Raw genomic sequence first — 55,961 nt, 5'->3', positions numbered from 1 at the left:
CAATGCCGGCCACTACCGCATTCACGACTGGGGCGCGATCGATCGCCAATGGATCGAGCGTAACCTAGCCCAGCTAAAGTCCACCCTCGGCTACCCCTGATCGCCTCGACATGAACACCGACCTGCTGCTGGTTCTGGGACTGCTCGCCACCTGTGTGGGGCTGTTCATCATCAATCGGCCGCGAATGGATGTCGTCGCCCTGCTCGCCATGGTGGCGCTTCCACTTACCGGGATCCTGAGCGTTCCCGAAGCGCTTGCCGGCTTCAGCGACCCCAGCGTGGTACTGATCGCCGCATTGTTCGTGATCGGCAATGGCCTTGTGCGTACCGGTATCGCTTATCGCCTGGGTGAATGGTTGATGCACTCTGCGGGCAGCAGCGAGACGCGATTGCTGGTCCTGCTGATGCTCGCGGTGGCCGGGCTGGGTTCGGTGATGAGCTCTACCGGGGTGGTGGCGATCTTCATCCCCGTGGTGCTGAGCATTGCCGCGAAGATGCACGTCTCGCCGCGTCGCCTGATGATGCCGCTGGCGTTTGCCGGTTTGATGAGCGGCATGCTCACCCTGGTCGCGACGCCGCCGAACATGGTGGTGCACAGCGAGCTGCGACGTGCCGGATTCGATGGTTTCGCCTTTTTCAGCTTCGCCCCGATCGGCTTGACGATTCTCGTGCTGGGTATCGCCTACATGCTGCTGGCACGGCGCTGGCTGGGGCAATCGAGCACCTCGGATGCCCTGACCGAACCCCGCGACACGCTCGCCGCGCTGGCTCAGCGTTATCGCCTGCCAGAACGCGAGCGACGCCTTCGCGTGCTGCCTCGCTCACCACTGGCCAACCAGGCGCTCGACGAACTGAAGCTGCGAACTCAATACGGCATCAATGTCATCGCCATCGAACGGCAACAGCGCTTCCGACGCCTGCTGCTGATCGCCACCGGCAACAGTCAGCTGCTGGTCGGTGACATACTGCTGGTCGATCTGGCGAGTCCGGCCATCGGGCTATTAGGGGCTTACGAGGAGCTGGGCCTGGAACCCCTGCAACTCAACACTTCTTACTACAGCGATCACTCACGTGAGCTGGGCCTTGCCGAGGTTGCCCTTCCGCCTGACTCGAGCCTGCCCGGCAAGACCATTCAGGCGCTGGGCTTTCGCTCCCGTCACAAGCTCAACGTGGTTGGGCTGCGGCGAAACCGGGAAGCGCTACAAGGCCTTCTGGTGGACGAAAAGCTCAAAGCCGGCGACGCCCTTCTGGTGGCCGGAGGCTGGAAGCATATCCATCGCCTGCAAGGCATGAACCGGGATTTCCTGGTACTTAGTCTCCCTGCCGAGGTCGATGACGTGGCCCCGGCCGCCAACCAGGCACCCTTTGCGCTGCTGGGGCTGGCGGTAATGGTGGGGCTGATGGTCAGCGGCCTTGTTCCGAATGTGCTTGCCGCGCTGATCGGTTGCCTGGTGATGGGGCTGTTTCGCTGTATCGACATGGACAGCGCCTACAAGGCGATTCACTGGCAAAGTCTTGTCTTGATCGTCGGTATGCTGCCCTTCGCCCTTGCACTGGAGAAGACTGGTGGTATCGCACTGGCGGTCTCTGCCCTGATCGGGTTGTTCGGGGACGCAGGACCACAGGTCTTGCTGGCCTGCCTGTTCCTGCTAACGGCAATCATCGGGTTATTCATCTCCAACACCGCAACCGCTGTACTGATGGCACCGGTAGCAATATCCACCGCCGAACAGCTTGGTGCGTCACCGTATCCCTTCGCGATGATCATCGCGCTGGCTGCTTCCGCCGCGTTCATGACTCCGATCTCGTCTCCGGTGAACACGCTGGTTCTTGGGCCTGGCAACTATCGATTCGCCGACTTCGTGCGCATCGGTGTGCCGTTCACTCTACTGGTCATGTTGACGTCGGTAATCATGGTTCCGCTGCTCTTCCCCCTATGAGTAGCGCGCTCATTAATCACTAGCGTGGTCCCGGGTCGCAGCTGTCGGTAAGCTCAACCCTTTTGCACGTCTGGTTGATATCGATGTCCCAACGTCCCGCCCTCTTTCCCGTGCTCCTGGCTGGCGCGACGCTGCTGCTCGTCGTTCACGGGCTCGGGCGCTTCGTTTACACGCCCCTGCTGCCCTGGTTGGTGGAGGATGGCGTCCTGACCGTGCAACAGGGCGCGAGCATTGCCAGCTGGAACTATCTCGGCTATCTGGTCGGCGCGCTGCTCGCGTTGCGCTGGTATCGCGTCGCCCAGATTCGTCGCAGCCTGCCCTGGGCGCTGGGACTGCATGTGCTGAGTACGCTGGCACAGACCCAGGCCGAATCTGCCGAGGCGCTTTCGGCACTGCGCCTACTCAACGGGATCAGCAATGGTCTGGTTTTCGTTCAGGCACCTTCGCTGATTCTCGAGTGGCTGGCCCGCCATCGCCGTACATCTTCGAGCGGGCTGGTTTACCTGGGCGCCTGTGTCGGGCTGGTGGTCTCCAGTTTAATGGTCAGCCTGAGCAACGGCGTGCTCGAAGGCGCCGAGCGTTGGTGGCCTGCGGCGCTGCTTTCGATTCCGCTGGCATGGTGGGGTTGGCGCCAACTGGCCAGGCTGGACATGCCGCCGGAACAACTCCCCGAGAACCAGGCGACGCCTCGCAGCGGGCGGCTGCTCGATCGGGCAAGTACGCCGCTGTTCCTCTCCTACGCTGGCGCTGGCATGGGCTACATCCTGCCGATGACCTTTCTGCCGATGGTGGCCCGGTTGCAGGTCGAGCCCGGCGACATATTGGTCGAGAGCAGCTGGCTGGTGGTCGCAATTGCGACGCTTCCCTCACCCTGGCTCTGGAATCGATTGGGGGCGTTGCTCGGCGATACGCAGGCACTGCGCTTGAGCTACGTCACTCAATTGGCTGGCGTGCTGGCTGCGCTTTTGCTGCCAGGCGCCACAGGGATTCTGCTGTGCGCGGTGCTGGTCGGAGGCACCTTTCTCGGAACGGTATTACTGACCCAGCGGCTGGCTCGCGCACTTCACCCGCATCAGGGACCACGTCTATCCGCGGCGCTGATTGCCCTTTACAGCCTGACCCAGCTAGCCGGCCCGTGGCTTACAGGAATCTGGCTAACCATGGGCGGTTCGCTGCACAGTGCCTTCTGGCTCGGCGCCGGCGCCCTGCTCTGGGGGCTGGTCTGGATGCTGCTGGTGCCACGTCGCGCCTGAAACCTGTGGGACAATGCCCCACTTCAAGCGCCACCAGCAGCCGAACATGAAAACGCCGAAACCAGCTATCACTCCGCCACGCGCCGCAAACCAAGCCGCAGCCAAAGGCACCCTGCATCCTCGCAATCGCCATACCGGACGCTACGACTTTCCAGCGCTCATCGCCGGTAATCCTGAGCTGGCCCAGTTCGTGGTCATCAACCCCTACGGCAAGCAGAGCATCGACTTTGCTGATCCGACTGCGGTACGGGTGTTCAACCGCGCACTGCTCAAGCAGTTCTACGGCATCGTTCATTGGGATATTCCACCAGGCTATCTGTGCCCGCCGATTCCGGGACGGGCCGATTACCTGCATGGGCTGGCTGATCTGCTGGCAGACGATAACGAAGGTGAGATCCCGCGCGGCTCGCGAATCCATGCCTTGGACATCGGTACCGGAGCCAACTGTATCTATCCGCTGATCGGTTTGCGTGAGTATGGCTGGCAGTTCACTGGCTCCGACGTCGATGCAACCGCATTGGCATCGGCACGCACCATCGTTTCCGCCAACAAGCTGAACAACGGCATCGCTCTGCGTCAGCAGTCCGACTCACGGCACGTGTTCGAACACCTGGTGCAACCCGACGACCGGTTTGACCTCACGCTCTGCAATCCACCCTTCCATGCTTCGCAGGCGGAGGCCAGCAGTGGCAGCCAACGCAAATGGCGCAACCTAGGAAAGCTGGATCCCAAGCGCAAATTGCCGGCATTGAATTTCGGTGGTCAGGCGGCCGAGCTCTGGTGCGAAGGGGGTGAGGCGGCATTCATTGCCAGGCTGGCAGATGAAAGCAAGGTTGTGGGTAAGCAGATCTGCTGGTTCAGTACGCTGGTTTCCAAGGCAGGCAATGTGCAGCCGCTGGAGGCACGCCTGAAGAAACTCGGTGCGGTGCAGGTTCGCACCTGCGACATGTCTCAGGGGCAGAAGCGCAGCCGCTTCGTCGCCTGGAGCTTCCTCGATGATGCAGCGCGCGCTCAGTGGCGCGCGGACTACTGGACCGATCGCAAGCTCGGCTGATCAGCCGGGCCATCAATTCAGACAGCGAGATCCCAGCGCTGGCGATCTTTCAGGGCAAGAGTCTGGATATAACGCGGCTCGCCGTTGATCTCTTCCAGCTCGGTCATACCGGCGAGTTCACCCACTACGCGGTAGCGTTTGCCGACGCGCTTGTCCTGCAGTGGATAGAGTTGGGCGATTTGTTGGGCGAGTTCGGTAAGGGTGGACATGGTTCGGTAGCTCCAGATAACTGCATGCCGCAGCTTTTTACAGGCCTTTGATTACGATTAGGCGACAGCTTTCGTTCGTCTCGCTTGTTTGAGAGAGGTGCTAAGGATTGATTCCCTCGCCGTAACAAAAACTGACCAAACGATTGATCAACAAACCCCCATGCCCAGCTGCAACAGGGCTAGCCCTCCCTGCTGCCAGCCCCACCATGCCGCCACGAGAAGCAGCACCGCCAGCGCGACACCACCAGTCCACAGCCAGATCCTTTGCATCAGGCCGTACCTGCAGCCAAACGCACACGCTCGACCGGCTGTTCACGAATTGGCCAGTTGAGCGCTGCCGCCATCAGACTCAGCGCAATGGAAATCTGCCAGACCAGATCGTAGCTGCCGGTCGTGTCATACACCCATCCGCCCAGCCAGCCGCCGAAGAACGAGCCGATCTGGTGGAACAGAAACACGATCCCGCCAAGCATCGACAGATTGCGAACGCCAAACAGCGTGGCAACTGTGCCATTGGTTAGCGGAACGGTGGAGAGCCAGAGCAGCCCCATGGCGATGCCGAACGCATAAGCAGTCCACAGCGTCAGCGGGGCGAAGAAGAATGCGCTGATCACCACCGCTCGCATCAGATACAGGGCCGTCAGAAGCTTGGGCTTGGAATAGCAACCACCCAACCAGCCCGCTGTGTAGGTGCCAACGATATTGAACAGCCCGACCAGCGCCAGCACCGTGGTGCCAGCAATCGCAGGCAGCTGCTTGTCCACCAGATAAGCCGGCAGGTGGATGCCGATGAACACCACCTGAAAGCCGCAAACGAAGAAACCTAACGCCAACAGGCGGAAACCCGAATGGCTGACTGCCTCGCGCAGCGCCTCCACCAGTGTCTGCTGCGGCCCGGTCACTGGCGCCGGAGGGCCGCTACGCAGCATCAAAGCGAGCGGCATGATCAGCGCAACCAGCAGCCCAAGCGCCAGCAAGGCAGACGACCACCCCAACCAACCGATCAGGCCAAGCGTACCGGGCAGCATCGCAAACTGACCAAACGAGCCAGCTGCACTGGCGATACCCATGGCCATGCTGCGTTTCTCGGCAGGCACCGCCCTTCCAACTGCGCCGAGGATTACGGAGAACGAAGTACCGGAGAGCCCGAGCCCGATCAGCAGCCCCGCACTCAGCGACAGTGAAACCGGCGAGTCGGCCCCAGCCATCAACAGCAGGCCAACGGCATAGAGCACGCCGCCTATCAGTACCGCCCGTGCCACGCCGAAGCGATCCGCCAGCGCCCCGGTGACCGGCTGCGCGATTCCCCAGATCAGGTTCTGCAAGGCGATCGCAAAAGCGAACACCTCACGCCCCCAACCGAACTCGGCGCTCATGGGCGGCAGGAACAGTCCGAAACCATGCCGCGTGCCAAGAGACACGGCGAGGATCAACGAGCCGCCAAGCAGGATCCAGAAACTGTTGCGCCAAATCGCATTCATCGCCGACACACTTAGCAAAAATTGAAGGGCATCCATCTTACCCGCATCGCCCTATCCGTCTGCATCCACTTTTTGCCCAGCGGTGCCTGGGGCTGCTCGGTTAAACTGGCCGCCATCTGCCTCACCCGATGCGAGTACCCCATGCCGATTCGCCACTGCATAGTTCATCTGATCGAGAAAAAGCCGGACGGCACCCCCGCCGTTCTACATGCCCGGGAGTCGGAGCTGGGCGACTCACAAGCCATCGAAAACCTGTTGGCCGATCTCAATGAGAGCTACAACGCCAAGCAGGGCAAGGCCTGGGGCTTTTTCCACGACGAGTCCGGTGCCTACCCGTTCAGCGGCTGGCTGACGCAGTACATGGACGGCAATCAGGACTTCACCGCATTCAGTCGCAAGGCAGTCGAGCACCTGCAAAAGCTGATGGAGGAATCCAACCTCTCGACGGGCGGTCACGTGCTGTTCGCGCACTACCAGCAAGGGATGACGGACTACCTGGCCATCGCCCTGCTGCACCATAGCAATGGCGTAACCGTGACCGACTCGCTGGATGTGGCCGAAGCGAGGCATCTCGATCTTGGGCAGCTGCATCTGGCCACCCGGATCAACATCTCGGAATGGAAGAACAACCAGCAATCCCGGCAGTACATCTCCTTTATCAAAGGCAAGAATGGCAAGAAGGTCTCGGAGTACTTCCGTGACTTCATCGGCTGCCAGGAAGGCGTCGATGGCCCGGGTGAAACACGAACGCTGCTCAAGGCCTTCAGCGACTATGTCGAGAGCGAAGACCTTCCGGAAGGCAAGGCCCGCGAGAAAACCTGCGCGCTGGTCGGTTACGCAAGCAGCCAGGCCAAGATCGGCGAGCCTATGTCGCTCGAAGAACTGTCCGGCGTCATCGACGAAGAACGCCCGCGGGCCTTTTACGACCACATCCGCAACAAGGACTACGGCCTGTCACCCGAGATTCCCGCAGACAAGCGCACTCTCAACCAGTTTCAGCGCTTTACCGGACGCGCCGAAGGCCTGTCGATCAGCTTCGAGTCGCACCTGCTGGGCTCGAAAGTTGAGTACGACGAGGCGCGTGACATGCTCATCATCCGTAATCTGCCAACGCAGCTGACCGACCAGCTAAAACGTCGCAAAGGCTGACCTCCAAACTGTCGCAGCCGAGACACCCCAACCGGCTGCAACTTCCAATGAGCGTGTCATCGCTGAACGACGACTAAACGAACGTCAGACTGTGCGGAATGAAATGCCCTTTTGTCAGTCACATGGGCTGCTCAAACGCCGCGACCACCCGTGCTCCCCGTTCAGCTAAGGATCAACAATGGATTGGCTACACCTGATTATTCTGTCCCTGGTGCAGGGCATCACCGAATTTCTTCCGATTTCTTCCTCTGCTCACTTGATCCTCCCCTCGCAGGTATTCGGCTGGCCGGACCAGGGCCAGGCATTCGACGTCGCAGTACACGTCGGCACACTGCTCGCGGTACTCCTCTGCTTTCGTCACGAAGTGATCGCCACCACTCGCGGTTGGCTGGCGCATGTTTTCCGTCAGCAGGTCAGTGCTGAGAGTCGCCTGGGCTGGGCGATCATCATTGGTACATTGCCAGCTGCCATAGCCGGCCTGCTGCTGGAGGACTACATCGAGCAGTACACCCGTTCGATGCTGGTCATCGCCGCCACGACCATCATCTTCGGTCTGGTGCTCTGGTACGCCGACGTCAAAGGGCGGCGGGTCGTGGAAATGGATCATCTGACCTGGAAAAGTGCACTGATCATCGGCTTCGCCCAGGCCCTGGCGCTTATCCCAGGCACTTCCCGCTCGGGCATCACCATGACTGCCGCCTTGCTGCTTGGCTTCACTCGGCAGGCCGCGGCGCGCTTTTCCTTTCTTCTATCGATTCCACTGATTCTTGCTGCGGGCGGGCTGAAGGCCGTGGAACTGGCTCAATCCGGTGAAGCGGCACCCTGGAACGATATCTTCATCGGCACGGCGCTTTCTTTCGTTGCCGCGTTCCTCTGTATCAAGCTGTTCCTCAAAGCACTCGATGCGCTGGGCATGCTGCCGTTCGTGGTCTATCGCCTGCTACTTGGTGTCACCCTGCTATTCATCGCGCTTTAACGCCATTGCAGCGGCCCGCTGACCAGAGACCATCGGTCAGCGGGCGCTGTTTCAACGCGCGTCGATGCGGTAGCCAATACGCGGGAAGTGCACGTGCACCACGCCGGCGCGCTCGTCCTCGCGACGCAGGATAAGCTCCTCGACACCCGCGAAAACCAGCTCGCCTTCCACCGGATCGGTTCCGTAGTCCACCGCGGAAATGGTCACCTGCTGCCCGGCCTGAAAGCCGTTTGGCTCGAAGAAGTTCTCATCAGGCAATGGGGCTGGCGTCGCTTCGCGGGACACTTTCAGCGCATCTTCTGCACTCAGCTCACTAAGCGAGCCGTGGCCCACGCCCAGAACCTTGCCCAACCAGGCCGAGACTTCGGGATAGTCATCGACAAGGGGCGCGGTCACCGGCGTGCCCTTGAGGAACCACAGGCAATGCGCCACGGAGAAGTCTGCGACGCAAGGCGCGTCGCCCAGCAGAAACTCGCCCTCGCCACGTGCCAGCTGCTGCTGCAGACGTGCCATCAGAACCGGCCAGTGATTCTTGGCCTGCTCCAGTGGAATACGCGCCACCGATCCGCCACTGAACAGCGCTGCGCGGTCCTTGCTGAATACCTGCACGAACTCCTTGGGCACCTGGGCAAAGCGCATTGCCATGGATTCGGGCTGGAACACCAGACTGACCGCATGCAGGAACAACACCGAGTCGGCCCACTGTGCCAGCGTGGCGGCGACGAACTCCCGCCCTTCCGGGAACAGCGCAGGGGTGCTTTTCTCCGCTTCGAGCCGGCGTGCCATCAAGGCTGTATCGCAATACACGTCAGCTCCGATCTGCAGCACCGGGGTCCGCCGATAACCACCGGTCAGCGCCGTCAGATCAGGCTTGGGCATGATTGGCGGAATCTGGACCGACCGCCACGACAGCTGCTTGAAGCCCAACATCAGGCGCGCCTTCTCGGCGAAGGGTGAGGTGGGATAGTGGTGCAGGATGATCTCGTGCATTGCAGGCTCCGCCGGTCTTGTATGAAGACCAGCAGCTTACTCGCGCCAAAGGAGGCAGCCTACCCGTTCAGCTGATTGCCTGGGCATTCACCGAAACGGGGCCGGACTTCGCCGAAACAAGCGCTTCCTTTGCAGATTTCTTCAATTGCTTAATGGCGCGCTCGCGACGCAGTGCATCGCCCTTGGTAGTGCAACACTCCACATAGACGAGCGCGACCGCTGGGCTGGAATGAAAAAATCGTGCACCACGCCCATTCTGGTGAGCGGCGAAACGGCGCTGAGCATCATCGCTGATGCCACAGTACAGCGAGCCGTTCGCAGCGCGAACCAGATAGACATACCAGGGTTTGTCTGTGGTGGTGGTCATCCAGATAGCCCGTGCAGAAAGCGCCGATACCGTAACGAACGGCTTCAAGGCCGCGGATTGTCCTGACGCCCATCCAGAATGGCAAGGACATGGGCAGCGGACTTGCGAGCCCGCGCTAATTGCCGACATTTGCAGATACATTTGCCGCCGCAGCGTCGATCCAGCGGAGCCCCCGGCAATGGTGACGGTTGCCCGGGGTTGCTGCTTCGCTTAGCAAAGTCCGTCGATCCTGTCGAGATATGGTGGCGGTTCGCCTTTGCGTATACTGCGCCGATGTTTGCCCAAACCGCGTTCCGCAAGCGCTGCACCTCCTGGTTGCTGGCGACCGGACTCTTCCTGATGCTCAGCAGCTGCGCCGAACCGCCCAGCGCCCTCGAGCGTATTAAGGAGGAAGGTGTACTGCGCGTGATCACTCGCAACAGCCCTTCCACCTATTTCCAGGACCGTAACGGCGAAGCCGGCTTCGAGTACGAGCTGGTCCAGCGCTTCGCTAGCCATCTCGGCGTCGAGCTGCAAATCGAAACTGCAGACAGCATTGATGAAATCTTCACCCGCCTGAACCGCCCGGGCGGTCCTGCCCTGGCCGCCGCCGGCCTGGTGGCCAGCGAAGGCCGGATGGACTCGGCGCGTTTTACCCAGCCTTATCTCGACGTCACGACCCAGGTTGTCTATCGCCGAGGGCAACGACGACCGACCCAACCAGAAGACCTGATCGGCAAGCGCATTCTGGTGCTCAAGGGCAGTAGCCAGGCAGAAAAGCTCAGGGCGCTGCAAGCCGAGCTGCCGGAACTTCGCTACGAAGAGTCCGACGCGGTTGAAGTGGTCGACCTGCTGCGCATGGTGGACGAGGGCCAGGTTGATCTGACCCTTGTGGAATCCAACGAGCTTGCACTTAACCAGGTGTATTTCACCAACGCCCGAGCTGCCTTCGATCTCGGCGAGCAGAACAGCCTGTCATGGATCATCGGCAAGGGCGAAGACGAAAGCGTGCTTGAGGCGGCCAATCAGTTCCTCACCCAGGCGCGCGAGAACGGAACCCTGCAGCGGTTGCGCGAGCGCTATTACGGCCACGTTGATGTCCTTGGCTATGTCGGCGCCTACGCTTTCGCCAAGCATCTGCAACAGCGCCTGCCGCGGTATGAAAAGGTTTTCCGCGAGACGGCGAAGAAACACGGTGTCGATTGGCGCCTGCTCGCCGCCATCGGCTATCAGGAGTCGCACTGGCAGCCTGAAGCGACCTCCAAGACTGGAGTGCGCGGCCTGATGATGCTGACCCTCAATACCGCCAAGGCGATGGGCGTGAACAACCGCCTCGACCCGGTTCAAAGCATTCAGGGGGGCGGCAAATACATCGCGCGGGTACACGCCAATCTTCCCGACAGCATTCAGGAACCGGACCGCACCTGGTTCGCTCTCGCCGCCTATAACGTTGGCGGCGGCCATCTGGAAGATGCGCGCAAACTGGCCGAGGGCGAGGGGCTGGATCCGAACAAGTGGCTGGACGTTAAGCAGATGCTGCCTCGCTTGTCCCAGAAGCAGTGGTACACCAAGACGCGCTATGGCTATGCGCGCGGCGGCGAGCCGGTTCATTTCGTGGCGAACATCCGCCGTTACTACGACATCCTTACATGGGTAACCCAGCCGCAGATGGAAGGCCAGCAGCTGGTCCACAGTGACATCCACATTCCTGGCATCAATTCCACCGAACTGGGTGAAGTCCTGCCACCGCTCTGAGCCAGCTGCGTGAATCGAGCGTCAAGGCCTCCCAATGGGCGCGAAGCTTCCCCCGGTATGCTCGGCCAGCACCGCAGCAGCCAATTCCACCTCCAACCCTCTTCGACCGGCACTGACATAGATGCTCGGCTGCGCTTGGGCCGAATTGTCGATGAACGTGCGCAGCCGCTTCTTCTGCCCCAACGGGCTGATGCCACCGACCAGATAGCCGGTGGCACGTTGCGCGGCCATGGGGTCGGCCATGTCTACCTTCTTCACCTTCGCCGCCTGAGCGAGCGCCTTGAGATCGAGCGTGCCGGCAACCGGAACGACGGCAACCAGCAACTCATTCTTCTCGCTGCATGCGAGCAAGGTCTTGAATACGCGTGAGGGCTCAAGCCCAAGCTTTTCGGCCGCTTCCAGACCGTAGGAGGCGGATTTCGGATCGTGTTCATAGCTGAGCACCTGATGCTCGGCTTTGGCTTTTTTCAGCAGATCAATAGCGGGCGTCATTTGGCGAGCGTTAATGGTTACGGAGAGAGCGCTACCTTAGCCAAAACAAAACGGCCCGCACAGTCTGCGGGCCAAGGATGCGTGTCACGCTCGACCGCGAGACGAGCCCCAAGCGGCCCGCTTCATGCAACCCGGGCCTGAAGCGCCGAACGCAACTGCCGGGCCGCTGCGACCATGTTGACCAATGCCGCCTCGGTTTCCGGCCAGGCGCGGGTTTTCAGGCCGCAGTCAGGATTGACCCAGAGGCGCTGTGCCGGGATCCGCTCGCTGGCCTGCTCCAACAGCTGAACCATCTCCGCCGTATCCGGCACCCTCGGCGAATGAATGTCATACACGCCAGGGCCGATGTCGTTGGGGTAGTCGAAGGCACGGAACGCCTCGAGCAACTCCATCTGCGAACGCGATGTTTCAATGGTAATGACGTCAGCATCCATCGCCGCAATCGCCTCGATCACATCGTTGAACTCGCTGTAGCACATGTGCGTATGAATCTGCGTTTCATCACGTACGCCACTGGCGCACAGGCGGAACGCATCGACCGCCCAATCCAGATAGTGACTCCACCCTGCGCGCCGCAGCGGCAAGCCTTCGCGGAAGGCTGCTTCGTCGATCTGGACGATCTTGATGCCTGCCGCTTCGAGATCGCAGACTTCATCGCGGATCGCCAGGGCCAGCTGCCGCGCCTGTTGCTCGCGGCTGACGTCCTCGCGGGTAAAGGACCACATCAGCATGGTCACCGGGCCGGTCAACATGCCCTTGATGACCTTGCTGGTCTGCTGCTGGGCGTAGCGAATCCACTCGACCGTCATCGGTGCCGGCCGGCTGATATCCCCGTAGATCACCGCGGGCTTCACACAACGAGAGCCGTAGCTCTGCACCCAACCGAAGCGCGTGAAGGCGTAGCCGTCCAACTGCTCGGCGAAATACTCGACCATGTCATTGCGCTCGGCCTCGCCATGCACCAGCACGTCCAGACCCAGCTGCTCCTGCACCGACACGGCGTGGCGAATCTCGGCCTGCATCACATCCGTGTAATCGGTCAGCGACAACTTGCCCTGCTTGAATGCCTGGCGTGCGAGACGAATCGATGACGTTTGCGGGAAGGAGCCGATGGTGGTGGTGGGAAACGCCGGCAGCGCGAGCTGCTCACGCTGCTTCACGATTCGGCTCGCGAACTTCGATTGACGCTGACTGTGTTCTGGCGTGATCGCCGCCAACCGCTCCCTGACTTCGGACTTGTGAATAAGCGGCGACCCTGCCCGGCTGGACTGCACCTCGCGACTACTCTGCAGCGCAACCTGCACCTCCACGTCATCTGGCTGATCAACCGCGCGCGCCAGCACTGCGACCTCGACGCATTTCTGTACAGCGAAGGCAAGCCAGCTTTTGAGCTCTGTATCAAGCTGGTCTTCACGGTGGAGATCCACCGGCGTGTGCAGTAACGAGCAGGACGGTGCGACCCAGAGCCGTTCGCCCAAACGCTCGGCGGCGTGATTCAGAACATCCAGCGCCTTGTCGAGATCGCAGCGCCACACGTTGCGGCCATTCACCAGGCCCAGCGAAAGGATTTTGTACGCGGGCAAGCGATCGAGGATGACCGGGTACTGGTCCGGCGCACGTACCAGATCGATGTGCAGCCCATCGACCGGCAGCGCAGCGGCCAAACCGAGATTGTCCTCCAGACCGCCAAAGTAGGTTGCAATCAACTTTTTCAACGGCGCGCGCTGCAGCAGGTTGTAGGCCCGTTCGAACGCATTCTTCCAGTCCTGCGGCAAATCCAGGACGAGAATAGGCTCGTCGATCTGTACCCATTCCACACCTTGTGCAGCAAGCCGCTCGAGGACCTCCCCGTAGAGCGGCAGCAATCGTTCGAGCAGGTCCAGCTTGTCGAACGACTCGCCCTTGGCCTTCCCCAACCAGAGATAGGTCAGGGGTCCGATGAGCACAGGCTTGATCCTGTGTCCCAGCGCCATGGCCTCTTCCGCCTCATCGAAAAGCTGCGTCCAGGACAGACTGAACTGCTGATCGACACTGAATTCCGGGACCAGATAGTGGTAGTTGGTATCGAACCACTTGGTCATCTCCTGTGCCTGGGCACCACCGCAGCAGTTGTGAGTTACGCCCCGTGCCATGGCAAACAAGGTCTCGAGGGACGACTGGCCATCGGCTGGCAGGAAGCGCTCGGGCACCACGCCGAACATCAGCGAGTGAGTCAGAACGTGGTCGTACCAGGCGAAGTCGCCGACTGGCAGGAGTTCGATACCTGCCTCGGCCTGCAGCTGCCAATGCGCCGCTCGCAAATTACGACCGACTTCGCGCAAGCCGGCTTCGCTCAGTTCACCTTTCCAGTAATCCTCAAGTGCTTTTTTAAGCTCTCTGTCAGCACCGATTCGTGGAAAGCCCAGGGAATGAGCAACAGCCATAACAATCTCCAATCCGTTCATTTGCGATGGAGGGAAGTGTGGCTGCGGATCTTTAGTGAAACAAACTCATGAAATTCTTGATGATCGAGAATCTAATTCATTAAGGACATTTTGATTATTGAGTCCTCTAAAAATCAGGCGGACTGACACGAGCGAAACATGACTGGAGAGGAACCGCAGAACCTCAAGACGCTGTTGCAGCTTCTGGAAGAGGCTGGCGAGCCGGACGAGCCGATTTCCATAGAGGGCATGCTCGAAGCGACCGGCCAGCGAAGCTTTGGCGCCCTGTTGCTGATTCCAGGGCTGCTGTTGTTCTCTCCCCTGTCAGGGATCCCCGGCCTTCCGACCTTTTTTGCGGTCATGATTGGATTGATCGCGATGCAGCTGCTGGTTGGGCGCACGCACTTCTGGCTCCCCAAATGGTTGCTTAACCGCTGCGCCTCGCGAAGCAAGTACGATCGCGCCATCGCCTTTCTCAAACGTCCCGCCCGGCTGATTGATCGCCTGATACGGCACCGGCTGACGGTGCTCACCGAAGGCATTGCCGTCTATATCAACGCGCTGGTGTGCCTGTTGATCGCCGTGGCCATGCCGCCGCTCGAGCTGATCCCGTTCGGCAATTCGGTAGCCGGAGCAGCGCTTACATTGATCGGGCTGGGAATGATGGCGCGCGACGGCGCTCTAGTGATCGCCGCGTTTTTACCGCTTGGTCTGTTGGCGTATCTGGCCAGTCGCCTGTGGATGTAGACGTTTCGTCGTCTTCTATTGCAAGCGCCGAGTAAACCGTGCGCTGTGCGTCGCTGCCTCGACAAGTGTCGTCGCGCTGGGCACACTTCGCCGCCTTAGATGAGGAACGCTCATGCCAGGAAGGCAGTTCCGCGAATGTCTCTCATGACAGCTGGCCACATAGCAGGAATCGCAGCATGCTTGAAATCCGACACCTGAAAACACTTCACGCACTGCGCGAAACGGACAGCCTTGTCGATGCGGCCGAACGCTTGCATCTGACCCAATCGGCACTGTCACACCAGTTCAAGGAACTCGAAGAGCGGCTTGGCGTACAACTCTTCGTGCGCAAGACCCGCCCGGTGCGCTTTACCAGTGCCGGGTTGCGCCTGCTGCAGCTGGCGGACAACATGTTGCCCCAACTTCGCAGTGCCGAGCGTGATCTTGCGAGACTGGCAGGAGGCACCGCTGGGCGCCTGCACATGGCTATCGAATGCCACAGTTGCTTTCAATGGCTGATGCCAACCATCGATCAGTTCCGTGATGCCTGGCCGGAAGTCGAGCTGGACCTGGCCTCCGGGTTTTCCTTCGCCCCCTTGCCAGCGCTGGCACGTGGCGATCTGGATCTTGTGGTCACCTCTGACCCCATCGAGCTGCCAGGCATTACCTATGTGCCCCTATTCACCTACGAAGCCCTGCTGGCTGTTGCCAACCAGCATCCGCTTGCGCCGCGCCCGTATATACGCGCCGAAGATCTGGCCAGCGAAACCCTGATCACCTATCCGGTAGAGCGCGACCGTCTCGACATCTTCACCCGTTTCCTCGAGCCGGCCGACGTCGAGCCAGCCCAGGTGCGAACCTCGGAGCTCACTGTGATGATGATGCAGCTGGTGGCGTCCGGACGGGGCGTTTGCTGCGTGCCGAACTGGGCGCTGCACGAGTACAGTGCCCGCGGTTACGTCACAGCCAAACGTCTTGGCGATAAAGGTCTGTTCGCGACGCTGTATGCGGGCATTCGCGCAGACATGCTGGATTCGCCCTTCATGCGCGATTTTCTGCTGACCGCCAAGGACACCTCGTTCGCCACGCTAGAAGGGGTCAGCGCGGCGCCGAAGATCAAGTAAACAGTCTTCAGATTTCCTGCCGGTATGGCAGCGCATCGCGCGCGGCTGCGGCGTATCGCAACACGCCCACCCGCTCCTGCTCAAGGAACTCCACCACCGCCGCGCGCAGTCCCGGATGCAGCAGGTAGTGCCAGGAACGCGTGATCACCGGCTCGAAGCCGCGGATCAGCTTGTGTTCGCCCTGGGCGCCAGCGTCGAAGCGTGACAGGCCCTCGGCTATGGCGTGATCGATGCCTTGGTAGAAGCAGGTCTCGAAGTGCAGCCGATCAAACTCGGCCAAGCATCCCCAATAACGACCGTAAAGACCTTTCCCGTCGATCAGGCTGAAAGCCATGGCCACCGGGCGACCGCTCTGTCGAGCCAGTACCACACGGATGGCCTCGGGCATACGCTCGGCCAGCAGGCTGAAGAACTCCCGCGTCAGGTAGGGCGCCTGGCCTCGGACAAGGTAGGTGTTGGCGTAGCAGGCATAGACGAAATCCCATTCCTCTTCGCTGAGCAGTCCGCCTTCGCGGCGCTCGAAATCGATCCCCTGCCCCGCCACCTGTTCGCGCTCCTTGCGCAATTGCTTGCGCTTGCGGGACGTGAGGCCGTCGAGGAAGTCCTGGAAATCCCGGTAACCACGGTTGTGCCAGTGAAACTGACAGCCGATGCGCTCGAGCCAGCCGTCACGGCCCTGGAAAACCGTGTCGGCATCCGTCTCGGTGAAATTCACATGCAGGCTGGAATAACCCTGCCCATCCAGGCTGGCGGTGAGTTGGTCGAGCAACTCACCTGCAGTTTGGCGATCACCCAGCAGGCGCGCGCCAGTTACCGGCGAGAACGGCACTGCGCAGAGCAACTTGGGGTAGTACTCGATACCCGCGCGATGGCAGGCATCGGCCCAGGCCCAATCGAACACGTACTCGCCGTTGGAGTTGGTTTTGCGGTACAGCGGCAACGCTGAAACCACCACTCCCTGCTCATCCAGGAGTAACTGATGCTGGGCACGCCATCCGCTGCGCCCACCGACACTGCCGCTGTCCTCCAGGGAAGACAGGAAAGCGTGGCGAAGAAAGGGCTGCGGTTTGTCGCCCAGCAAGGCATCCCACTGAGCGGGCGCGATGTTGGCGAGTCGGGGGAGTGTCTGGATAGGCATGTGCCTAGTCTGGCCGGTCAGCAAGCGGAACAAAAGCTCCTTCTTCGCAACGGCTGAACGCAGACCGACCGAAAACTGCACGCTCTCATAGCTCAGAATTTCAAATAGTCAATTCAGCGTCACCAAATCGTCGTCAAAACTGCGAAAAGCTGTAACCACTCCCCCTCATTCTGCCCACAGCCGCTTGGGGGGTTAGGACCCGGAGGCGGCGTAGCTACCAATCCGCGAACGCACAGAAAGGAAATATCATGCCACGCAAGCTTCTCCCCCTGACCCTCGCCATTGCCGCTGCTGTCGCGTTGCCGACCAGCGCAAACGCCTATGAAATCATCGGCAAGCAGCTGGAGATCTACGGCAAAGCCCACGTGTCAGCGGACTTCGTGGACAACGACACTGACAGCGAGCTGGCAATCGCCAGCAACTCTTCGCGTCTGGGATTCAAGGGCATCACCGAAATCAATCCGGATCTGAATGTTGTTTACCAGATCGAATCCAAAATCATCATCGACGAAGGTGGTGACAACTTTGCTGGCCGCAACACTTACGTGGGCCTGACAGGCGACTTCGGCCAAGTGCTCGTGGGCAACCAGGACACCCCGCTCAAGAACGTCCGTAACGCCTTCGACATTTTTGGCGACACCGTAGCCGATGCCCGTAACGTGGCCGATGAAGCCAACCGCCGCGCCAAGAACAGCATCCAGTACGTTAGCCCAAGCCTGAACGGCCTGGTAGCCAGCGCCATGTATGCCACCTCTTACGCTGACTACGAGACCGTGGACGGCGACATCGAAGACAACGACTACTCCCTGGCCAGCGTTGCACTGGGCTACAGCATCGGTGACCTGGAATTCAGCGCCGGCTACGAGAAGGCCGACGGCGATGATGAAGATACTGTCGCTGGCGACGTTCGCGCGTATGAATCCGATGCATTCCGGGTAGCAGCTGGCTACACCTTTGGCGCCATTCGCCTGGGTGCGATGTTCGATCATTTCGAAGAGGCTACTGAGGAAGGTGACCGCGATCGGGACGCTTGGGGTCTCAATGGTGCCTACAAGTTCGGCGCCAACACCCTGAAGCTTCAGTACATGGTCGCCGATGACTGGAGCGATACCGACGACTCCGGCGCCAGCCAGTGGAGCCTTGGCCTCGACCACAAACTGTCCAAGCAGCTGTCCGTTTACGGCATCTACAGCATGCTGAAAAACGACGACAACACTGCTGATTATCAAATCAAGGGTGGCCACGACACTGACGTCTATCAGGTCGCAGCGCTCGGTGATGACATCAACGTGTTCTCGCTGGGCATGGTTTATAGCTTCTGATCCACCTCAACACGCTCCTTTTCAGGCTTTCCTGACGCGAGCCCCCATCAATTGATGGGGGCTTTTTTTATTTCGCGGAGAACACCTGAGCGCGCCTCAAACCTCGACAGCTGGTCGTCGTGACGATAGGCATTCCCCGCACGCCCAGCCCCATGCGCTCGGTTTTATCTGCCCGAATCAGCCGCCTTGATTAGTGGGTAACGCCGGTTAGCGTGCAGGCAACCTGAGCAAATCAGGCATCGCCGCGGATATCGCCCAGGCCATCAGTTGAACGCGGCAGCCGAAGTCGAGACTGAAGTTCTGAGCGGAATTCACCGAAGAGGGCCACTGACGACAATGTCCCATCAGAAAAAGTGAACGTGGAGGTTTCGGACCACGGCAAGGGTGCTGCTGAGAACAGAGAGGATTCCCACAATGGGATGCTCATTTCCTAACGGGATCTTACGTCCGAAGATTCCGGGCCGTCGTCGCTCGCATGGAGAAGACGACGGTCGGAGCCGGCCGTTGCGTACCGGCGCGAAAAGGCGAACCTGAGCGGTTCGCCGTGCGATTACTTGCGGCGCAGAATCACGCTGCCAATCGAATAGCCAGCGCCAAACGAGCTGAGTACGCCGAGGCTACCGGAAGGCAAGTCGTCCTGATGCTTGTGGAAGGCGATGACCGAGCCGGCCGAGCTGGTGTTGGCATAGGTGTCGAGGATGACCGGCGCTTCTTCCGCGCTGGCGTCGCGGCCGAGTAGCTTGCGCACGATCAGATGGTTCATGTTGAGATTGGCCTGGTGCAGCCAGAAGCGCTTGACGGCGCTGACCTCGATTTCGTTTTCCTTCAGGTGCTCGCCGATCAGCTCGGCCACCATCGGGCAGACTTCCTTGAATACTTTGCGGCCTTCCTGGACGAACAGCTTGTCCGGATTGGTCATGTATTCCTCGGCGGTGCGGTTGAGGAAGCCGAAGTTGTTGCGGATGTTGTTGGAAAACTCGGTCGTCAGCCTGGTGCTGACCACGTCCCACTGATAGCCCGAAGTTGCCTGATCGGCACGCTCGATGATGACGGCTGTGCAGGCATCGCCAAAGATGAAGTGACTGTCCCGATCGCGGAAATTCATGTGACCGGTGCAGATTTCGGGGTTGACCATGAGCACGGCCCGAGCCTGGCCTAGCTGTACCGAATTGGCTGCATTCTGGATCCCGAATGTGGCCGAGGAACAGGCGACGTTCATGTCATAACCAAATCCCTTGATGCCCAGAGCCGCCTGCACTTCGATGGCAATCGCCGGGTAGGCGCGCTGCAGGTTGGAACAGGCAACGATCACACCGTCGATATCCGCTGCGGTCTTGCCCGCACGCTGGAGCGCCTGCTCGGCCGCCTTGACCGACATTTCACACAGGATTGACCACTGATCGTTGCTGCGCTCAGGGATGCGCGGAACCATGCGATCGGGGTCGAGGATGCCGGCTTTGTCAGTGACGAAACGGCTCTTGATGCCCGATGCCTTCTCGATGAATGCAGAACTCGATTCCGGCATCGGCTGGACGTCACCCGCCTCGATGGCAGCGGCGTTTTCGGCATTGAAACGGTTGGAGTAGGTGTTGAACGACTCGACCAGCTCGTCGTTTGAGATGCTCTGGGCAGGTGTATAAAGGCCGGTACCGCTGATGACGACGTTATGCACTGTCGTTCCTCTCGAATATTTGGCTGATCGTAGGTCGGCGTCGGAATAGAGCGAGGCCGGCCAACGCCGATGCGATCGTTCATGCCGCGTCTGTTTATATGGCGGCTATTGTGCACGAAAACGTAACAGAATCTGCAGCCCGGCGAGTAAAAGCGCACCCGGCATCACAAGTGGCAATTGCTCCGTATCGTCACCTGCCAACGCTGCAATCGAGCCTTTCGGGTATTCTTGCGCACCCCGCACAGCAGGACCCCTATCCGATGAAAGAGCCACTCGCCGAACTGATTCGCCTGATCAGCTCAGGCTGCATGAGCGATGAAGAGATCAACCGGCTCGCCGACGAAGCCGCTCAAGCCTATTCCGACCCAGAAGCCTTTCTGCAGGCTAACCCGGACATCATCTACGACGATGACTTTCCCATCCCGCTGGGCGAATGGATGATCATCGGCAGCCTGCCGGACACCGTGCTGTTTCAGGCCGACGATTACCAGCCGCTGTTCGAGCAGATCGTTGGCTCGTTCGGCCCGGCTGTGAATTTCGTGCTCAAGCCCAAACAGCTGGCGAAAACCGAACCGCTCAAGGCGCTCAATCGCATCCAGGTCCAGCTGAGCAGTCTCTATCCGGAGAAAGGCGGCTACGTGCTGGTGGATTTCAGCGAGCCGCTGGACGACGAGTTGCAAGCGGTGCTCGTCTATACCAGTGACGTGGCGCGGGTAATGGCGCTGGCTGTAGAAGTGGGCATCTACGCAGCGCCCTCGCTGGCTGCACTACAAGCTGAAAACGAAGACGACGCCTAGCGTCGACGCAACGGCTCGAGAAGCCCTGACAAACCGTTGTGGTCGATCTCCTGCATCAGCGCCAGCAACTGGCCGAGATCGCCCGGCGGGAACCCCACCCGGGCGAACCAGTTCAGATAATTGCCCGGCAGATCGGCGATCAACCGTCCCTTGTACTTACCGTACGGCATTGTCTGGGTGACCAGTCTTTCCAGGTCTTCGGGCTTCATGGCAAGCGAATCAGCGTCAGTGGATGGCGGCCGATACTGCCATAGCCAGCCCACTCATGCAGCCCGTTATCGCCTGCCCTTCGCACATTCGCGATGACTATCGGTCGGATAGAAACGCAGTACGCAGCGCATGCGGCGCGCCTTGGCAGAATGGGCGCGCCGGGCGCTGCTGCGCCGAATTCATGATCACCGAGGACGAGAGATGACGGATCAACCGAGCACCAGGCCCGAACTGGACGATGCCGCACTGGCCTTCGCCGAGCAGGTTTTCGAAAGCACCCGCAAGGGCGACGCCGCGCGACTGGCGGACCTGCTCGGTCGCGGCCTGCCACCCAATATCCGCAACCACAATGGTGACAGCCTGCTGATGCTTGCCAGCTATCACGGCCATCTGGATGCATCGCGCGTGCTATTGGAAAACGGTGCTGACCCTCAGTTGCACAACGACAAGGGCCAGAGCCCGTTGGCCGGCGCTGCCTTCAAAGGCTATCTGGACATGGCGCGGCTGCTGCTCGATCACGGTGCCGACGTCGAAAGCGCCACGCCCGACGGCAAGACCGCACTGATGATGGCCGCGATGTTCAACCGCAGCGAGATCGTCGCGCTGCTGCTGGAACGCGGAGCCGACCCGGCTCGCACTGACATGAACGGCGTGACGCCCTTGGCCGCCGCGCAAGCCATGGGCGCCCAGGACACGCCGAAGCTGCTGACCGACGCCCTGGCTGCCCGCACCTGAGCTACAGCCGCACTGATTGAACCGCCCTCCTCTGCCGCTGCACCGCACACCTGACAGCCGCTGCTGTCAGTAACGGTGACCCGGCCAACCACTGAACTGGCCGAACCGTTCAGACAGAGGAGCACTCATGACCATCGAAACGCTAAAGATCGAGGGCATCGCCACACCCGTCTCGCGCATCGGCCTGGGCACCTGGGCCATCGGCGGCTGGATGTGGGGCGGCGCAGATGACGACCGTTCCGTCACCACTATTCGCAGCGCGCTGGACCGCGGCATTAACCTGATCGACACCGCGCCGGTCTACGGCTTTGGCCACTCTGAAGAAGTGGTTGGCAAGGCGCTCGAAGGCGTGCGTGACCAGGCGGTAATCGCTACCAAGGTCGCGCTGGACTGGAGCGAAGGCGGCCCCCGTCGCAACTCGACGCCTGCCCGCATCCGCCAAGAAGTCGAAGATTCGCTGCGCCGGCTGCGTACCGACCGTATCGACCTCTACCAGGTGCATTGGCCGGACCCGCTCGTGCCCATCGAAGACACTGCCGCCGAACTGGAAAAGCTGCGTCAGGAAGGCAAGATTCTCGCGATTGGCGTAAGCAACTATTCCACCGAGCAGATGGATGCCTTTCGCAAGGCCGCGCCGCTGGCAAGCGTACAACCGCCCTACAATCTGTTCGAACGCGCTATCGAAGCCGACGTGCTGCCCTATGCACGTGAAAACAAGCTGGTGGTTCTTGGCTATGGCGCCCTGTGTCGCGGCCTGCTGTCTGGCCGGATGAACAGCGCCACCACCTTCGATGGTGATGATCTGCGCAAGTCGGACCCCAAGTTCAAGGCGCCGCGCTTCGAGCAGTACCTCGCTGCTGTCGAGGCGCTGAAAACCCTGGCACGAGATCGTCATGACAAATCCGTGCTGGCACTGGCGATCCGCTGGGTGCTCGATCAGGGGCCGACCATCCCACTCTGGGGCGCGCGGCGTCCGGATCAACTGGACGGCATAGACGATGCGTTTGGCTGGTCCCTCAGCCCGCAGGACCTTCAGGACATCGATGCGCTACTGGCCGAACACATCACCGATCCGGTAGGCCCGGAGTTCATGGCCCCGCCCACGCGCAAGCGTTGATCTAAACTGGCCTGGCGCTTTCCCACGCCAGGCCATGCGAGACGACAGATTTCGCATTATTCACGCAATGAATCGACAATCGATGCGATATAAGGATAATTCGCCCTTCGTGACCACGAGCAGGCCTGTACAGGCCTATCTCTGACGAAGGATCGCCTCCAGCAATGCGTGCATTGTCCCTCGCCTCAATCTTATTGATATCGACCGCTGTAGCCGTTGCCGACGAGCGCCCCCTGCGATTCTCCGTCAGTGACAGCTCGACCATGCCGATGATCCGCCTCACTCGCGGCGTGGCCACCGACGGCATCCTCTACGACCTGCATTGCCGCATCGCGGAAAAAGTCGGGCGTAAAGCCGAGCAGCCAGTGATGTCACGCGTGCGCATCCAGTCGCTGCTGGCTGAAGGCGACGTCGACGCAAGCTGCTACATGAACCCCGCCTGGCTGGAAGAGGACCACCCCAGTTATCGCTGGAGCGTTCCCTTCATGAGCCAGCGCTCCGTGCTGGTGGCCCGGATCGACTCACCCGCCGTCGATCTGCGCCAACTGCAGGGCGAGCGCATTGGCACGGTGCTGGGCTTTCACTATCCGGACGTCGCCGAGCTTTTCCAGGATGGGCATTTGATACGCGATGACGCGCGGACTGAAAACCAGGTGCTGGGCAAGGTCGTTGCAGGGCGTTATCGCTACGCGCTCAGCACCCGAACGGCCCTTGACTGGTTCAATCGCAGCCAGCCGCCCGAGCTAAAGCTGAGCGTAATAGATGAAATGTCTGATTTTCCCGTGCACTGCATCGTGCGCGACGAACCCGATGTCCCGGCTCGCGAAATCCTCGATGCCCTGCAGCAGATGCAAGGTGACGGCGAGTTCGAGGCCATTCTGTCGAAGTATCGATAGCGCGAGCAACCTGCCCGGCGGGAGCGTCTGGATATCCCCACGCCGCTACGACACGAACTCTGAGACCCGACTGCTGCCTACCTATTCGCCCAAATCGCTCCACCCTGCACTGCGCCTATCGACGGGCGTGTGCTCGCCACCCGATAACTTCCGCTGAGGCACCGATGACCGAAGTGAACACAGGCAAGCCGATGCTTTCGCCGCGCGCCATATTGTTGATCGAACTGGCACTGGCCATGGGCGGCTTCGCCATCGGCACCGGCGAGTTCGCCATCATGGGCCTGATGCCCAATGTGGCGCAGGGGCTGGGCATCAGTGAACCGCAGGTCGGTCATGTGATCAGCACTTATGCGCTGGGCGTCGTGGTCGGTGCGCCACTGTTGGCCATTCTGGGCGCACGGATGTTTCGCAGACACCTGCTGCTGTTGCTGATGACCTTTTTCGCGCTGGGCAACTTCGCCAGCGCCGTAGCCCCGGATTACCACTCGCTCATGCTGTTCCGCTTCATCGCCGGCCTACCGCACGGGGCCTACTTCGGCGTCGCGATGCTGGTGGCCGCCTCGATGGTGGCGCCGGATCAGCGAGCCAAAGCGGTAAGTCGCGTGCTGGCCGGACTCACCATCGCCATGCTGATCGGCAACCCTACCGCAACCTGGCTGGGGCAATGGCTCAGCTGGCGCTGGGCGTTCGGTCTGGTCGGGCTGATTGCCCTGCTGACCGTGTTGCTGGTGGCGATCTTCCTGCCACTGGATCGCAGCGAGCCGCGCAACAATCCTATGCGCGAGCTGCGCGACTTCAACCGCAAGCCGGTGTGGCTCGCGCTGGCCATCAGCTCGATCGGATTTGCCGGCATGTTCTGCGTGTTCAGCTATTTGGCACCGACAATGCTGGAGGTCACCGGCGTCAGCGAGAACTGGATTCCGGTAGGGCTGGCGGCGTTTGGACTGGGCGGCATCGTCGGCAACATCTTTGGCGGCTGGCTGTTCGACAAGTTGCGTTTCAAGGCCATCGGCTGGCTGTTGCTGTGGAGCATCTTCGTCCTGCTCGTCTTCCCCTTCGCTACGGGCTCACTGTGGACGATTCTTCCTGCTGCCTTCGCCGTCGGCACCATGGTGTCACTGTCACCTGCACTGCAAACCCATCTGATGGATGTGGCGGCCGATGCGCAAACGCTTGCCGCCGCGTCCAATCACGCCGCGTTCAACATCGCCAATGCGCTCGGCCCCTGGCTCGGCGGTCTTGCCATCAGCGCAGGGCTCGGCTGGACCTCTACCGGATTCATAGGTGCCGCAACCGGCGCGGCCGGCTTGCTGGTGGTCTGGTGGGCGTGGAATACCCGCGACCAGGATGAAAAATCGTCCGGTACGGTTGCCGTCTGCGACTGACGGTGCGCCTCGTCCGGCAGGCCAGGACGCCAGCAGGACGGGCAAGCAAAGCGACGCCCATCCTGCAAAGTTACTTTTCCGGGTTCGACAGCTCCGGCCATATCAGCCGGGTCGCGACGATGCGGTCGCTACCGCAAGCTGTACTCGAAGGTGCTGACCACGCGTAGACGCTTGCCCGGCGTACGGCCGGTGTCCATATCGCTGCCATCATCGTCCAGCACGCGAATGACGCCCTGGTTAGCGGTCTTCAGCTCGCCCAGCTTGGCACCCGCGTCTTCGGCAAACCTGGCCGCCTGCTCATAGGCATTGCGGGTGGCGTCTTCCAGTAGCGCCGGCTTGAGGTCGTTGAAACCGCGCAGCTGATAGCGCGGGCCAGCAAATCCGTTCTGTTCGGTATCGAGCTGAATGCCGGCCTGAATCAGCGGATCGACGCCATTCGCCGCCTTGCCAATAGCTTCGATGCGCGCGGTTTTCACCAGCACCTGACCGTTGCCATTGAACCGCAGCGCGATTTCCTGCGGCGCCCATTCACGCGCCAGCAGATCCTGCACCTGCAGCGGCCGCACTTCGATCTCGTCCTCGCCGAACCCTTGTTCGCGCAGGAACGCCACGACTCGGTTACGGTCCTCGGACAGGCTCTGCTGAACCCCGGCAAAGTCATTGCCGGCGCGACGGAAACCGAGTGTCCATACGGCAAAATCGCTCTGCACGTCACGCTCGGCGAGGCCCTTTACCGTTACGGATCGGTCCGCCATGCGAAAGCGTTCGATGCCCTGCCCCACGGACCAGCCAGCAAAGGCAACCGAAGCCGCGATCAACAGAGCGGGAAGCAAACCGATGCGTGCTGTAGTCACGTTGATGTCCCTTGAGATGTGAAACGCGGATGCTACTCCGCGACGACTAGTGGCGACAGACAGCGCGACGCTGCAATCTGCGGTAATGACATGTCGTCGCGAGCCGCTTGCATGCGCGGCAGGCTGAACGCTCCAATGACGCCTCAACCGGAGGTGATCCAGCAACATGTCGAGTTTGCCGTTTTTCCGCACCAGAGCCCGAACCCTGGCATCGTTGTTCGTCGCAGCAGTTCTGGCCGTGCTGCCTGTTGGCTGCTCGATGTTGAAGCAGACCGAGCGCGAGCTGGTTTTCCGCATCGAGCCCGGAACAGCCAGCTGGTTCAGCGGCCTGCCGAGCGGGGTCGAAGAACTTGAGCTGAGCACGCCTGCATTTGGCGACACACAGAATATCCACGCCTGGTGGTGGCCCGCCTCACAGGCGGACGCACCGGCGGTGCTCTATCTTCACGGGTCACGCTGGAACCTAACCGGCCACCTGTTCAGACTTGAACAGCTTCGCTCGCTGGGCTTCTCGGTGCTGGCCATCGACTATCGGGGATTCGGCAAAAGTCTCGGCGAGCTGCCGTGCGAGGCCAGCGTGTACGAGGACGCGCGAATCGCCTGGGACCACCTCAAAAGCCTGCAGCCGGATGCCAGCAAGCGGATTATCTACGGTCATTCCCTGGGCGGAGCGGTCGCCGTCGATCTGGCAACGGATCTGGACCGGTCTGCTGCAGATGACGCCGGTGCTCGCGCGCTGATCATTGAATCGACCTTCACCAACCTCGCCGACATTGCAACCGAAGTCGCCGACACGCCATGGCCGATTCGCTGGCTGGTGTCGCAGAAATTCGACTCCATCGACAAGATCGATCAGGTCCGCATGCCCGTGCTGATTGTTCATGGCACGGCCGATCCCTACGTGCCTTCTCGCTTCAGCGAGCAACTCTACGAGGCGGCCCGGGAGCCCAAACGCCTGCTGCTGATAGAAGGCGGCACCCACAACAACAGCATGCGCATCGGACGCCAGGAATACCGCCAGGCACTGGACGAATTGCTTGACGAGCCGCTGAGTACCGCCGGCTGACCAAGGCCGGCTCAGCCAGATCAGCCGGGTATCGGCGCGTTTTCTTCAATCAGGCCTTCACGCTTGGCTGCAGCCCAGAACTCGCTGGGCACTTTCGCCGACATCGATGCGGCGTTCTCGCGGATATGCTCGGGTTTGCTCGCGCCGGGAATGATCGCCGAAATCACAGAAGGCGCATTGCAGAACTGCAAGGCGGCGGTACGCAGATCGACCTCGTGTTCGCGGGCCAGCTCGCGGTAACGCTCACGCTTGCGCTGGATGTCCTGTGGCACCTCCTTGCTGTAGTTGAAGTACTCGTTGCCCGCCAGGTATCCCGAGTTCAACGGTGCGCCGGAAACGATCGATACGCCCCGTTTCTCTGCTGCCGGGAACAGCAGGTTGAGGGCGTCCTTGTGTTTGAGCAGCGAATATTGAGTCGCTGAAAGAATGATGTCCGGGTCTGACCGTTCGATAGCGCCGAGCGCAGGCGGCAAGGTGTTCACGCCCATTCCCCAGGCCTTGATCAACCCTTCCTCGCGCATTTTCACCAGCTCCGGCATTGCGCCTTTGACGGCGACTTCGAAGTGCTCCTTCCAGCCTTCGCCCATGTCGACGTTGTCCGGTGAAAGATCGTGGATGAACACCACGTCCAGGCTGGGCACGCCCATGCGCTGAAGGCTGTCCTCGATAGACCGGCGCGTACCGGCCGCGGTGTAGTCGTACTCGTAGCTGAAGTTGTTCACGCCCTTCCAGTTATCGTGTGAATAACCGGCCTCGGGCTTGAGCAGTCTGCCGACTTTTGTCGACAGCACATAGGCGTCACCATCCTGAGCCGACAGCAGCCCGGCATGACGCCGCTCGCTGAGCCCCAGCCCGTACCAGGGCGAGGTGTCGTAATAGCGCACGCCCAAGTCCCATGCCTGCTGCAACAGAGCCAAGGCTTCTGCCTCAGGCATCTCGCGGCGCATGTCACCCAAGCCGATTGCACCGCCGAGGCCGAACCGATAACGCGGACGGTAGCGTTGATACTGACCTTCGTTCATCGGCAGCTGCTCGGGCGACCGGGACGCTGCGGAGCCGCCTTTGGCCCCTTGCGTGGCGGCCCGAGCGAACATTGGCGCGAGGGCTAGCCCGACGCCTGCGGCGGTCACAGTAGAGAGAAAGGATCGTCGTTGCATGCGGAAACCTCCGTTGCGGGGTAAGCGGCTCAGAAAGGGGCATCTGTTAGCAACCCTTCGCGCCCCGCGGGGTTCATCCATTCGGTCGTTTCGCCGCTTTACGAGCGCGCGCCCATCGAGCGGGCGCATCGGTGGTCAGGACGACATCATCTCGTCAGCAGCGCTGCCGTGAGCTGGCGCTTCGGCAACCAGCACATCGGTTGGCTCCCAAGGATTGTTGCCCGACTCGATCCAGTCGAGCGTGGCCCGCCAAAAGCTTTCGCGGTACCGATCACGGAACAGGTCGAAGTGCCCGACCCGGGTTTGGCCCAGCGCTTGCGGCGTCAGGCGGACATGCTCGCGGTGGGCGTTGCGGTAGTAGCTAAGGCCACGCGCGATCGCGGGCGGCGTGCCGTATTCGTCATCGCTCATGCTTATCGCGAGAATCGGCGCCCGGACGGCAGCAAAGCGGCGAATCATCTCGTCGCGCTCCTGCACGGGATAGCTGTGTTCCAGCCGTGCCTGACGAAACGCCCATTCCCGCGCGACGCCCGCCGGAAGATCCTCTAGCCAGCCCAGCCGGCGGCCAGGGAAATAGCCGCATAGCGCGGTCACCGCAGGCATGAACAGATGCCATCTGGCGAACATCTGCCAGCGTTGCCCAGGCGCATAATCGCGCCAGTAGGCGTACTGGGCCCCGATACTGAGAAAGCGATCCACTTCGACCGCGGCGGCCGCGAACCCCGGCAGAAAGCCGCCGATGCTGTGCCCGACCGCAATCAGTGGTCCAACCGGGTCCCCTTGACGGATCCAGCGCACTGCCGCATCGAAGTCCAGATCACCCCAGTCTCGCCAGATGATCTCGGCACCCCGCAAAATCGCCGGCCGCGACCCGCCGATGCCGCGGTAATCGTAGGTCAGCACCCGGTAGCCGTGTTCGCAGAGGAATGCCGCGTAGCGCGCGTAATAACGCGCAAGGACGCCAGTGGCACTGCTGATTATCACTGAGCCCCGTACCGCCGCGGACGGCGTCCACAGTTGTCCGGCGAGGACGTAACCATCACGGCATTGCAGAACTACGGGCTCGGACATAGGGGCTCATCGGCGGTTGGCTGTCGTACATCCTTGCCTACTGACGCAGGTCTTGCCAGTCAACCGCGGACGAATGAAGTGCGGCAGGCGACGATGCCGAGCGTACGCCATTCTTCCATCGCCATTCACGGCAAGGATGAGGGACGATTTTTTTCCAGCGGCGCAAAGGATGAGGCCGAACGCAATGCTGGCTCCAGGGTCCATCATCCGGCTAGTGTATTGCCGCCTGGGCAGCCGCTTCGGCCCAAATCCCACTCTTCATACAATTCAGCCTGCCGCTGCTTTTCCGGCTCTACGCCAGTATGGCGGCAACGCGTTCTCGGAGTTTTTCATGCAAAGCGATCAGCTGATCGTGTTCGCCGTTCTGGCCGCGACACTGGGCCTGTTCGTGTGGAATCGCTGGCGTTACGACATCGTCGCCATCGGCGCCTTGCTGGTGGTCACTCTCGCCGGCATCGTGCCAGCAGATGAAGCCTTCATGGGCCTCGGCCATCCAGCGGTGATCACCGTCGCGGCCGTGCTGGTGCTCAGCCGCGGGCTGCTGAATGGCGGCGTGGTGGACTCCCTGGCGCGTCACCTGACCAAGGTGGGCGACCGGCCCTGGATTCAGGTGCTTACCCTGAGCAGCATCGTCGCGCTGTGTTCGGGCTTCATGAACAACGTCGGCGCGCTTGCGCTGTTCATGCCCGTGGCTGTCTGGATGTCCCGCCAGAGCGGTCGCTCGCCGTCCTATCTGTTGATGCCGCTGGCCTTTGGTTCGTTGCTCGGTGGCACCCTGACGCTGATCGGTACGCCGCCCAATATCATCATCGCCGGCTACCGGCGTGAGACGGGCGAGGCGGCTTTCGGCATGTTCGACTTTTTGCCCGTGGGCCTGGTCATCACGCTCGCGGGCGTTCTGTTCATCGCACTGCTCTGGCGGCTGACGCCCCGCCGCGAGGACAAGAGCAGCGGGCAGGAGCTGTTCGAGATCAGCGGGTACATGACCGAGCTGCAGATTCCCGAGGGCAGCAAATATGCAGGCCGCACCCTACATGACCTGATCTCCGCTGGCGGAGACGATGCGGACGTCATGGTCATCGCGCTGGTGCGCTCAGGTGAATACAAGCGCATGCCATCCACCTATGAAGTGCTGCGCGACGACGACGTCCTGATGGTCGAAGCTGACTCCGAAAGCCTCAAGAGCTTTCTCGATGTAACGCACCTTGAGCTGGCAGCCGAAGCCGACAGCAAAGCAGAAGCCCGCGAGAAGGCCGAGCAGCAGAAGCAGGCTGAAAAGAATGGCGATGCGGACAAGCAGGCGGATACCGAAGCCAACGATGCGCGTCATGCCGAGCGCGCGCTGGCTGAAGCCATCGTCACCTCGGGTTCGTCATTGGTTGGCACCACCGCAACCGGGCTGGCGCTGCGCGAGAGCCATGGTGTGAACATTCTCGCCGTAGCGCGGCAGGGACAGCGGCTGCGGCAACGCCTGAGCAAGATTCGCTTCGCTGCGGGTGACATCCTTCTGTTGCAGGCCCGCGAGGACCAGCTGCAGTCGACGCTCAGCAATCTCGGCTGTCTGCCGCTGGCCTCCCGCGGCCTGCGCATCACCGCGCCGCGCCAGGTACTATTGGCGAGCGGCATCTTTGCCGGCGCGTTGGCACTCATCGCGCTGGGGCTGCTGCCCTCAGCTGTTGCCTTGGTCGGCGGTGCCCTGGCGATGATTCTGGTCGGGCTGGTGCCCACCGGCGATATTTACAAGAGCATCGACATGTCGATTATCGTGCTCATCGCTGCAATGCTGCCCATCGGCGAAGCCCTGGAAACCACCGGAGGCTCACGCCTGATCGCCGATGCCCTGCTGCAGGTCGGCCAGTCCGCACCGCCAGCCGCAACCGTAGCGATTCTCATGGTCGGCGTGATGTTGCTGTCAAACGTGGTCAACAATGCCGCCGCTGCAGTGCTCGCCGCGCCAGTGGCAATAGCCTTGGCGCGGGGCATGGAGGCCTCTGCCGATCCCTTTTTGATGGCAGTGGCGATTGGCGCTTCGTGCGCGTTTCTCACGCCCATCGGGCATCAGTCCAACACGCTGGTCATGGCGCCGGGCGGATACCGTTTTGGCGATTACTGGCGGCTCGGGCTGCCGTTGTCGATCGTTGTCGTGCTGGTCGCAGTACCGACCATTTTGTGGGTATGGCCGCTGTAAGGAGATGCTGGCCGACACCGGGCATCGGTGCCGGCCTTCTCCTCAACGGCTCTCGAGCCCGCGCAGCAGAGCCTTATGGAAGACTTCCGGGGCCTCCACCTGAGGTGAGTGACCCAGCTCGGGGAACGGCACAAGCGTCGCGTTGGGGATCATCGCGGCGGCACGTCTGCCAAGTTCAGGGTAGTTGCCCAAGCGCTGCGCAACCTCCTCCGGCGCACGATTGGCACCGGGCGCGGTGCGGTCCTTACCGCCGATGAGCAGCAGCGTCGGCATGCTCAGCTTGCTGAACTCATGGATCACCGGTTGGGTGAAGACCATGTCGGACGTCTGCGCCTGATTCCATGCAACGATTTCCTTGCCGTCGCCGGCGTACATCCCGGCGAGCATTTCTACCCAGCGGTCGTACTCGGGCTTCCAATTGCCGTTGTAGTAGAACTTCTGCTGATAGCCCTTGATCTTCTCGAAGTCGGTTTTCAACTCACCCTCGTACAGCGTATTGATGGCCGCGTAGGGCACTCCTTCGGCCTGCCAGTCCTCCAGTCCAATAGGGTTGACCAGCACCAACTGGTCGACCATGTCCGGGTAGTTCAGCGCCAGACGAGAGGCCAACATGCCGCCCATGGAATGACCGATCACCGTGACCTGCTCGATATCCAGCGACTGCAACAAGGCGCGGGTGTTATGGGCCAGTTGCGCAAAGCTGAACTGATAGCCCTGCGGTTTGCTTGAACTGCAAAAGCCGATCTGGTCAGGCGCGATCACCCGATAGCCGTTCTGCGACAGCACCGCGATGCTTTCCTGCCAGGTCGCTGCACAGAAATTCTTGCCATGCATCAGCACGAGGGTGCGCCCGTTGGCCTTGCCGGCCGGCGCAACGTCCATATAGCCCATGGTCAGTGCCTGGCGCTGAGACGAGAACTCGAAGCGCTTGATCGGGTGGGGATAGCTGAAGCCTTCGAGGTGCGGGCCGTAAGCGGGTCGCTCATCGGCATGCAGCGATGGGATCAGGGCGAGCCCGGCGACGAGCATCAGGGAAGACATGGCTTTGTTCACGCATCGACTCCTTGCAGGCGGCGGTTGGCCGCATTGGCAGTAGCACCGGTGTGCAGGCTGAACCCTCCGTTGCGACCCAGACGGGCGGAGGAAGGCTCAAGCACAACGGTTGTACCTATGTCGGAGCGTGAAACGAGGGCCAGGGTTCGCTGGCCTTCATGAAGCGAGTGTTTCGCCGTTATTCAACTGCGCAATTCAGCTGCATCAGCTAGCAGCGTGATTCGGCTTCATGAGTCACCTGTGTTGCCCATCGACCATCTCGGCTACTTGGCCTCGACCTGCTGGATATCGAAACCGATGCGGTTGTCGGCGCTGATGCGAAAGTGCAAGGTCTCGTCGCGCTCTACCCGCGCAGCCTTCTCGCGCAGCAGGCTGCCCTTGCCACACAGCGTGTCGTCCTCAGGGTCGGACTCGATGCTGACGATGCGCATACCCGCCGGCACGTACAAACGCACCTGCTCGCCCACATGGATGCGTGCCGCGAGCATGCGATCGACCATGACTGCGACATAACAACCGCCGCCGCGCATGCCGAAATCCCGGGTCACAACGACCTCACCGCCGTTGGGCACAGGCGACTGAAAACCACGCAAGCGCTCGTCTGGCACCGGCTTGATGTCTTCAGGGTCAGCTTGCCAGGACGAACAGCCGGCCAGCGCCAGTAATGGAATGAGTGCGAGGAGTAAGCGCATGGGAGGTTTCCGGTCAGGTAAGCGAAACGGTGATGGTATGACAGCTTGGCTGGCCGCAGCGCGATTTGTGCTGAGCCCGATGATCAGCGGGTCGAAACCGGGTGACTGCTTCCCGGGTATGGCCGCTCTTCCTCCAGCGTTCCGTGCCGATCATAGACCTCGACCGAAGCGGTCTTGCCATCCATGAAGCTGTCCAGCCCGGTGAACATCTCGTCCTTGGTGAGGGTGCGCAATACCGTTTCCTGGGATTGCTGGTCAGTCAGCTCCCAGCCCATGGGTGTCGGATTAACGTGGTACTTGTCCATCTATGGCTCCTTTGAGATGCGCACACCGGCTGGTGCCGCTCGGGATTCTGTGTGGAGGTCCGGTGCCGGTGTCGTGCCAGGACGCCCGGGCCTCTGCGCTGCTAGGTCCGATCGTCGATACCGAGCTCGCTGTCGTCAAAGTCCGGATCCTCTCCGGGCTCCTTCTCACCGCTGTCGGTCATGGTCACATCCGGCATCTCTTCGGCGGGTTCGTCATGCTCGGTCTGATCATGAGGTGTAGGGTTCATGGCGATCTCGCTTTGCAATGGGTTTCAGTCGATTGGAACCCCTCGCGCCTGATGACGTTCGCTGGCCCGCTTGCCGGCGGTCCGATCACCGTCTCAGGGGGTAGCGATCCTCCATCTGGCCGAAACTTGCGATTGCAGCCACACCGCGACTCCACCACACTGCCGGCAATCCCACCTTTACCGGAGCTGCTCCCATGCCTGCTAATAGCCAACCTTCGCGCGACAGTATCCTGGCCGACCCGGATGCGCTCAGCTGCACCATCTACCGTGCCCACGAAACCGACCCGGACGGCGAAGAGCGCGACATGGGCGATGCCCGCGTGATCATCACCGGGCAGTTCGAGCCGCCACAGGAATGGGATGCCAAGGCGCGCGCTGACTATTTCGACGGCATGCCGGAGGACGCCTTTTTCACCGCCTTGTTCGCAGCCGAAGCAGGCTCCGATTCCAAGGGCTATTTCACCGTCGAAGCGGATGACTACGCGGCCGTGACCGAACTTGATGGCAGCATCGCCATGTTCTACGTATGCGAGCGCCTGGACGACGGCAGCTACGTGATGCTGCGTGAGGAAGACGACGAGGAATAAATCCTCTTGCCTGATCGGCAGCAGGCTCCAGACGGGTAATCGAACCCGCTCCCGCTCGACCGGGTCTGTGCTGTATGGGCAGACCCCTCGGCTATACGCCGACAATGCCCTCGCTTGACCCACCCGCCGTTTACCGAAGAGGAATCTCATGAGCCCTCTGCACCGTCTCTGGCAATCGCCGGTTTCACGCATGAAGCTGGTGGCCGGCTTGCTTCTGCTGCTTGCAGCCGTGCTTTATGTCATCGCAACCGCCATGGAGCCGCGCCACACGGCCTGGGGCTACCTCGCATCCTTCGCCGAAGCCGCCATGGTGGGGGCCATCGCTGACTGGTTCGCCGTCACCGCCCTGTTCCGTCACCCGCTCGGCCTGCCGATCCCGCATACGGCGATCATCCCGCGCAGCAAGGCGCGCATCGGCAAGAACCTCTCAACCTTCATCACCACCCATTTCCTATCGACACCCCTGGTGCTGGCCAAGCTCGAAGCGCTGGACATCGGAGGTCGCCTCGCCAACTGGCTGCGCCATCCGGCCAATGCCGAATCCGTTGGTCAGCAGCTCACCGGCATGGCGAGGTTCGGCGTCGCCTCGCTGCATGACGAGCGCGTACAGGCGTTCGTCCAGGCGAAACTGATCAACCGTGCGCGCAAGGTCGACCTCGCGCCGATCTGCGGCCAGGTGCTGGAAATGCTCACCCGCCAGGGCAAACACCAGGCGATGCTCGATGAAGCGCTGATCAAGATCGATGCCCTGCTGCAGGACGACGACACCCGTGCACTGGTCGCCGATGCCATCACAGCCGAGGTCCGCACCCTGCGCTATCTGGGCCTGGGCAAAGCGGTCGGCGGCTGGTCGGCGAACAAATTCGTCGATGGCGTTTCGGCGGTGATCGCCGAGGTCGCCGATGATCCGGACCATCCACTGCGTGAGCGCTTCGACGAGCATGTTGCCGAGTACATCAATCGGCTCAAGCATGACCCGGACTACCGGCTGGAGGTCGAGCGCATCGTTGCCCAGTTGCTGGAGCACCCCGCTACGACCGACTACCTGCAGACACTCTGGCGCGAATTGACCGAGTGGCTGGAAGCGGATCTGGAAAGCCCTGATTCACGCATCGGCAAACGAATCGTGCGCCTGACGCAGGGCTTGGGCGATTCGCTGGCCGCCGATAACGCCATGCGCACCTGGATCAATGAACAACTGATGGCCGCCGCGCCGGGCATGCTCGAACGGTATCGCGGCCAGATCGGCCGATATATCGCCCAGCGCGTGGAGAATTGGGAGAGCCGGGAGCTGGTCGAGCAGATGGAGCAGAGCGTCGGCAAGGACCTGCAATACATCCGCATCAACGGCACGCTCGTTGGCGGATTAGTCGGGTTGCTGCTGCATGTATTGACTCAACTGGCAACGAGCTAGACCGGCTAGTGGGCATGCGTGCCGGGCGTGACCTGCTAGCAGGCACTGAGCAAGCGCAGCTTCTCGCTGATCTGGCTGGCGCTGGCGGCAGAGGTCAGATCGCAATCCCAGCGCAAGGTCGCGGGACTGCCGCTCAGGTACCAGAGGCGATTGGCGAGTTGATCGGCATCGCGGGCATCGTGGGTCACGCAGATCATCGCCATCTGCGGATGCGTATCCAGCAGCTGCACGATCAACCGGCGTAGCTCGGCAGCACGATCCGGGTCCAGCGAGGCGAATGGTTCATCAAGCAACAGCAGATCCGGTCGAATCGCCAGACTGCGTGCCAGCGCCGCACGGCGGGCCATGCCCAACGATAGCTGATCCGGCATCCGGTCGCCGGCATCACCGAGGCCCGTTTCGTTCAGCAACCGATCAATCTCGACCGCCGATGCGCCGACCAATGCGAGGTTCTGTCGCACCGTACGCCAGGGCAGCAGACGATGCTCCTGAAACAGATACCCGACGCGCAATCCCTCACGCAAATGGACTGTCGAATGCAGATGCCGATCAAGCCCGGCTATGGCGTTGAGCAGCGTCGTCTTGCCGACACCGGACGGCCCCAACAGGCAGATCCGGTCCCCTGCCTGAACCTGCAGATCAATAGCGCCCAGCACCGGATGCCCCATCGCACCATCGATCCGCAGCTCAAGCATGCTGCACCCCAGCCTCGCGCCAACCTGAAGCGCGCCGTTCCAATGGTTGCAGCACGACCAGCTCGATCACTTGCACCACGGCAATGAACGCCAGGCTGTAGGCGAGAATGCTCGCCACGTCGAACACCTGAAAGGCCATATGTAGCTGAAAGCCTACGCCGTCGGAACGACCGAGCAGTTCCACCACCAGTACGATCTTCCAGATCAATGCCAGACCACCCCGCATCGCCACCATCAAATACGGGAACAGCTGCGGCAGCCAGACTGCGGTGAGCCGTTGCCAGCGATTGAAACCATAGACCTGCGCCATTTGCTCCAGCTTTGGATCCAGGCTGCGCGCACCTTCGCGCACTGTCACAGCGACGTTCGGCACCTTGTTTATCACCACAGCCAGCACCGCCGCCACTTCCACCAAACCAAACCAGACATAAAGCAGGATGATGGTCACCAAGGCTGGCAGGTTGAGAAACAGCACCAATAGCGGGTCAAGCACCGCGTTAGCGAGCCGCGAGCGCCCCATCCACACGCCCAGCAGCGCACCCAAGACCATCGCCAGAGCGAAACTGATCAGCACCCGGCGCAGCGTGACCAGCAGATGGTGGGGCAGCTCGCCGCTTTGCACGGCCAGCCAGAAGCTGTTTGAAACCTCCGCTGGAGAAGGCAGCAGCGGCGCTTTGACCGCCAGCGCCGCAACTCCCCAGAACGCGACCACCAGTGGCAGTGCGACCCAGCAGGCCCAGCGCGAGGTCATCATGGTTCACGCTGGAACAGCGCGGCTGGCATCAGCTTGGCCGGGGTTGCACCTGTCAGCGTCAGCAGTCGGTGCAACGAACCAATGCGGACGTCATCCAGCGGCTGCGGCATGCCTGCGACGAAGCTATCGCGCAACATACCGAACACCGCCTCGCTATCCGCGCGCATCAAGGGCCGGATCGCCTGCCAATGGCCGGGTTGGCTCGCCAATTGATTCTTGGTTTCGCGTAAAGCCTGGGTGAAACGCTGGATCAGGTCACCGTGATCGACTGCCCAGGCCTGCGGAAACAGATAGCCAAGCACCGGCAGATCGGTGTCGAGGTTCAGCCTACTGACCAAATCGGCCAAACCAAACGCAGTGCGGACGCCCCCTTCGCCGCGCAAACGGGCAGAGAAGTGCCAGAACGTCACCAACACATCCACCTGGCCGCGCCGCAAGGCCAGGCTGAGCAGCGGGGGTGCGCCATACTGCACCGTCGCCTCGCGCACCAGGTCGATACCCTGAACCGCAGCGACCTGCTGCAACAGCTGCCAGCCGAGCCCGTCCGGTCCCCCGGCCACGCCGATGCGCTTACCTCGCAGGTCGGCCAGAGCACGGATGTCACTGTCTTCATCCACCAGCACTTCGCCGATTTGCGATGAGAACGGTACGTAGCGATAGGCCGTACCGGCCTCGTAGCGAGCCTGCGCCCAAAGCAAATCACTGACTGCGCCGTCGACGCTGCCGCTACTCAACGCCAGCCGTGACGCTGGCAAGTCAGCCACCAGCTTTACCCTCAAGTCGAAGCCGTTAGCCTTGTCGAGCCCGTGACGCTTGAGATGGTCGAGCTCCCAGTGCGGCGTGCCGAACTGCAGCACGCTAAGCGTCAGTACCGGTGCAGGTGGCGGCTCAGCTTGCGCCAGTACGAACAGCGGTACTGCCAAAAACACAGCCGCCAGTTTGCAACGTCGCGCCGCGCAGAGGGCACGGGCGAACAACCGGGGGAGGCAACTCAGAGCAGGCTTCATGTCCGCAGGGTACGAAGCCCGCGGCGCAGCACGAATAGTACTTTGGTGCCTCTTCGATGCTGCCATGGTCGCGGCAGCACATGCGGCCGCGGGTCAGACCAGACGGGGCGGCAAGAACACTCAGCGGTCCATGAGGGCGATCCTTTTCGCCAGCCGCACCTGCAGCTTTTCCAGTTCCGCCGGCTCAGCCTTGCCCGCCGCATGAATACCGAGGCTTTCGCCCGAATAGCGCGGGACGATATGCACATGAATGTGGAACACCGTCTGCCCCGCCGGCGCGCCGTTGAACTGCGCAATCTGCACACCCTCGGGCTTCAACTCGTCTACGATCACACGGGTGAGTTTCTGTGCGACCGTCATCACTTTGCACAGCGCCTCGGTGTCGACATCAAGAATGTTGCATGCGGCGGAGCGCTTGGGGATCACCAGCGCGTGACCGTAGGACTGCGGGAACACGTCGAGGAACGCCAGCACATCGTCGTCCTCGTAAAGCCTGTAGCAAGGCGCATCGCCCCGAATGATCTGGGCGAAGATGTTTTGCGGGTCGTACGTGGTGGTCAGGGACACTGAATGCGCTCCATGGTGGGATTAACAGCAATGACCATAGCGTTAACGCCGGTGCGGAGCCAGGGACCAGCTGCCCGCCGCGCCTTGGCTATTGCCATTCACCCTCCTCGTTCAGCAGCACTTCATCGCGGCCCTTTACCACTTGCAGGAGTCCGCTTTGATGGATCAGATAGGTGGAATCGCCGTCCACGAACCTGTACCCAAGGAAACGACAGGGCGAGCCGTCGGCACAAGTCGTGTGCCAGGTTTCGCCTGTCGTGACGACGAACTTTCCGCCTCGCTTGTCATGCGCATTGATCGCCACGTCGTTACAGGTGACATGACCCTCACCGCACCGGGACTCTATGCTGATGCGGAAGGTCTCAGTCTCTAGATCAGCAGCCAATGCGCTGCATGACATTAACGAAGCCGCCAGCAATTTGTTCATGCCCTGAACGCCTCTGATCACTCTGCGCGATGACGGCTATGCTGCCCTTTTCCAAGACCGGAGAGAACCGATGCACGATCTGTCCACCTTCCCCATCACCCAGAAATGGCCTGCCAGCTATCCGGATCGCCTGCAGTTGTATTCGCTGCCCACGCCCAACGGAGTAAAGGTGTCGATCATGCTGGAGGAGACTGGCTTGCCCTACGAGGTGCATCTGGTCAGTTTCGAAAGCGATGACCAGCGTTCAGAAGAATTTCTTTCGCTCAACCCGAACAACAAGATCCCGGCAATCCTCGATCCCAATGGGCCGGACGGAGAGCCGCTGGCGTTGTTCGAATCCGGTGCGATTCTGTTGTACCTGGCGGACAAGACCGGCCAGCTCATGCCAGAACAGGCTGCGGCCCGCTACGAGACCATCCAGTGGTTGATGTTCCAGATGGGCGGCGTCGGCCCGATGTTTGGCCAGCTGGGCTTCTTCCACAAATTTGCCGGCAAGGACTACGAAGACAAACGCCCTCGCGACCGTTACGTTGCCGAAGCCCAACGCCTGCTGGGCGTGCTGGACAAGCGACTCGAAGGCCGCGAATGGATTATGGGCGGACGCTACAGCATCGCTGACATTGCCACGTTTCCGTGGGTACGAGGCCTGGTGGAGTTCTACGAAGCGCGCGAACTGGTGGAGTTCGAACGCTTCGTCAATGTGCAGCGGGTGCTGGACGCCTTCGTTGCGCGGCCAGCTGTGGCAAAGGGGCTGAATATTCCGCCACGCGGTTGATCGATCAGATCACTTTCGCCGCGCGACCGATGAACTGGATCGGGCCGGTCGGCAAGCCGGTTGGCGAGCCGGTGGGTTGCTCGAGTGTGAGTTCGAACAACTGGTTGGGCTGCAGCGGTGGCAAGTCATCAAGGTGAATCTTCAGTGGCTCGCCTGGCTTGACCAGACCCAGCGATACCGGCGCCTGCCAGCCGTCGGCCTTGGTCCAGAGTTGCAGCGCCTTGTCGGGCGGCAACTCGGTGACGCCCAACGGAATCAACTGGATTTCCCGTGACTGATTGCTCGCCTGTACCACCCAGCCGGGTGCCAGGTCCTGCGGCGTCGCGAGCACCACCAGCCAGGTTGGCGAAGGCGTTGTCACGCGGGTCAGCAGCAAGCCACCCAGCACCAGCGTCGCGGCCATGCCGGCGGCAGCGAATCCGCGCCATAGCGACAGGCTGTCCCACCAGTGACTTAGCGGCGAAGATGTCGCTGGCGCGGCCTCACGATTCGTCTCGTCAAGCGTGCGCTGAATGCGATGCCACAAGCGTGGCGAAGGCGTTTGCGGCTCCACCAGATCGGTCAGATGCAGCAGCCGTGCCTCCCAGTAATCCACGGCCGATTGCAGTTCGGGTTCCACCGCCAGCCGCCGCTCGACCGCTTCCCGCTCCAGGGCCGTGAGCGTGCCGAGCACGTATTCGCCAGCCAGCTCGTGCAAGCTGTCGCCCTGATTGTTGGATTCGTTGTTCATCCGATGCACTCCCGAAGGGCGGTCAGGCTGCGACGGATCCAGGCTTTTACCGTGCCGAGAGGCGCCCCCAGGCGCTGGGCGATTTCCTGATGTGAGTAGCCGTCGACATAGGCGTGAAACACGCAATTGCGCCGCACCGGCTCTAGTTGTTCGAGGCAGGCTTCGATCCTGCCGGGATTGACCCGCCAATCGAAGGCGTCGGCCTGCTCCTGCCAGCCGTCAATGGCGACATGCCCGGTCGTGTCGCCCTCCTCGTCCGGGTCCAGCTGTACATGCCGGGCATCGTTACGCACGGCATTCAGCGCGAGGTGGCGCGTGACACTGAAGATCCAGCCGCGCGCCGAACCACGTGACTGATCATAGGTGCCGGCCTTGTTCCAGATGCGGATGAAGGCGTCATGGACGATGTCCTCGGCCAGCGCCAGATCGCGCACGATGCGCTGCACCACACCGAGCAATCGCGGGCTTTCCTGCTCATAGAGCTGCTGCAAGGCCGAGCGATCGCCCCGTGCGCAGGCACGCAGCGCCGCTTCGTAATCAAACAAGGGGGGTTGCGACACGTGATTCGCCATTCTCGGAAAGAGGAAAGCCCCGACGCTGGCAGAAGCCAACGCCGGGGCGTGGTGGGAGCATAGAGGCGAACGGCGCCCATATCGAGCACCTTTGCGCCCGCTGCGCTCAACTTACTTGGCAGCCCAGAACAGGTAATCGGCCTGGTAATCGACGATCTGCCGCTCGCCCTTGTTGGCGTCGGCGCATGCCTTGGCTGGCGCCACACCGCCCTTGGTCGCCACACGCTGGATGTAGCTGACGCCTGTCATCGCGCCCTTGCCTTCGGCAGGATTGGCCTTGACCAGCTGATGCGGAATATTGCCTTCGCCAGCTGGGGCGATGGCGACCTGGGTGCCGGTGACCTTCGAGCCATCCATCGATTCCCAGGTTGCGGGGGGACCGTAGTACGTGCCGACCTGCTTGCCGCTGCGATCATTGAGCGCCGCCTTCGGGCCCATGAAGATCCAGGCCATCTGCCCGGGCATGTCGGGCTGAGCTTTGCACTCATAGGTGATCTGGCCGACGCCAACGGTTTCCATTGCAACCTTATGGCCATCAGGCACGCGCACGGCTTCAGGTACGTCTGTCTGGGCGAAAGCCGTGGCTGAACAGCCGAGAGCCAGTGAAAGGCCGGTCAGGCAGAGGATCTTTTTCGCGTCCATTTTTGTATCTCCGGGTAGTGGTCGGATTGGGCGACAAAGGTGCCGCTACCGGTACTACCCGCCAGATGCGCGATTGGATGCAGTACGTTTGAAAAATATTCGCGTCATTCTGAGCTCAGACTCTGGCCACCGACCATCAACCCGAACATCAGCCCGAATCCGGTAAAGGTGATGATGCCCCTATCTGAGCACCCTGGAATGTCCTGGCATATCGGCAACGCCATGAAGCGCTCGGCCTTCGAGGGGAGTCCTGCCCTGCTGGCTTGGAAAAAGAGCAGGCACCACTGTCGATTTCACGCGCCTTGAATCGACCAGTGTTGCAGCCGTCGGAATTGATAAACGCCGACTAGGCTGTGTTCTCTCATTTGCAGAAGGAGCCGGACGATGCGATTCATGGTGATGATCAAGGCCAATCCAGATACCGAAGCGGGCGTAATGCCGAGTGAGGAGATTCTCGCCGCCATGGGCCAGTACAACGAGGAACTGGCCAATGCCGGCGTACTGCTTGGCGGCGAGGGGCTGCACCCGAGCAACCGGGGCGCGAGGGTACGGTTCAGTGACGGGCAGTGCTCAGTGGTGGATGGACCCTTCGCTGAAACCCGCGAGCTGATTGCCGGTTACTGGATGTTCAAGACCGCGTCCATGCAGGAAACCATCGATTGGGTGAAGCGCTGTCCGCAGTCTGCCATCGGCGATTCCGAGATCGAGATCCGTCAGGTGTTCGAAGCTGAAGACTTCGGCGCGGAATTCACCCCCGAGCTGCGTGAGCAGGAAGAACGCTTGCACGCTCAGATCAATCACTAACCCAGCAGGAGACCACCGGATGAAAATCACCCCCTACCTTACCTTTGACGGCCAGGCGCGTGACGCCTTCACGCTGTACCAGCAAGTCCTCGGCGGCGAAATGGAAATGATGACCTTCGCGCAGGCGCCCGACTCGGAGCACTTTCCGGCTGAATACCGCGAGCGAATCATGCACGTGGGCTTGACCCTCGGCGAATTCTCGCTGATGGCATCGGACACCATGCCGGGCGACCCCGCCTGTGGTGGCGGCCAATACGAAGGCATCAAGGGCTGCTCGATCTCACTGCACCCCAAAAGCATTGCCGAGAGTGAACGGCTGTTCGCAGCGCTATCGGAAGGTGGACAAGTCGTGATGCCGTTGGAGAAAACCTTCTGGGCCGAGCGTTTCGGCATGTTTACAGACCGCTTCGGCGTGTCCTGGATGATCAACTGCGAACAAGGCTGATCGCATCGGATGGCGTAGGCGGCGTCCAAAGGTCGCCGCCGTGCTCGGTTACGCCGTAGGGGCGAATTCATTCGCCCGCGACTCCAACGGCGTCAACAGGCCAACCCGACCAACGCTACTGATCGCAAGCCCCACCGCCGCTTGAACGCAGCCCGAGTTACCGCAGTGCAGAGTGCAACTCACCACCGTGGTGCTTGGCACATCTGACTGCAGTCGGCCCCAAACCCACAACGCAACTCGAACATTGGCCACACGTAAAATTTGTTATAACGTATCGCGCCCCATCGCGATGCCCCTCTCGCTCGCGTCCGTAAGTCCCGCTGTGAGCGTTTCATGCCTTCCCCATCCGTTTCGCCATCAGCCCCGTCGCGCCTGCTGTCCATCGATGCGCTGCGCGGCCTGGTCATCGTCTTCATGCTGCTCGATCACGTCCGTGAAACCTTTCTATTGCATATGCAGGTGCCGGACCCGATGGACGTGGCGGTTACCGAGCCCGCGCTGTTTTTCAGCCGTACCCTGGCCCATCTCTGCGCGCCGGTTTTCATCCTGCTAACCGGGTTGTCGGCGTTTTTGTATGGCGAGAAGTATGCCGGCCGCGCCGCGGTGTCGAGCTTTCTGCTCAAGCGCGGCCTGTTTCTGGTGGTGCTTGAACTTACCCTGGTCAACTTCGCCTGGACCTTCCAGTTCCCGCCCAGCGTGATCTATCTGCAGGTGATCTGGGCGATTGGGCTGAGCATGCTTGCCCTCTCGGCGTTGCTCTGGCTTCCCCGTGCGGTGCTGCTGACCTTGGGGCTGGCGATCATCGCCGGTCACAATTTGCTGGACACACTGCAGTTCTCCAGCGATTCGTTGATGCACGTGCCCTGGGCCATCCTCCATGACCGCGGCTGGATCGAAGCCTCGGAAAGCCTGCGTCTGCGCACCTCCTATCCGCTACTGCCGTGGATCGGCGTGATCGCAGTCGGCTATGCAATCGGACCGTGGTTCGCCCGTGGCGCAGACCCGATCACACGCCAGAATCGATTGCGCAACTACGGCGTGGGTGCGCTGCTGGCGTTCGTGGGTTTACGCTTGATCAATGGCTACGGCGAACGCCCATGGAGTGTCGGCGAGACCGGCACGCAGACGCTGATGAGCCTGCTCAACATCACCAAATACCCGCCTTCGCTGATGTTCCTCTGTCTGACGCTTGGCGTCGGCCTGCTGTTGCTACTCGCGTTCGAGCGCAGCCAGACGAGCCGATGGTTGCGCCCGCTCACCGTGTTCGGCGCAGCGCCAATGTTCTTCTACCTGCTGCATCTGTACGTGCTTAAGGTGCTCTACATAGTGGCGGTAGGCATCTGGGGGCTGAACCATGGCAGCCATTTCGGCTTTGATGCAGTCTGGCCACTGTGGCTCTGCACCCTTGTGCTGGCGGTGGTGCTATTCCCGGCAGTGCACTGGTTTGCCGAGCTGAAGGCACGGCGGCGGGATATCCAGTGGCTCAAATATCTCTGAACTGGAGCGCTGTCATCACGCCGGGGGCAGGCAAGACGCGATTCACCTTTGAACAGGCAGGGCCAGAGCCTCGAGCAACGCGCGCATGTCCTGCCAGTGCGAGCCCTCCCAGAAGATTTTGCCGCAGCAATCGCACTCCTTGAACCGCTCGTGCCGCTCCAGCACCCTCGGCGGTACACGATCAGCCACGGCCAGCCTGTCCCGGTCAGTCAGCGGCGTATTGCAGGTCATGCAAAGACTGAACGGCCGCGCCTGAGCCGCCAGATCCAGGCGCTCATACAACTCTCGCAACTGCTCGGCCGGCTTGATGGCGTGTACATAACAGCCATGCAACACCGCTCGATGCATGAGCAGCGGGCGATCACGCGTCAGCAGGACTCTGCCCTCGCGGTTGGCCAGTTCCGTCATCGCCCGATCTTCATAATGGTTGTCGAACAGCGTGTCGAACCCGGCCATGCGCAACAGCCGCGCCAAGCCGCCAAGGTGAGCGTCGGCAACAAACCGCAGCGGCGTGCCCGGCAGGGCGTGGTCCGCCACGTGCTCCGCGACATCGAACTGCTTGAATCTGGGGTACACGGCAATCCGGTCACCGTCCTGAATCAGCCAGTCGAGCCCCACCGGCTCGCCATTAGCCAGCACCAGCGCCACTTCGGTATGCGGCACGCCCAGCGCCTCGATCATGTGCTTGGTGGTCGCTGATCGCGCGCAGGCGCAGCTGAACGCCTGCCCCCTCCGCTCGCCTGGGAGAAACGCGTTCAACCTGGAATAGAAACGAAACGTCGCGTTCGTCATGGCTGTATGGGCAACGCTGACCGCAGCTGATCCGCAAAGGATCGCGGGTGCGTCACGCTCCTTGAGGCTGTAAGTCGGCTCAGCTTACCCGTCGCCGCCCGATCAGGCTGCAGTCACCCATCCGGATTGGAGGCCCGTCGCCAGCAGCCGGTTGCCATCAGACCGGTGCCATGAGGGGCGGCGCGCCCTCCCCCGCCTAAGTAGCCGGTACGAGCGCGCCAGCCTTGCCTCAGAAAAGTCCGATGGCCCACGCAGCCAGGAACAACAGCAGCGAGAAGCTCCACATCCACCACAGCGAGTAACGGATGTGCCGGCCGAGATCCAGTCCTGCCAGGCCCAGGGCGAGCCAGAGCGCCGGCGAGAACGGGCTGATGAAGGTGCCGATGATGTTGCCTATGGTCATTGCGTACACCACGCTGGCTGGCTCGACACCGTGGTTCGCCACCACTTCCAGAGTGACCGGCAACAAGCCGAAGTAGTAGGCATCGGTGCTGAGCATCAACTCCATTGGCAAACCGAATACACCGAGAATGATGTGCAGCTGGGGCACCATCGAGGCTGGTAGTACCTGCACCAGATCCTCCGCAATGGAGGTGAGCATGCCTGTACCGGTGACAATGCCCAGCATGGAACCAGCCGCCAGAATGATCATGCCCATGCTCAGCGCAGCCGGGGCGTGCGCGGCGATGCGCTGCATCTGGGCCTTGCCGCCGGGGTAGTTGATCAGCAGCGCCAGCGAAAGACCGATCATGAAGATGTAGCCCGCAGGCAGCACACCGGCGAATAGCGAGATCAGCACCAGCAGGAACAAGCCACCGTTGAGCCACAGCCGGCCCGGTCGCTCCAGCGCGCGCTCCTCGGCGGTGGGCTCCTGAAGATTATGGCTGCTCTCGACCAGCACACCTTCATCTGCCGAAACACTGCCCGAAGCGATACGCCGCTGCTCACGCCAGCCGAGCAAGGCGGCCAGCGCCACCAGCAGCACGACACCAATGCCCTGGATGGCGATCAACGGACGCCACAGCTCGGTGACGTCGATACCCGTAACCGCTGCGGCACGGCCCAGCGGACCGGCCCAGGGCACCATATTGAAGATGCCGGCACCAAGCGCCAGCAGCAGTAGCATCAGGTAAGGACTCATGCGCAACTGGCGATACAGCGGCAGCAACGCCGGAATGGTCAGCAGGAAGGTAGTGGCGCCTGCTCCATCCAGGTGTGCCAGCATGCCGATCACAGCGGTAGCCACCGTCACAGCGATGACATTGCCGCGGGTCAGCTTCACCATTGCGCCGATGATCGGACGAAACAGCCCGGTGTCCTGCAGCACGCCGAAAAATGTAATGGCGAACACGAACATGGTGGCAATGGATATCACGCGGCCCAGGCCATCGGTAAAGAAGCCCGAAATGGCTTCAGGCCCGAAGCCGGCGAGTAGAGCGCCCAGCAACGGCACCACGATCAATGGCAGGATGGGCGCCATGCGCCCCACAAGCAGCAGCACTACCAGGCTGCCAATGGTCAACAGACCAATCAGGGTCAACACGCCTTGTTCTCCTCGTTATTTTTATGCAGCTAGAAACAGGTGAACGAGGGAGCCTACGAAGCCAAGCTTTCAGTAACCTTTAAGCCGGCCGACCAGGACGTACGCAGCTCTGTCTGACTGTTAAGAGGTATGTCAGGCAAAGTCCGATGACTGTCGCGCTCTTAAAACCAGCGACACGCCGAAAGGCGGTGAATGATCGACACGCAGAACAGGAGCACAGGTAGTTGGATCTGCTATTTCTCGGCACCTCATCCGGAACCCCGACCAAGGCGCGGAATGTCAGTGGCCTGGCCCTTCTTGAGGACAGCGGCAAAGGCTGGTACCTGATCGACTGCGGTGAAGCCACCCAGCATCAGCTGCTACGCACGCCGCTGACGCTGCACGGGCTGCGCGCGATCTTCATCACCCACGTGCATGGCGATCATTGCTACGGCCTGCCCGGTCTGCTCGCCAGCGCCGGCATGGCCCGCCGACAGGAACCGCTGGATATCATCGCGCCTGCAGCGATCGAAGGCTGGGTGCGTGCCACCCTGGAAATGAGCCAGAGCCATCTGCCGTACGAACTGGTTTTCCACGCCACTGAATCGCTCGGACACTGGCGCAACCGACAGATGAACGTCGAAGCCACCGAGCTTTCCCACAGGGTCCCGAGCTGGGGGTACAGCTTCACCGAAGCCCGCCCGGACCCGCGACTGAATACGGAAAAGCTCGACAGGGAGGGAATTCCCCGCGGCCCTCTATGGGGTGAGCTGATGCGCGGCAACGATGTGGCATTCGATGGCCGAAACCTGCGCAGTGAGGACTATCTACTCGCTACCCGACTACCCCGACGGATCGTCATCGCCGGCGACAACGACCAACCCGAACTGCTTCGCGATGCCTGCAAGGACGCGCAATTGCTGGTGCACGAAGCCACCTACACCCAACCCATCGCCGAAGCCGGTAAAGCCGATTTTGGCCATAGCACCGCCGCCCAGGTCGCAATCTTCGCCGCGGATGTTGGGCTACCGAATCTGGTCCTGACGCACTTCAGCGCGCGCTATCAGAGCGTTTCAGGCAGGGGCTTGTCGATCGAGGACATTCGAACCGAGGCCACCGCTCACTTCAGAGGCCCACTTTTTCTCGCAGCAGATTTCCTGCAGCTGACGTTAAACAAGCAGACCGAACTCAAGCAGACAGACGCATCACAGCCATAACCGGTTGCCGCACATATGGTCAGCGCATGCTTTCACACGGCGCAGGCGGAGTGGTTGAGTTATACGAGACCGGACCACGCTCCCCCGCTCCCCCGCTGGCGCAATGGCAAACCAGCACTGCCTGCTCATCCGCATGCCGCCGAGAATGCAGCGCAAACAGAAAGGCATTCGTGCGATACCTTCTCATTTACAATCCATTCTTGATTACCTAGTCTGTGCCTCGTTTCACCATCAGCTTGTTAGCACCCCATGGATCCTCGCCCATACCTGCCTATACGGCGAAATCTGCTGCGCATCTCGTATCGCCGCGCCAAACGCGACGCCAGCACCCTTCGAACAGGAACGACACATGATCAAACCCATTGCAGGCTTTCTCCTTCTGAGCGCACTTGCCCTGCCCGCCCATGCTCACGAACTGTGGCTGGAACGCAACGGCAATGGCCCCGTAAAGGTGTTCCTTGGCGAACCGGATCAGGACGTGGTCGAAAGTGGGGAAACGGTTGCAGCACTGGCGCCGACCACGCGCATCATCAGTCAGGATTCAGCCTCGCAAAAGCCGCTCACCATCAAAGATGACCACCTTGAAGCAGCAATCGATGGGAGCGCCGACGTGCGTGCCGTCAACGACCAGGTCTGGAAACCGTGGGAAAACGACAAGGGTGAACTCACAGCGGCCTTGATGCATGCCCGCTGGGGCCGCACCGAAGCGAAAGCAGGGATGGATCTGGAACTGGTTCCGGAGAAAGCCAATGGCGACCGCTTTACCCTGATGTTCAAGGGTCAACCGCTGGCGGACAACGACGTCATGCTGATCACGCCCACAAACAAGGCACAGCAGCTGAAAACCGACAAGCAGGGGCTGGTCGAGCTGAAGATAGACGCCCCGGGCCGCTACATTCTTGCGGGCGGGCACGAGATTGCTGCAAATGGCCAGAATGTGGCCGGGCAGAAAGTCGACCGCATTTATCACGGCACCACCACAAGCTTCGTCGCTGAGTAAACGACTCAACCTCCCGCATCGCTGTCCCCGCTGAGCGCATAGCGCACAGCCGGGCCAGCACCGCCGGCAGTCCGTTACATCCCTGCAGGCCACAATAACGATACGTTGAAAGCCACGTGCTAGAGCGTCTACGCTTGCAGGCCACCGATCCAGCCCAGGCAACGACGATGAGCGTCACGCAAACGCAACTGCACGACTCCCCCGCACGCTACGGCACAGTTAGCCGCTTCTTTCACTGGAGCATGGCCGTCATTCTCGCTTGGCAATTTGCAACAGCTTTTTCACACCTGCTGCTCGAAGACACCGCTATCGAGGGGTTTCTTTGGGGTACGCACAAGGTGGTCGGGTTGCTGCTGATTCTATTGGTCGTCGCGCGCGGGCTCTGGTCGTTGTACAACCGCGGAAATCGGCCGCCATCGCTCAGCGCAATGGCTGGGCTCGGCCATCTGGCGCTCTATGTGCTGATGATCGCCATCCCGCTAATCGGCCTGGTTCGCCAATATGGCTCAGGGCGAGCATTCGAGCCGTTCGGAATTCCGCTGATGCCTGGATTCGAAGGCGACGCCATCAGCTGGATGACGGCACCGGGCTTCCTGCACAGTTGGCTGGGCTGGTTACTGCTGGTATTGGTGATCGGCCATGTCGCGATGGTGTTCGTCCACCGGCGTCGGCCGCAAGATGAAGACGTGCTGGCGCGGATGCTCGGCAACCGTCAATCAGGTCCGTCCAAGCCGCATTGACCAAACACTCAGCGACTAACATCCCCGCCACCTACGAGCAGCATTCGGCCCTACAGGGAGAGAAGCGCTGACACCAAAGCTGCGTATCCGCCATGGCCGTAGGGTCGAATTTATTCGACCGACCCACCACCTGTGCCATCAAACCCGAACACGGCCAGCCCAGGCAGCCGTGTCGCACCAGCGCTATAGGCGGCACACCGCCGACCGGCAGGATCTAATTTATTCGACAAACCCACCACATGCGCGATTAAACCCGCACACGGCCAGCCCGAATAGACCGTGTCGCACCGGCGCTATAAGCAGCGCACCCCGCCCATCCGTAGGGTCGAATTTATTCGACCAACCGATCAGCTGCACCATCAAGGCCGTACACGCTCAGTCCTACAGCCGAGCGCCCTGACTGCAGAGGCTTCAAGCCTCAACTACCGACCATTGCTTGTTCAGCCGTTTGTCCGACGCTGCCATTTTCGTCCCGAGCTGCTGAGCCCAGAGCGATACGCGATATTCCTCCAGCATCCAGCGGTACCGGACCAGCTCCGGATCACGCTTCCCTTCCTGTTGATGCTTTTTCAACCGCGCCTGGAATTGCTCCCAATACCCGGCCAGCTCACCGGACCAGACGCGATCACGCTGCAGCTGCGCACCGATTTTCTCGAAACGCTGCTCTACTGCCTTCAGATAGCGCGGCAATTCCTTCAACCATTCGGCTGGCGTCTCGCGGACAAAACCGGGATAGACCAGATTGCCCAGTTGCGCCTTGATGTCGTTCAGCGCCACTGCCTGAGCCAGATCGATCTTCCCTTTGAAGCGCTTTTGCAGGCCGTGCCAGTGCTTGAGAATTTCCAGCGTCAGGCGAGCCAGACGCTCGGCATGCGCAGCCCAGTCCCCGCGTTTACGTTCGGCCAGCGACGCCAGAGCGGCACCGTCGCGAGGCAGTTGCGGCTCATCAGCCAGGATGCAGCTGTCCAGGCTGGCCAGCAGAATGTCTTCGACCAGGGCATCGATTTTGCCCATATCGCGGTACAGCAACGCCAGCTCGGTGAGACCCGGCAGTTTGTTGCGCAGGTATTTGGCGGGTTCGGCCAGCTGCTGCAACAACAAGCGCTGCAGGGCGCGGCGATGCTGATAGTCGGCTTCGGCCTGAGTCGGGAAACGGCCTTCCTTGACCACTCCGCCCTCCTCGACCAGTGCGGGATAGACCGTCATCGAAAGCCCCGCCATCTTCGCCTGTGCCTTTTCGGCAACCTGGGCAAAGCCCTTGGCCTCGACCGGTTTCTGTTCAGCCTTCTGCTGCGGGGGCGCCAGCGCGGCCTGGCTGGCTTCATTGAAGCGTGCCGTCAGCTCGGCCAGATCCCGGCCTTCTCCCAGGAACTTGCCCCGGGCGTCGACCACCTCGATGTTCATCTTCAGATGGCTCTCAAGCCCCGTCGCAGCTTCTGCCCAGGCATCATCCGACACCCGCGCGCCGGTCATGCGCAGCAGCTCGCGACCTAGCGCCTCGGGCAGAGCGCCCTCACCAAAGGTGATCTTCGATAACGCGGCTTTAACGAAATCAGGCACCGGCACGAAGTTCTTGCGGATTGCCTTGGGCAGGTTGCGCACCAGTGCCACGGCCTTGGCCTCGATCAAGCCCGGCACCAGCCAGTCGAGCCGTTCGGCCCGCAGTTGCGGCAGCAGCGGCGCCGGTACTCGCAGCGTCACACCATCGCGCGGATGGTTGGGTTCGAAGTGATAGTCGAGTGACAGTTGCAGTTCGCCGATTCGCAAATGGTCCGGGTACTGAGCGGCGGTGACCTCGCTGGCGTCCCGCGCCAGCACGTCCTCGTCGCGCATGACCAGCAGCTGCGGATCCTTGGCGCTCTCGCGCTTGTACCAGTTCTCGAAGCTGGCAGTTTGGTAGATGTCCTGCGGCACGCGGGCGTCGTAATAGGCGAAAAGCGTGTCCTCGTCAGCAATGATGTCACGCCGACGGGCCTTGGCTTCCAGCTCATCGAACAGCTCCAGCAGCTCGCGGTTGGCTGTCAGCGCCTTGGCGCGGCTGAGCATCTCGCCTCGCACCAGCCCCTCGCGAATGAACAGCTCTCGCGCCACCGATGGATCGATTGGGCCAAAATGCACCGGGCGCCGCGCCACCACGATCATGCCGTAAAGGGTGACCTGCTCGAAGGCCACGACCTGGCCACGCTTCTTTTCCCAGTGCGGCTCGATGTAATTGGTCTTGGTCAGGTGCTTGGCAAGCGGCTCGATCCAATCCGGTTCGATCTTCGCCACCATGCGCGCAAACAGCTTGGTGGTTTCGACCAGCTCTGCGGCCATGATCCAGTTGGGCTTCTTGCGCCCGATGACGCTGGACGGATGCACCCAGAAGCGCCGCTGCCGCGCACCGAGAAAATCGCCCTCTTCGGTTTTGTGCCCGACCTGACTGAGCAGACCGGCAAGAATCGCCTTGTGCACGGCCGCATAGCTCTTGGCCTTCTGTGCGGCTTCGCTGGCATCGGCTTGCTGGGCCAGTTTGACGTTGACCTTCTTGTCCTTGGTCAGGGCTAGCTGATCGGCAGAAGGGGCCCCCCCGTCATCCTTGTCGGAGCCAGCTTGCTGGCGATCCTTCCCATCGATGGCCTGATCGCCAGCAAGCTGGCTCCTACGGTTCTGCGCGTTATCGTTGAGCTTCAACTCCCGCACGATAAGCGTCAGCTGGCGATGCGCGTCGCGCCACTCGCGCAGACGCAGGTAGTTGAGGAAGTTCTTCCGACACCAGGTGCGCAGGGGGTTGGAGCCCAGCTCCTGGCGCTTCTCCTCGAAACCGCGCCAGAGATTGATCAGCGCAGCGAAGTCCGAATCCGGATCCTTCCATTGCGCGTGTGCCTGATCAGCCTGCTGCTGGCGGTCTGCCGGGCGCTCGCGCACATCCTGCACCGACAGCGCGCTGGCTACGATTAGCACCTCGGCCATGCTGCCCAGATGGACCGCTTCGAGCAGCATGCGGCCCAACCGCGGATCGATGGGCAGACGCGCCAGCTGCCGGCCCAAGGGTGTCAGCTGGTTCTCGCGATTGACCGCCGAGAGCTCCTGCAGCAGGTTGAAACCGTCACTGATGGCTTTTCCATCCGGCGGCTCGATGAAGGGGAAATCCTCGATCTGTCCCAGGCGCAGATGCAGCATCTGCAGGATGACCGCAGCGAGATTGGTACGCAGGATTTCGGGATCAGTGAATTCCGGCCGACCAAAAAAATCTTCTTCGCTGTACAACCGAATGCAGATGCCCGGCTCGACCCGTCCGCAACGCCCCTTGCGCTGATTGGCGCTGGCCTGGGACACGGCTTCGATGGGTAGACGTTGCACCTTGGCGCGGTAGCTGTAACGGCTGATGCGCGCGGTGCCCGAATCGATCACGTAACGAATACCGGGCACGGTCAGCGAGGTCTCGGCCACGTTGGTGGCGAGCACGATCTTGCGACCGGCTGCGGGGCGGAAAATCTTCTGCTGGTCGGCCGGCGTTAGCCGCGCATATAGAGGCAGCACCTCAGTGAAACGCAGGTTGGCCTTGCGCAGCACCTCCGCGGCGTCACGGATCTCCCGTTCGCCCGGCAGGAATACCAGCACGTCCCCCGGCCGCTGGCCGATGCTTTTTTCATGCGCATCGATTTCATCCAACGACGCCAGAATGCCCTGGTCGACGGTCAGATCATCCTCGACCCGGTTACCGTCCTCATCGGACTCCGCCGCCAACGGGCGATACCAGGTTTCGACCGGGAAGGTCCGGCCGGATACCTCGACGATAGGCGCACCGTTGAAGTGTTCAGAAAACCGCGCCAAGTCGATGGTCGCCGAAGTGATGATCACCTTCAGGTCAGGGCGCCGTGGCAGAAGCGTCTTGAGATAGCCGAGCAGGAAGTCGATGTTGAGGCTGCGTTCGTGGGCCTCGTCGACAATGATGGTGTCGTACTTTTCCAGGAACCGATCGTGCTGGGTTTCGGCCAGCAGGATGCCGTCGGTCATCAGTTTGATCAGCGAGCTGTCCTTGCTCTGATCCTCGAAACGCACCTGATAACCCACCAGCTCGCCCAGCGGTGTCCCGACCTCTTCAGCCACGCGTGTAGCGACACTACGAGCAGCCAGCCGCCGCGGCTGGGTATGACCAATCAGGCCATGCACGCCCCGGCCGATCTCCAGGCAGATCTTCGGCAGCTGTGTGGTCTTGCCCGAGCCGGTTTCGCCTGCGATTACCAGCACCTGATGCTTTTCCAGCGCGGCCTTGATCTCGTCGCGCTTGGCGGCGATCGGCAGGCTGTCGTCGTAACGCATGACGGGTACGCTCTGGCGCCGCGCCTCGACCTTGGCGGCCGAGGCCTGGAAGCGTTCGAGCCATTGCACAAGACGCTCGTCCTCGATCGGCGCGTCGCCGGCCTTCTTGCGCAGGTCATGCAATTGGCGACGCAGGCGATGGCGGTCGGCGTACATTGCCTGGTCGAGGTTTTTCAGGAGTTGGTCAAAGGCGGGCGTTGCGTCGGTCATGGACAGCCGTAAGCGATTTCGTGAAGGGCGCGATTGTCGCAGATTTGCCCGGCTGCCCGTAAGGAAAGGGATTGGCGGAAGGACCGCGCCGGCGTACCGGCGCGGTAATCAGGTGATTAACGGATCCAATGGCCCCAGCGAGATTTCTCCTGGACTTGCTGGATACGCATGGTACCGATGCTCTGCTCGGCCGCTGCGGCTATCTCGTCATCGATCATCTTGGTCGAAAGTGACAGCCAGCTGGTGGTGAACGCCAACGCATCGCCGTGCAGCTCCAGTGCCTCGGTGGAGATGTTAGTGAGGTCGTCGCACTCGGAGTGGTAGCACGGATCGAACGCCTCCCCGGCCGTACCGCCGTAGCGCTGGGCCTGTTCAACGCTCTTTATGTCCTCCGCGCCGGTGAACAACCCGCCAAAGGCGATGCCGTCATCGAAGAACTGGGCGTAGTCGGAGCGGAAGTCGATCTCGGTGCCTTCGGACGGCGCGTTGCGCAGCTGGAAGTAGGAGCTGAACAGACGCTCGATGGCACCGGAGCCCGGAGGGCCCTGCAAACCGAAATCCGAGCCATCGCCGTCATAGATGAAGTTCGCGTAATTCGGCGAACCGATCATGTCGACGTTCAGGTAGGCCTTGATCTGCTGCTTCTCTTCCTCAGGCAACTGGTTGACGTAGTAGGTCGAACCTACCAGCCCGGACTCCTCGGCACCCCACCAGGCGAAGCGGACCTTGTTCAGCGGGTATGCCCTGCTCATCAGGGTCGCCATTTCCAACAGCGCAGCGCTGCCGGAGCCGTTGTCGTTGATGCCCGCCCCCTCGAACACCGAGTCCAGGTGAGCGCCTACCATGATCACGTTGTCGGGATTGCCCCTGCGGGTCTCAGCCAGGACGTTGAAGGTCTCGGTCCGCTCACGAACCACGTCAACATTCAGACTGAGCTGCAGGCCCGCGGTACCCGCCCACTCCACACCGTTGTCGTAGGTGGAAAACAGCACAGGGATGCCGCCGTCGTAGTCCTCACCCAAGGTGGCAACCAGCAAGCCTTTGCGATCTTCGGTGTCGCCCTGATTGAAGATGATCGCGCCCGCCGCCCCTGCAGCTGCGGCATTGGTGGCTTTCTCTCCAAATGGGCAGGTGCCACGCTGCATCAAGGCAATTGCGCCGGCTGGAAAGCCTGCAAAATCACCGGGTTCGCAGCCGCTGGTGGAGGTATTGCCGAGTCCCAATGCAAGGTCGACCGGAACGACTGGGGCGGAAACGGTCCCGGGGTCGGTCTGATCGGCGTAGGTGAAGTCCTCTTCCCAAGTGTATTGCACCGCCTGGGGCGCAACCGCGGCGAGCGAGCCAGGCCCTTCGGGGTAGAAGGCCAGGAAGGGGAACGTCTGCACCCTTACCCGGTAGCCGGCGCGCTCAAGCGTCCTGCGCACATAGTCGACCG

At 61.3% G+C, this 55,961-nt stretch carries 55 protein-coding genes (2 of these 55 cut by a window edge); 26 read left to right on the top strand and 29 right to left on the bottom strand.

The window, feature by feature from the left end:
- The 4 genes from NA619_RS14625 to rlmF all read left to right on the top strand — a co-directional run.
- A protein-coding gene (locus NA619_RS14625) for a winged helix-turn-helix domain-containing protein (RefSeq protein WP_255962574.1) crosses the window boundary here: on the top strand, positions 1-100 show its final stretch. 197 nt of this gene lie to the left of the window's left edge; 100 of the gene's 297 nt are visible here — the last part of the coding sequence; its start codon lies off the left edge, out of view; its stop codon occupies positions 98-100.
- A gap of 10 nt (positions 101-110) precedes the next feature.
- Entirely contained in the window at positions 111-1,940 is a 1,830-nt protein-coding gene (locus tag NA619_RS14620) for an SLC13 family permease (protein ID WP_255962573.1), read from the top strand.
- Between the two features lie 83 nt (positions 1,941-2,023).
- Positions 2,024-3,193, top strand: a complete 1,170-nt coding sequence (locus NA619_RS14615) for a YbfB/YjiJ family MFS transporter (RefSeq protein WP_255962572.1) — start codon at positions 2,024-2,026, stop codon at positions 3,191-3,193.
- 46 nt (positions 3,194-3,239) lie between these two features.
- The gene (gene rlmF, locus NA619_RS14610; RefSeq protein WP_255962571.1) at positions 3,240-4,247 is read left to right on the top strand and encodes a 23S rRNA (adenine(1618)-N(6))-methyltransferase RlmF; all 1,008 of its coding nucleotides are present in this window, start codon (positions 3,240-3,242) and stop codon (positions 4,245-4,247) included.
- A gap of 17 nt (positions 4,248-4,264) precedes the next feature.
- Here rlmF and NA619_RS14605 read toward each other — a convergent pair whose 3' ends face one another.
- The 3 genes from NA619_RS14605 to NA619_RS14595 all read right to left on the bottom strand — a co-directional run bounded on the left by NA619_RS14605 (position 4,265) and on the right by NA619_RS14595 (position 5,937).
- Positions 4,265-4,456, bottom strand: coding sequence for a hypothetical protein (locus NA619_RS14605; RefSeq protein ID WP_122164497.1), 192 nt, complete (start codon positions 4,454-4,456; stop codon positions 4,265-4,267).
- 147 nt (positions 4,457-4,603) lie between these two features.
- Positions 4,604-4,726 carry a hypothetical protein gene (locus tag NA619_RS14600; protein WP_255962570.1) on the bottom strand — a complete coding sequence of 41 codons (123 nt, stop codon included), beginning with the start codon at positions 4,724-4,726 and terminating at the stop codon, positions 4,604-4,606.
- Positions 4,726-5,937, bottom strand: coding sequence for an MFS transporter (locus NA619_RS14595; protein ID WP_272891776.1), 1,212 nt, complete (start codon positions 5,935-5,937; stop codon positions 4,726-4,728). The genes NA619_RS14600 and NA619_RS14595 overlap by 1 nt, the downstream gene beginning before the upstream one ends.
- Positions 5,938-6,078: 141 nt before the next feature.
- On the opposite strand from NA619_RS14595, the gene yejK reads away from it, so the two are divergent.
- Both yejK and NA619_RS14585 read left to right on the top strand, forming a co-directional pair.
- Positions 6,079-7,086 (top strand): nucleoid-associated protein YejK, encoded by a 1,008-nt coding sequence (gene yejK, locus NA619_RS14590; protein ID WP_255962569.1) that lies wholly within the window; start codon positions 6,079-6,081, stop codon positions 7,084-7,086.
- Between the two features lie 178 nt (positions 7,087-7,264).
- Entirely contained in the window at positions 7,265-8,062 is a 798-nt protein-coding gene (locus NA619_RS14585) for an undecaprenyl-diphosphate phosphatase (protein WP_255962568.1), read from the top strand.
- Positions 8,063-8,113: 51 nt separating this feature from the next.
- Here the strand turns inward: NA619_RS14585 and NA619_RS14580 are convergent, their stop codons facing one another.
- Both NA619_RS14580 and NA619_RS14575 read right to left on the bottom strand, forming a co-directional pair.
- Complete coding sequence (locus NA619_RS14580) at positions 8,114-9,052, bottom strand: glutathione S-transferase family protein (protein ID WP_255962567.1); 939 nt, start codon at positions 9,050-9,052, stop codon at positions 8,114-8,116.
- A 67-nt stretch (positions 9,053-9,119) separates the two neighbouring features.
- A complete protein-coding gene (locus NA619_RS14575) occupies positions 9,120-9,419 on the bottom strand; it encodes a GIY-YIG nuclease family protein (protein WP_255962566.1) in 300 nt (99 codons plus the stop codon).
- 273 nt (positions 9,420-9,692) lie between these two features.
- On the opposite strand from NA619_RS14575, the gene mltF reads away from it, so the two are divergent.
- Complete coding sequence (gene mltF, locus NA619_RS14570; protein WP_255962565.1) at positions 9,693-11,153, top strand: membrane-bound lytic murein transglycosylase MltF; 1,461 nt, start codon at positions 9,693-9,695, stop codon at positions 11,151-11,153.
- A 21-nt stretch (positions 11,154-11,174) separates the two neighbouring features.
- Here the strand turns inward: mltF and ybaK are convergent, their stop codons facing one another.
- Positions 11,175-11,645: a Cys-tRNA(Pro) deacylase gene (gene ybaK, locus NA619_RS14565; RefSeq protein ID WP_255962564.1), complete on the bottom strand. Its 471-nt coding sequence runs from the start codon at positions 11,643-11,645 to the stop codon at positions 11,175-11,177.
- A 122-nt stretch (positions 11,646-11,767) separates the two neighbouring features.
- Complete coding sequence (gene metE / locus NA619_RS14560; protein WP_255962563.1) at positions 11,768-14,068, bottom strand: 5-methyltetrahydropteroyltriglutamate--homocysteine S-methyltransferase; 2,301 nt, start codon at positions 14,066-14,068, stop codon at positions 11,768-11,770.
- A gap of 159 nt (positions 14,069-14,227) precedes the next feature.
- Between metE and NA619_RS14555 the strand changes: the two genes are divergently transcribed.
- Positions 14,228-14,815: an exopolysaccharide biosynthesis protein gene (locus tag NA619_RS14555; protein WP_255962562.1), complete on the top strand. Its 588-nt coding sequence runs from the start codon at positions 14,228-14,230 to the stop codon at positions 14,813-14,815.
- Between the two features lie 176 nt (positions 14,816-14,991).
- Positions 14,992-15,918, top strand: coding sequence for a transcriptional regulator MetR (gene metR / locus NA619_RS14550; protein ID WP_255962561.1), 927 nt, complete (start codon positions 14,992-14,994; stop codon positions 15,916-15,918).
- A 7-nt stretch (positions 15,919-15,925) separates the two neighbouring features.
- Here metR and NA619_RS14545 read toward each other — a convergent pair whose 3' ends face one another.
- A complete protein-coding gene (locus NA619_RS14545; protein WP_255962560.1) occupies positions 15,926-17,056 on the bottom strand; it encodes a GNAT family N-acetyltransferase in 1,131 nt (376 codons plus the stop codon).
- A gap of 248 nt (positions 17,057-17,304) precedes the next feature.
- On the opposite strand from NA619_RS14545, the gene NA619_RS14540 reads away from it, so the two are divergent.
- Positions 17,305-18,378 carry a porin gene (locus NA619_RS14540; RefSeq protein WP_255962559.1) on the top strand — a complete coding sequence of 358 codons (1,074 nt, stop codon included), beginning with the start codon at positions 17,305-17,307 and terminating at the stop codon, positions 18,376-18,378.
- 550 nt (positions 18,379-18,928) lie between these two features.
- On the opposite strand, the gene NA619_RS14535 is transcribed toward NA619_RS14540, so the two are convergent.
- Entirely contained in the window at positions 18,929-20,050 is a 1,122-nt protein-coding gene (locus tag NA619_RS14535; RefSeq protein WP_255962558.1) for a beta-ketoacyl-ACP synthase III, read from the bottom strand.
- A 260-nt stretch (positions 20,051-20,310) separates the two neighbouring features.
- Between NA619_RS14535 and NA619_RS14530 the strand changes: the two genes are divergently transcribed.
- Complete coding sequence (locus tag NA619_RS14530) at positions 20,311-20,847, top strand: hypothetical protein (RefSeq protein ID WP_255962557.1); 537 nt, start codon at positions 20,311-20,313, stop codon at positions 20,845-20,847.
- On the opposite strand, the gene NA619_RS14525 is transcribed toward NA619_RS14530, so the two are convergent.
- Entirely contained in the window at positions 20,844-21,056 is a 213-nt protein-coding gene (locus NA619_RS14525; RefSeq protein WP_102835996.1) for a DUF3820 family protein, read from the bottom strand. The genes NA619_RS14530 and NA619_RS14525 overlap by 4 nt on opposite strands.
- 202 nt (positions 21,057-21,258) lie before the next feature.
- Here NA619_RS14525 and NA619_RS14520 point away from each other — a divergent pair, with 202 nt between their 5' ends.
- The 4 genes from NA619_RS14520 to NA619_RS14505 all read left to right on the top strand — a co-directional run bounded on the left by NA619_RS14520 (position 21,259) and on the right by NA619_RS14505 (position 25,190).
- Entirely contained in the window at positions 21,259-21,792 is a 534-nt protein-coding gene (locus tag NA619_RS14520; protein WP_255962556.1) for an ankyrin repeat domain-containing protein, read from the top strand.
- 127 nt (positions 21,793-21,919) lie between these two features.
- On the top strand, positions 21,920-22,909 hold the full coding sequence (locus NA619_RS14515) for an aldo/keto reductase (RefSeq protein WP_255962555.1): 990 nt from the start codon (positions 21,920-21,922) through the stop codon (positions 22,907-22,909).
- Positions 22,910-23,073: 164 nt separating this feature from the next.
- Complete coding sequence (locus NA619_RS14510) at positions 23,074-23,805, top strand: substrate-binding periplasmic protein (RefSeq protein ID WP_255962554.1); 732 nt, start codon at positions 23,074-23,076, stop codon at positions 23,803-23,805.
- A 164-nt stretch (positions 23,806-23,969) separates the two neighbouring features.
- Positions 23,970-25,190 carry an MFS transporter gene (locus NA619_RS14505; RefSeq protein WP_255962553.1) on the top strand — a complete coding sequence of 407 codons (1,221 nt, stop codon included), beginning with the start codon at positions 23,970-23,972 and terminating at the stop codon, positions 25,188-25,190.
- Positions 25,191-25,318: 128 nt separating this feature from the next.
- Here the strand turns inward: NA619_RS14505 and NA619_RS14500 are convergent, their stop codons facing one another.
- Entirely contained in the window at positions 25,319-26,044 is a 726-nt protein-coding gene (locus NA619_RS14500; protein ID WP_255962552.1) for an SIMPL domain-containing protein, read from the bottom strand.
- 166 nt (positions 26,045-26,210) lie between these two features.
- Between NA619_RS14500 and NA619_RS14495 the strand changes: the two genes are divergently transcribed.
- Positions 26,211-27,110, top strand: coding sequence for an alpha/beta hydrolase (locus tag NA619_RS14495; protein ID WP_255962551.1), 900 nt, complete (start codon positions 26,211-26,213; stop codon positions 27,108-27,110).
- 20 nt (positions 27,111-27,130) lie between these two features.
- Here the strand turns inward: NA619_RS14495 and NA619_RS14490 are convergent, their stop codons facing one another.
- Together NA619_RS14490 and NA619_RS14485 are read right to left on the bottom strand one after the other, a co-directional pair.
- The gene (locus NA619_RS14490) at positions 27,131-28,267 is read right to left on the bottom strand and encodes an aldo/keto reductase (RefSeq protein ID WP_255962550.1); all 1,137 of its coding nucleotides are present in this window, start codon (positions 28,265-28,267) and stop codon (positions 27,131-27,133) included.
- Positions 28,268-28,402: 135 nt separating this feature from the next.
- Complete coding sequence (locus tag NA619_RS14485) at positions 28,403-29,338, bottom strand: alpha/beta fold hydrolase (protein WP_255962549.1); 936 nt, start codon at positions 29,336-29,338, stop codon at positions 28,403-28,405.
- 331 nt (positions 29,339-29,669) lie between these two features.
- On the opposite strand from NA619_RS14485, the gene NA619_RS14480 reads away from it, so the two are divergent.
- Positions 29,670-31,526: an SLC13 family permease gene (locus tag NA619_RS14480; protein WP_255962548.1), complete on the top strand. Its 1,857-nt coding sequence runs from the start codon at positions 29,670-29,672 to the stop codon at positions 31,524-31,526.
- A gap of 42 nt (positions 31,527-31,568) precedes the next feature.
- On the opposite strand, the gene NA619_RS14475 is transcribed toward NA619_RS14480, so the two are convergent.
- The 4 genes from NA619_RS14475 to NA619_RS14460 form a co-directional block, all read right to left on the bottom strand.
- Positions 31,569-32,555: an alpha/beta fold hydrolase gene (locus NA619_RS14475; protein WP_423836838.1), complete on the bottom strand. Its 987-nt coding sequence runs from the start codon at positions 32,553-32,555 to the stop codon at positions 31,569-31,571.
- 287 nt (positions 32,556-32,842) lie between these two features.
- Positions 32,843-33,271: a 3-isopropylmalate dehydratase gene (locus NA619_RS14470; RefSeq protein ID WP_255962546.1), complete on the bottom strand. Its 429-nt coding sequence runs from the start codon at positions 33,269-33,271 to the stop codon at positions 32,843-32,845.
- A gap of 83 nt (positions 33,272-33,354) precedes the next feature.
- Positions 33,355-33,576, bottom strand: coding sequence for a hypothetical protein (locus tag NA619_RS14465; protein ID WP_255962545.1), 222 nt, complete (start codon positions 33,574-33,576; stop codon positions 33,355-33,357).
- Between the two features lie 101 nt (positions 33,577-33,677).
- On the bottom strand, positions 33,678-33,824 hold the full coding sequence (locus NA619_RS14460) for a hypothetical protein (RefSeq protein ID WP_255962544.1): 147 nt from the start codon (positions 33,822-33,824) through the stop codon (positions 33,678-33,680).
- A 194-nt stretch (positions 33,825-34,018) separates the two neighbouring features.
- Here NA619_RS14460 and NA619_RS14455 point away from each other — a divergent pair, with 194 nt between their 5' ends.
- Both NA619_RS14455 and NA619_RS14450 read left to right on the top strand, forming a co-directional pair.
- Positions 34,019-34,411: a hypothetical protein gene (locus tag NA619_RS14455; protein WP_255962543.1), complete on the top strand. Its 393-nt coding sequence runs from the start codon at positions 34,019-34,021 to the stop codon at positions 34,409-34,411.
- A 148-nt stretch (positions 34,412-34,559) separates the two neighbouring features.
- Positions 34,560-35,825: a DUF445 domain-containing protein gene (locus NA619_RS14450; protein WP_255962542.1), complete on the top strand. Its 1,266-nt coding sequence runs from the start codon at positions 34,560-34,562 to the stop codon at positions 35,823-35,825.
- 35 nt (positions 35,826-35,860) lie between these two features.
- Here the strand turns inward: NA619_RS14450 and NA619_RS14445 are convergent, their stop codons facing one another.
- The 5 genes from NA619_RS14445 to NA619_RS14425 form a co-directional block, all read right to left on the bottom strand.
- A complete protein-coding gene (locus NA619_RS14445) occupies positions 35,861-36,520 on the bottom strand; it encodes an ABC transporter ATP-binding protein (protein ID WP_255962541.1) in 660 nt (219 codons plus the stop codon).
- On the bottom strand, positions 36,513-37,274 hold the full coding sequence (locus tag NA619_RS14440; RefSeq protein WP_255962540.1) for an ABC transporter permease: 762 nt from the start codon (positions 37,272-37,274) through the stop codon (positions 36,513-36,515). Before NA619_RS14440 ends, NA619_RS14445 begins: the two co-directional genes overlap by 8 nt.
- Complete coding sequence (locus NA619_RS14435; protein WP_255962539.1) at positions 37,271-38,281, bottom strand: ABC transporter substrate-binding protein; 1,011 nt, start codon at positions 38,279-38,281, stop codon at positions 37,271-37,273. The genes NA619_RS14440 and NA619_RS14435 overlap by 4 nt, the downstream gene beginning before the upstream one ends.
- A 120-nt stretch (positions 38,282-38,401) precedes the next feature.
- Entirely contained in the window at positions 38,402-38,848 is a 447-nt protein-coding gene (locus NA619_RS14430; RefSeq protein WP_255962538.1) for an HIT family protein, read from the bottom strand.
- A gap of 88 nt (positions 38,849-38,936) precedes the next feature.
- A complete protein-coding gene (locus NA619_RS14425; RefSeq protein ID WP_255962537.1) occupies positions 38,937-39,275 on the bottom strand; it encodes a hypothetical protein in 339 nt (112 codons plus the stop codon).
- Positions 39,276-39,345: 70 nt separating this feature from the next.
- Here NA619_RS14425 and NA619_RS14420 point away from each other — a divergent pair, with 70 nt between their 5' ends.
- The gene (locus NA619_RS14420) at positions 39,346-40,050 is read left to right on the top strand and encodes a glutathione S-transferase N-terminal domain-containing protein (RefSeq protein ID WP_255962536.1); all 705 of its coding nucleotides are present in this window, start codon (positions 39,346-39,348) and stop codon (positions 40,048-40,050) included.
- 4 nt (positions 40,051-40,054) lie between these two features.
- Here the strand turns inward: NA619_RS14420 and NA619_RS14415 are convergent, their stop codons facing one another.
- The 3 genes from NA619_RS14415 to NA619_RS14405 all read right to left on the bottom strand — a co-directional run bounded on the left by NA619_RS14415 (position 40,055) and on the right by NA619_RS14405 (position 41,994).
- A complete protein-coding gene (locus tag NA619_RS14415; RefSeq protein ID WP_255962535.1) occupies positions 40,055-40,780 on the bottom strand; it encodes an anti-sigma factor in 726 nt (241 codons plus the stop codon).
- Positions 40,777-41,352 carry a sigma-70 family RNA polymerase sigma factor gene (locus NA619_RS14410; protein ID WP_255962627.1) on the bottom strand — a complete coding sequence of 192 codons (576 nt, stop codon included), beginning with the start codon at positions 41,350-41,352 and terminating at the stop codon, positions 40,777-40,779. The genes NA619_RS14415 and NA619_RS14410 overlap by 4 nt, the downstream gene beginning before the upstream one ends.
- A gap of 111 nt (positions 41,353-41,463) precedes the next feature.
- A complete protein-coding gene (locus tag NA619_RS14405; protein WP_255962534.1) occupies positions 41,464-41,994 on the bottom strand; it encodes a DUF3455 domain-containing protein in 531 nt (176 codons plus the stop codon).
- A gap of 384 nt (positions 41,995-42,378) precedes the next feature.
- Between NA619_RS14405 and NA619_RS14400 the strand changes: the two genes are divergently transcribed.
- From NA619_RS14400 to NA619_RS14390, 3 genes are all read left to right on the top strand, one after another.
- On the top strand, positions 42,379-42,798 hold the full coding sequence (locus tag NA619_RS14400) for a YciI family protein (RefSeq protein WP_255962533.1): 420 nt from the start codon (positions 42,379-42,381) through the stop codon (positions 42,796-42,798).
- A 19-nt stretch (positions 42,799-42,817) separates the two neighbouring features.
- Positions 42,818-43,243, top strand: coding sequence for a VOC family protein (locus NA619_RS14395; RefSeq protein ID WP_255962532.1), 426 nt, complete (start codon positions 42,818-42,820; stop codon positions 43,241-43,243).
- Positions 43,244-43,576: 333 nt separating this feature from the next.
- Positions 43,577-44,740: a DUF1624 domain-containing protein gene (locus NA619_RS14390; RefSeq protein ID WP_255962531.1), complete on the top strand. Its 1,164-nt coding sequence runs from the start codon at positions 43,577-43,579 to the stop codon at positions 44,738-44,740.
- A gap of 42 nt (positions 44,741-44,782) precedes the next feature.
- On the opposite strand, the gene NA619_RS14385 is transcribed toward NA619_RS14390, so the two are convergent.
- Both NA619_RS14385 and NA619_RS14380 read right to left on the bottom strand, forming a co-directional pair.
- Positions 44,783-45,532 (bottom strand): Mut7-C ubiquitin/RNAse domain-containing protein, encoded by a 750-nt coding sequence (locus NA619_RS14385; protein ID WP_255962530.1) that lies wholly within the window; start codon positions 45,530-45,532, stop codon positions 44,783-44,785.
- Positions 45,533-45,761: 229 nt separating this feature from the next.
- A complete protein-coding gene (locus NA619_RS14380) occupies positions 45,762-47,075 on the bottom strand; it encodes a CitMHS family transporter (protein ID WP_255962529.1) in 1,314 nt (437 codons plus the stop codon).
- 224 nt (positions 47,076-47,299) lie between these two features.
- Between NA619_RS14380 and NA619_RS14375 the strand changes: the two genes are divergently transcribed.
- The 3 genes from NA619_RS14375 (at position 47,300) to NA619_RS14365 (ending at position 50,011) form a co-directional block, all read left to right on the top strand.
- On the top strand, positions 47,300-48,271 hold the full coding sequence (locus NA619_RS14375; protein ID WP_255962528.1) for a ribonuclease Z: 972 nt from the start codon (positions 47,300-47,302) through the stop codon (positions 48,269-48,271).
- Positions 48,272-48,620: 349 nt separating this feature from the next.
- Positions 48,621-49,271 carry a DUF4198 domain-containing protein gene (locus NA619_RS14370; protein WP_255962527.1) on the top strand — a complete coding sequence of 217 codons (651 nt, stop codon included), beginning with the start codon at positions 48,621-48,623 and terminating at the stop codon, positions 49,269-49,271.
- A 167-nt stretch (positions 49,272-49,438) separates the two neighbouring features.
- Positions 49,439-50,011 (top strand): cytochrome b, encoded by a 573-nt coding sequence (locus tag NA619_RS14365; RefSeq protein WP_255962526.1) that lies wholly within the window; start codon positions 49,439-49,441, stop codon positions 50,009-50,011.
- Positions 50,012-50,422: 411 nt separating this feature from the next.
- Here NA619_RS14365 and hrpA read toward each other — a convergent pair whose 3' ends face one another.
- Positions 50,423-54,526, bottom strand: coding sequence for an ATP-dependent RNA helicase HrpA (gene hrpA / locus NA619_RS14360; protein WP_255962525.1), 4,104 nt, complete (start codon positions 54,524-54,526; stop codon positions 50,423-50,425).
- A 116-nt stretch (positions 54,527-54,642) separates the two neighbouring features.
- Positions 54,643-55,961, bottom strand: partial view of a M28 family metallopeptidase gene (locus NA619_RS14355; RefSeq protein WP_255962523.1) — the 3' portion only. It continues 286 nt past the right edge of the window; 1,319 of the gene's 1,605 nt are visible here — the last part of the coding sequence; its start codon lies beyond the right edge, outside the window; the stop codon is at positions 54,643-54,645.

Source organism: Stutzerimonas stutzeri, assembly GCF_024448895.1.
In the GTDB taxonomy this organism is placed as follows: domain Bacteria; phylum Pseudomonadota; class Gammaproteobacteria; order Pseudomonadales; family Pseudomonadaceae; genus Stutzerimonas; species Stutzerimonas stutzeri_Q.
This window is presented reverse-complemented; position numbering and strand designations above follow the sequence as displayed.

What these genes read in the sequence shown, in the direction of transcription:
- NA619_RS14620 (WP_255962573.1), top strand. Translation starts at nt 111, where the DNA reads ATGAACACCGACCTGCTGCTGGTTCTGGGACTGCTCGCCACCTGTGTG.
- NA619_RS14585 (WP_255962568.1), top strand. Translation starts at nt 7,265, where the DNA reads ATGGATTGGCTACACCTGATTATTCTGTCCCTGGTGCAGGGCATCACC.
- NA619_RS14445 (WP_255962541.1), bottom strand. Translation starts at nt 36,520, where the DNA reads ATGCTTGAGCTGCGGATCGATGGTGCGATGGGGCATCCGGTGCTGGGC.
- NA619_RS14385 (WP_255962530.1), bottom strand. Translation starts at nt 45,532, where the DNA reads ATGACGAACGCGACGTTTCGTTTCTATTCCAGGTTGAACGCGTTTCTC.
- NA619_RS14425 (WP_255962537.1), bottom strand. Translation starts at nt 39,275, where the DNA reads ATGAACAAATTGCTGGCGGCTTCGTTAATGTCATGCAGCGCATTGGCT.
- metE (WP_255962563.1), bottom strand. Translation starts at nt 14,068, where the DNA reads ATGGCTGTTGCTCATTCCCTGGGCTTTCCACGAATCGGTGCTGACAGA.
- NA619_RS14495 (WP_255962551.1), top strand. Translation starts at nt 26,211, where the DNA reads ATGTCGAGTTTGCCGTTTTTCCGCACCAGAGCCCGAACCCTGGCATCG.
- hrpA (WP_255962525.1), bottom strand. Translation starts at nt 54,526, where the DNA reads ATGACCGACGCAACGCCCGCCTTTGACCAACTCCTGAAAAACCTCGAC.
- NA619_RS14515 (WP_255962555.1), top strand. Translation starts at nt 21,920, where the DNA reads ATGACCATCGAAACGCTAAAGATCGAGGGCATCGCCACACCCGTCTCG.
- NA619_RS14520 (WP_255962556.1), top strand. Translation starts at nt 21,259, where the DNA reads ATGACGGATCAACCGAGCACCAGGCCCGAACTGGACGATGCCGCACTG.
- NA619_RS14485 (WP_255962549.1), bottom strand. Translation starts at nt 29,338, where the DNA reads ATGTCCGAGCCCGTAGTTCTGCAATGCCGTGATGGTTACGTCCTCGCC.
- NA619_RS14470 (WP_255962546.1), bottom strand. Translation starts at nt 33,271, where the DNA reads ATGCGCTTACTCCTCGCACTCATTCCATTACTGGCGCTGGCCGGCTGT.
- NA619_RS14545 (WP_255962560.1), bottom strand. Translation starts at nt 17,056, where the DNA reads ATGCCTATCCAGACACTCCCCCGACTCGCCAACATCGCGCCCGCTCAG.
- ybaK (WP_255962564.1), bottom strand. Translation starts at nt 11,645, where the DNA reads ATGACGCCCGCTATTGATCTGCTGAAAAAAGCCAAAGCCGAGCATCAG.
- NA619_RS14455 (WP_255962543.1), top strand. Translation starts at nt 34,019, where the DNA reads ATGCCTGCTAATAGCCAACCTTCGCGCGACAGTATCCTGGCCGACCCG.
- NA619_RS14510 (WP_255962554.1), top strand. Translation starts at nt 23,074, where the DNA reads ATGCGTGCATTGTCCCTCGCCTCAATCTTATTGATATCGACCGCTGTA.
- yejK (WP_255962569.1), top strand. Translation starts at nt 6,079, where the DNA reads ATGCCGATTCGCCACTGCATAGTTCATCTGATCGAGAAAAAGCCGGAC.
- NA619_RS14450 (WP_255962542.1), top strand. Translation starts at nt 34,560, where the DNA reads ATGAGCCCTCTGCACCGTCTCTGGCAATCGCCGGTTTCACGCATGAAG.
- NA619_RS14395 (WP_255962532.1), top strand. Translation starts at nt 42,818, where the DNA reads ATGAAAATCACCCCCTACCTTACCTTTGACGGCCAGGCGCGTGACGCC.
- NA619_RS14490 (WP_255962550.1), bottom strand. Translation starts at nt 28,267, where the DNA reads ATGCAACGACGATCCTTTCTCTCTACTGTGACCGCCGCAGGCGTCGGG.
- NA619_RS14390 (WP_255962531.1), top strand. Translation starts at nt 43,577, where the DNA reads ATGCCTTCCCCATCCGTTTCGCCATCAGCCCCGTCGCGCCTGCTGTCC.
- NA619_RS14615 (WP_255962572.1), top strand. Translation starts at nt 2,024, where the DNA reads ATGTCCCAACGTCCCGCCCTCTTTCCCGTGCTCCTGGCTGGCGCGACG.
- NA619_RS14595 (WP_272891776.1), bottom strand. Translation starts at nt 5,937, where the DNA reads ATGAATGCGATTTGGCGCAACAGTTTCTGGATCCTGCTTGGCGGCTCG.
- NA619_RS14480 (WP_255962548.1), top strand. Translation starts at nt 29,670, where the DNA reads ATGCAAAGCGATCAGCTGATCGTGTTCGCCGTTCTGGCCGCGACACTG.
- metR (WP_255962561.1), top strand. Translation starts at nt 14,992, where the DNA reads ATGCTTGAAATCCGACACCTGAAAACACTTCACGCACTGCGCGAAACG.
- NA619_RS14540 (WP_255962559.1), top strand. Translation starts at nt 17,305, where the DNA reads ATGCCACGCAAGCTTCTCCCCCTGACCCTCGCCATTGCCGCTGCTGTC.
- NA619_RS14410 (WP_255962627.1), bottom strand. Translation starts at nt 41,352, where the DNA reads ATGGCGAATCACGTGTCGCAACCCCCCTTGTTTGATTACGAAGCGGCG.
- mltF (WP_255962565.1), top strand. Translation starts at nt 9,693, where the DNA reads ATGTTTGCCCAAACCGCGTTCCGCAAGCGCTGCACCTCCTGGTTGCTG.
- NA619_RS14460 (WP_255962544.1), bottom strand. Translation starts at nt 33,824, where the DNA reads ATGAACCCTACACCTCATGATCAGACCGAGCATGACGAACCCGCCGAA.
- NA619_RS14420 (WP_255962536.1), top strand. Translation starts at nt 39,346, where the DNA reads ATGCACGATCTGTCCACCTTCCCCATCACCCAGAAATGGCCTGCCAGC.
- NA619_RS14365 (WP_255962526.1), top strand. Translation starts at nt 49,439, where the DNA reads ATGAGCGTCACGCAAACGCAACTGCACGACTCCCCCGCACGCTACGGC.
- NA619_RS14475 (WP_423836838.1), bottom strand. Translation starts at nt 32,555, where the DNA reads ATGCTCGTCGCCGGGCTCGCCCTGATCCCATCGCTGCATGCCGATGAG.
- NA619_RS14530 (WP_255962557.1), top strand. Translation starts at nt 20,311, where the DNA reads ATGAAAGAGCCACTCGCCGAACTGATTCGCCTGATCAGCTCAGGCTGC.
- NA619_RS14440 (WP_255962540.1), bottom strand. Translation starts at nt 37,274, where the DNA reads ATGATGACCTCGCGCTGGGCCTGCTGGGTCGCACTGCCACTGGTGGTC.
- NA619_RS14415 (WP_255962535.1), bottom strand. Translation starts at nt 40,780, where the DNA reads ATGAACAACGAATCCAACAATCAGGGCGACAGCTTGCACGAGCTGGCT.
- NA619_RS14600 (WP_255962570.1), bottom strand. Translation starts at nt 4,726, where the DNA reads ATGCAAAGGATCTGGCTGTGGACTGGTGGTGTCGCGCTGGCGGTGCTG.
- NA619_RS14435 (WP_255962539.1), bottom strand. Translation starts at nt 38,281, where the DNA reads ATGAAGCCTGCTCTGAGTTGCCTCCCCCGGTTGTTCGCCCGTGCCCTC.
- rlmF (WP_255962571.1), top strand. Translation starts at nt 3,240, where the DNA reads ATGAAAACGCCGAAACCAGCTATCACTCCGCCACGCGCCGCAAACCAA.
- NA619_RS14605 (WP_122164497.1), bottom strand. Translation starts at nt 4,456, where the DNA reads ATGTCCACCCTTACCGAACTCGCCCAACAAATCGCCCAACTCTATCCA.
- NA619_RS14400 (WP_255962533.1), top strand. Translation starts at nt 42,379, where the DNA reads ATGCGATTCATGGTGATGATCAAGGCCAATCCAGATACCGAAGCGGGC.
- NA619_RS14525 (WP_102835996.1), bottom strand. Translation starts at nt 21,056, where the DNA reads ATGAAGCCCGAAGACCTGGAAAGACTGGTCACCCAGACAATGCCGTAC.
- NA619_RS14555 (WP_255962562.1), top strand. Translation starts at nt 14,228, where the DNA reads ATGACTGGAGAGGAACCGCAGAACCTCAAGACGCTGTTGCAGCTTCTG.
- NA619_RS14505 (WP_255962553.1), top strand. Translation starts at nt 23,970, where the DNA reads ATGACCGAAGTGAACACAGGCAAGCCGATGCTTTCGCCGCGCGCCATA.
- NA619_RS14405 (WP_255962534.1), bottom strand. Translation starts at nt 41,994, where the DNA reads ATGGACGCGAAAAAGATCCTCTGCCTGACCGGCCTTTCACTGGCTCTC.
- NA619_RS14580 (WP_255962567.1), bottom strand. Translation starts at nt 9,052, where the DNA reads ATGCACGAGATCATCCTGCACCACTATCCCACCTCACCCTTCGCCGAG.
- NA619_RS14465 (WP_255962545.1), bottom strand. Translation starts at nt 33,576, where the DNA reads ATGGACAAGTACCACGTTAATCCGACACCCATGGGCTGGGAGCTGACT.
- NA619_RS14575 (WP_255962566.1), bottom strand. Translation starts at nt 9,419, where the DNA reads ATGACCACCACCACAGACAAACCCTGGTATGTCTATCTGGTTCGCGCT.
- NA619_RS14370 (WP_255962527.1), top strand. Translation starts at nt 48,621, where the DNA reads ATGATCAAACCCATTGCAGGCTTTCTCCTTCTGAGCGCACTTGCCCTG.